Annotated in this window: 43 protein-coding genes, 1 pseudogene and 1 riboswitch (1 of these 45 running past the window's edge); of the genes and pseudogenes, 28 read left to right on the forward strand and 16 right to left on the reverse strand. The window is 63.8% G+C overall.

From position 1 onward, the window contains the following. Nucleotides 1-92: 92 nt before the first annotated feature. Together APH44_RS13175 and APH44_RS13180 are read left to right on the forward strand one after the other, a co-directional pair. Nucleotides 93-1,085: an ornithine cyclodeaminase family protein gene (locus APH44_RS13175; RefSeq protein ID WP_054893128.1), complete on the forward strand. Its 993-nt coding sequence runs from the start codon at nt 93-95 to the stop codon at nt 1,083-1,085. A gap of 89 nt (nt 1,086-1,174) precedes the next feature. Further along, nucleotides 1,175-1,912 (forward strand): ABC transporter substrate-binding protein, encoded by a 738-nt coding sequence (locus APH44_RS13180; RefSeq protein WP_054893129.1) that lies wholly within the window; start codon nt 1,175-1,177, stop codon nt 1,910-1,912. A 178-nt stretch (nt 1,913-2,090) separates the two neighbouring features. Here APH44_RS13180 and yccS read toward each other — a convergent pair whose 3' ends face one another. The 7 genes from yccS to APH44_RS13215 form a co-directional block, all read right to left on the reverse strand. Continuing rightward, complete coding sequence (yccS, locus tag APH44_RS13185) at nt 2,091-4,274, reverse strand: YccS family putative transporter (protein ID WP_054893130.1); 2,184 nt, start codon at nt 4,272-4,274, stop codon at nt 2,091-2,093. A 203-nt stretch (nt 4,275-4,477) separates the two neighbouring features. After that, nucleotides 4,478-5,659, reverse strand: a complete 1,182-nt coding sequence (locus tag APH44_RS13190) for an NAD(P)/FAD-dependent oxidoreductase (RefSeq protein ID WP_054893131.1) — start codon at nt 5,657-5,659, stop codon at nt 4,478-4,480. A gap of 145 nt (nt 5,660-5,804) precedes the next feature. Then, nucleotides 5,805-7,142 (reverse strand): ATP-dependent RNA helicase DbpA, encoded by a 1,338-nt coding sequence (dbpA, locus tag APH44_RS13195; RefSeq protein ID WP_256216343.1) that lies wholly within the window; start codon nt 7,140-7,142, stop codon nt 5,805-5,807. 112 nt (nt 7,143-7,254) lie between these two features. After that, the gene (mdtD, locus tag APH44_RS13200; RefSeq protein ID WP_054893133.1) at nt 7,255-8,682 is read right to left on the reverse strand and encodes a multidrug transporter subunit MdtD; all 1,428 of its coding nucleotides are present in this window, start codon (nt 8,680-8,682) and stop codon (nt 7,255-7,257) included. Between the two features lie 70 nt (nt 8,683-8,752). After that, the gene (locus APH44_RS13205) at nt 8,753-10,084 is read right to left on the reverse strand and encodes a TldD/PmbA family protein (RefSeq protein ID WP_054893134.1); all 1,332 of its coding nucleotides are present in this window, start codon (nt 10,082-10,084) and stop codon (nt 8,753-8,755) included. Then, nucleotides 10,084-11,526 (reverse strand): TldD/PmbA family protein, encoded by a 1,443-nt coding sequence (locus APH44_RS13210; protein WP_054893135.1) that lies wholly within the window; start codon nt 11,524-11,526, stop codon nt 10,084-10,086. Before APH44_RS13210 ends, APH44_RS13205 begins: the two co-directional genes overlap by 1 nt. 30 nt (nt 11,527-11,556) lie before the next feature. Further along, nucleotides 11,557-13,359 (reverse strand): acyl-CoA dehydrogenase, encoded by a 1,803-nt coding sequence (locus APH44_RS13215; RefSeq protein ID WP_054893136.1) that lies wholly within the window; start codon nt 13,357-13,359, stop codon nt 11,557-11,559. A 427-nt stretch (nt 13,360-13,786) separates the two neighbouring features. Between APH44_RS13215 and APH44_RS13220 the strand changes: the two genes are divergently transcribed. Next, nucleotides 13,787-16,693, forward strand: a complete 2,907-nt coding sequence (locus APH44_RS13220) for an RHS repeat-associated core domain-containing protein (protein WP_082420815.1) — start codon at nt 13,787-13,789, stop codon at nt 16,691-16,693. 73 nt (nt 16,694-16,766) lie between these two features. On the opposite strand, the gene putA is transcribed toward APH44_RS13220, so the two are convergent. Together putA and APH44_RS29740 are read right to left on the reverse strand one after the other, a co-directional pair. Further along, nucleotides 16,767-20,717, reverse strand: a complete 3,951-nt coding sequence (gene putA / locus APH44_RS13225; protein ID WP_054893138.1) for a trifunctional transcriptional regulator/proline dehydrogenase/L-glutamate gamma-semialdehyde dehydrogenase — start codon at nt 20,715-20,717, stop codon at nt 16,767-16,769. A gap of 94 nt (nt 20,718-20,811) precedes the next feature. Further along, nucleotides 20,812-21,000: a hypothetical protein gene (locus APH44_RS29740; protein ID WP_156343751.1), complete on the reverse strand. Its 189-nt coding sequence runs from the start codon at nt 20,998-21,000 to the stop codon at nt 20,812-20,814. A gap of 74 nt (nt 21,001-21,074) precedes the next feature. Here APH44_RS29740 and putP point away from each other — a divergent pair, with 74 nt between their 5' ends. The 9 genes from putP (at nt 21,075) to APH44_RS13270 (ending at nt 31,796) form a co-directional block, all read left to right on the forward strand. Next, nucleotides 21,075-22,553: a sodium/proline symporter PutP gene (putP, locus tag APH44_RS13230; RefSeq protein ID WP_054893139.1), complete on the forward strand. Its 1,479-nt coding sequence runs from the start codon at nt 21,075-21,077 to the stop codon at nt 22,551-22,553. Between the two features lie 148 nt (nt 22,554-22,701). After that, entirely contained in the window at nt 22,702-23,538 is an 837-nt protein-coding gene (locus APH44_RS13235) for a 23S rRNA (adenine(2030)-N(6))-methyltransferase RlmJ (protein WP_054893140.1), read from the forward strand. A 116-nt stretch (nt 23,539-23,654) separates the two neighbouring features. Continuing rightward, a complete protein-coding gene (locus APH44_RS13240) occupies nt 23,655-25,412 on the forward strand; it encodes a carbamoyltransferase (RefSeq protein ID WP_054893141.1) in 1,758 nt (585 codons plus the stop codon). Further along, nucleotides 25,396-26,526, forward strand: a complete 1,131-nt coding sequence (locus APH44_RS13245; protein WP_054893142.1) for a glycosyltransferase — start codon at nt 25,396-25,398, stop codon at nt 26,524-26,526. Before APH44_RS13240 ends, APH44_RS13245 begins: the two co-directional genes overlap by 17 nt. Continuing rightward, nucleotides 26,526-27,422, forward strand: coding sequence for an antimicrobial resistance protein Mig-14 (locus APH44_RS13250; RefSeq protein WP_054893143.1), 897 nt, complete (start codon nt 26,526-26,528; stop codon nt 27,420-27,422). The genes APH44_RS13245 and APH44_RS13250 overlap by 1 nt, the downstream gene beginning before the upstream one ends. After that, entirely contained in the window at nt 27,419-28,822 is a 1,404-nt protein-coding gene (locus APH44_RS13255) for a PIG-L deacetylase family protein (RefSeq protein WP_054893144.1), read from the forward strand. Before APH44_RS13250 ends, APH44_RS13255 begins: the two co-directional genes overlap by 4 nt. Nucleotides 28,823-28,868: 46 nt before the next feature. After that, a complete protein-coding gene (locus tag APH44_RS13260) occupies nt 28,869-29,810 on the forward strand; it encodes a glycosyltransferase (RefSeq protein WP_177342475.1) in 942 nt (313 codons plus the stop codon). A 72-nt stretch (nt 29,811-29,882) separates the two neighbouring features. Then, nucleotides 29,883-30,656: a glycosyltransferase family 2 protein gene (locus APH44_RS13265; protein WP_054893145.1), complete on the forward strand. Its 774-nt coding sequence runs from the start codon at nt 29,883-29,885 to the stop codon at nt 30,654-30,656. A 48-nt stretch (nt 30,657-30,704) separates the two neighbouring features. Next, the gene (locus APH44_RS13270; protein ID WP_054893146.1) at nt 30,705-31,796 is read left to right on the forward strand and encodes a glycosyltransferase; all 1,092 of its coding nucleotides are present in this window, start codon (nt 30,705-30,707) and stop codon (nt 31,794-31,796) included. Nucleotides 31,797-31,799: 3 nt separating this feature from the next. Here the strand turns inward: APH44_RS13270 and APH44_RS13275 are convergent, their stop codons facing one another. Beyond that, nucleotides 31,800-32,405: a hypothetical protein gene (locus APH44_RS13275; protein WP_054893147.1), complete on the reverse strand. Its 606-nt coding sequence runs from the start codon at nt 32,403-32,405 to the stop codon at nt 31,800-31,802. 100 nt (nt 32,406-32,505) lie between these two features. On the opposite strand from APH44_RS13275, the pseudogene APH44_RS13280 reads away from it, so the two are divergent. The 3 genes and pseudogenes from APH44_RS13280 (at nt 32,506) to hldE (ending at nt 37,057) form a co-directional block, all read left to right on the forward strand. Next, nucleotides 32,506-33,682: pseudogene (locus APH44_RS13280) on the forward strand (O-antigen ligase family protein). A gap of 15 nt (nt 33,683-33,697) precedes the next feature. Then, the gene (msbA, locus tag APH44_RS13285) at nt 33,698-35,506 is read left to right on the forward strand and encodes a lipid A export permease/ATP-binding protein MsbA (protein ID WP_054893200.1); all 1,809 of its coding nucleotides are present in this window, start codon (nt 33,698-33,700) and stop codon (nt 35,504-35,506) included. A 129-nt stretch (nt 35,507-35,635) separates the two neighbouring features. After that, nucleotides 35,636-37,057, forward strand: a complete 1,422-nt coding sequence (gene hldE, locus APH44_RS13290; protein ID WP_054893149.1) for a bifunctional D-glycero-beta-D-manno-heptose-7-phosphate kinase/D-glycero-beta-D-manno-heptose 1-phosphate adenylyltransferase HldE — start codon at nt 35,636-35,638, stop codon at nt 37,055-37,057. A gap of 66 nt (nt 37,058-37,123) precedes the next feature. Here hldE and APH44_RS13295 read toward each other — a convergent pair whose 3' ends face one another. From APH44_RS13295 to APH44_RS13310, 4 genes are all read right to left on the reverse strand, one after another. Continuing rightward, nucleotides 37,124-38,092: a hypothetical protein gene (locus APH44_RS13295; RefSeq protein ID WP_054893150.1), complete on the reverse strand. Its 969-nt coding sequence runs from the start codon at nt 38,090-38,092 to the stop codon at nt 37,124-37,126. A 37-nt stretch (nt 38,093-38,129) separates the two neighbouring features. Beyond that, nucleotides 38,130-38,942 (reverse strand): aldo/keto reductase, encoded by an 813-nt coding sequence (locus tag APH44_RS13300; RefSeq protein ID WP_054893151.1) that lies wholly within the window; start codon nt 38,940-38,942, stop codon nt 38,130-38,132. Continuing rightward, the gene (locus tag APH44_RS13305; RefSeq protein ID WP_054893152.1) at nt 38,939-40,114 is read right to left on the reverse strand and encodes an FAD-binding oxidoreductase; all 1,176 of its coding nucleotides are present in this window, start codon (nt 40,112-40,114) and stop codon (nt 38,939-38,941) included. Before APH44_RS13305 ends, APH44_RS13300 begins: the two co-directional genes overlap by 4 nt. 67 nt (nt 40,115-40,181) lie before the next feature. Next, nucleotides 40,182-40,514, reverse strand: a complete 333-nt coding sequence (locus APH44_RS13310; RefSeq protein ID WP_054893153.1) for a multidrug efflux SMR transporter — start codon at nt 40,512-40,514, stop codon at nt 40,182-40,184. A gap of 87 nt (nt 40,515-40,601) precedes the next feature. Here APH44_RS13310 and APH44_RS13315 point away from each other — a divergent pair, with 87 nt between their 5' ends. The 3 genes from APH44_RS13315 to APH44_RS13325 all read left to right on the forward strand — a co-directional run bounded on the left by APH44_RS13315 (nt 40,602) and on the right by APH44_RS13325 (nt 43,444). Continuing rightward, nucleotides 40,602-41,492, forward strand: coding sequence for a LysR family transcriptional regulator (locus APH44_RS13315; protein WP_054893154.1), 891 nt, complete (start codon nt 40,602-40,604; stop codon nt 41,490-41,492). Between the two features lie 99 nt (nt 41,493-41,591). Further along, nucleotides 41,592-42,872 carry a lipid IV(A) 3-deoxy-D-manno-octulosonic acid transferase gene (waaA, locus tag APH44_RS13320; RefSeq protein ID WP_054893155.1) on the forward strand — a complete coding sequence of 427 codons (1,281 nt, stop codon included), beginning with the start codon at nt 41,592-41,594 and terminating at the stop codon, nt 42,870-42,872. Between the two features lie 137 nt (nt 42,873-43,009). Then, nucleotides 43,010-43,444 (forward strand): hypothetical protein, encoded by a 435-nt coding sequence (locus tag APH44_RS13325; RefSeq protein ID WP_156343752.1) that lies wholly within the window; start codon nt 43,010-43,012, stop codon nt 43,442-43,444. Between the two features lie 44 nt (nt 43,445-43,488). Here APH44_RS13325 and APH44_RS13330 read toward each other — a convergent pair whose 3' ends face one another. Further along, nucleotides 43,489-44,925, reverse strand: coding sequence for a TolC family outer membrane protein (locus APH44_RS13330; RefSeq protein WP_054893157.1), 1,437 nt, complete (start codon nt 44,923-44,925; stop codon nt 43,489-43,491). Between the two features lie 160 nt (nt 44,926-45,085). Beyond that, nucleotides 45,086-45,193, forward strand: a riboswitch (TPP riboswitch). A 158-nt stretch (nt 45,194-45,351) separates the two neighbouring features. On the opposite strand from APH44_RS13330, the gene thiC reads away from it, so the two are divergent. After that, on the forward strand, nt 45,352-47,232 hold the full coding sequence (thiC, locus tag APH44_RS13335; protein WP_054893158.1) for a phosphomethylpyrimidine synthase ThiC: 1,881 nt from the start codon (nt 45,352-45,354) through the stop codon (nt 47,230-47,232). A 154-nt stretch (nt 47,233-47,386) separates the two neighbouring features. Next, complete coding sequence (gene cytX / locus APH44_RS13340; protein ID WP_054893159.1) at nt 47,387-48,670, forward strand: putative hydroxymethylpyrimidine transporter CytX; 1,284 nt, start codon at nt 47,387-47,389, stop codon at nt 48,668-48,670. Here the strand turns inward: cytX and APH44_RS13345 are convergent. Beyond that, entirely contained in the window at nt 48,639-49,385 is a 747-nt protein-coding gene (locus APH44_RS13345) for an RsiV family protein (protein ID WP_054893160.1), read from the reverse strand. The genes cytX and APH44_RS13345 overlap by 32 nt on opposite strands. Nucleotides 49,386-49,557: 172 nt before the next feature. On the opposite strand from APH44_RS13345, the gene APH44_RS13350 reads away from it, so the two are divergent. The 8 genes from APH44_RS13350 to parC form a co-directional block, all read left to right on the forward strand. Next, the gene (locus tag APH44_RS13350) at nt 49,558-50,175 is read left to right on the forward strand and encodes an NUDIX domain-containing protein (RefSeq protein ID WP_054893161.1); all 618 of its coding nucleotides are present in this window, start codon (nt 49,558-49,560) and stop codon (nt 50,173-50,175) included. Next, entirely contained in the window at nt 50,166-50,618 is a 453-nt protein-coding gene (locus APH44_RS13355) for a DUF1249 domain-containing protein (protein WP_054893162.1), read from the forward strand. Before APH44_RS13350 ends, APH44_RS13355 begins: the two co-directional genes overlap by 10 nt. A gap of 84 nt (nt 50,619-50,702) precedes the next feature. After that, the gene (gene cpdA / locus APH44_RS13360) at nt 50,703-51,512 is read left to right on the forward strand and encodes a 3',5'-cyclic-AMP phosphodiesterase (RefSeq protein ID WP_256216342.1); all 810 of its coding nucleotides are present in this window, start codon (nt 50,703-50,705) and stop codon (nt 51,510-51,512) included. A 155-nt stretch (nt 51,513-51,667) separates the two neighbouring features. Then, on the forward strand, nt 51,668-52,276 hold the full coding sequence (locus APH44_RS13365; protein WP_054893164.1) for a YqiA/YcfP family alpha/beta fold hydrolase: 609 nt from the start codon (nt 51,668-51,670) through the stop codon (nt 52,274-52,276). A gap of 35 nt (nt 52,277-52,311) precedes the next feature. Continuing rightward, nucleotides 52,312-54,216 (forward strand): DNA topoisomerase IV subunit B, encoded by a 1,905-nt coding sequence (parE, locus tag APH44_RS13370; RefSeq protein ID WP_054893165.1) that lies wholly within the window; start codon nt 52,312-52,314, stop codon nt 54,214-54,216. Next, nucleotides 54,213-55,199 carry an esterase-like activity of phytase family protein gene (locus APH44_RS13375; protein ID WP_054893166.1) on the forward strand — a complete coding sequence of 329 codons (987 nt, stop codon included), beginning with the start codon at nt 54,213-54,215 and terminating at the stop codon, nt 55,197-55,199. The genes parE and APH44_RS13375 overlap by 4 nt, the downstream gene beginning before the upstream one ends. After that, nucleotides 55,196-55,714, forward strand: a complete 519-nt coding sequence (locus APH44_RS13380; protein WP_054893167.1) for a TIGR02281 family clan AA aspartic protease — start codon at nt 55,196-55,198, stop codon at nt 55,712-55,714. The genes APH44_RS13375 and APH44_RS13380 overlap by 4 nt, the downstream gene beginning before the upstream one ends. Nucleotides 55,715-55,724: 10 nt before the next feature. Further along, nucleotides 55,725-57,671, forward strand: partial view of a DNA topoisomerase IV subunit A gene (parC, locus tag APH44_RS13385; RefSeq protein WP_054893168.1) — the 5' portion only. It continues 309 nt past the right edge of the window; 1,947 of the gene's 2,256 nt are visible here — the first part of the coding sequence; it begins with the start codon at nt 55,725-55,727; its stop codon lies off the right edge, out of view.

The following is a 57,671-nucleotide window of genomic DNA, read 5'->3' on the forward strand; positions in this document are numbered from 1 at the left end:
AAGAAACTGGCTGGTGAGTTCCAGGGCAAGAAGATCGCGGTGGTGCTGTGCGGGCGCAACATCGTGCTGGAGAAGTTCCTGGAGGCGATCCAATGAGGATCATCGACAAGGCGCAACTGGTCGAAATCCTCGACCGGGATTTGGCGGTACGCCTCATCGAAGAGGGTTTTATCGCCTTCTCCGCGGGCAAGGTCCATGTGCCACCGGTGCAGAATTTCGCCTTCACCGAACAAAACGGCGACTGCTGCGTGAAGTCCGCCTGGCTGCAGGGCAGCGATACCTTCACGGTGAAAGTCTCCACCGGTTTCTACGACAACCCGTCCAAGGGCCTGGAAAGCAACGATGGCTTGATGCTGGTGTTTTCGGCCAGTACCGGCCAACCGCTGGCGCTGCTCCAGGACCAAGGCTGGCTGACCTGCCTGCGCACTGCACTGGCCGGGCGTGTCGTCGCCCGCCTGTTGGCGCCGCGCAAGGTACGGGCAATCGGTGTACTTGGCAGCGGGGTGCAGGCGCGGATGCAGCTCGAACAACTGCTGCCGGTCACCGACTGCCGCCGTCTGATCGCCTGGGGCCGCGATGCCGGGCGGCTTGCGGACTATCGACGGTTCGCCGAAGGGCTGGGCTTCGAGGTGCGCACCACCCATGAAGCCCGCGAGCTTGCCGCGTCCGCCAACCTGATCGTCTGTACCACGCCTTCGCGCGAGCCGCTGCTGCAGCGTGAATGGATACAGCCCGGTACCCATATCACCGCGGTGGGAGCCGATGGGCCGGGCAAGCAGGAGCTCGACCCGGCGCTGGTAGCTGCCGCCGATTGCATCGTGGTGGACGCTGTCGGGCAATGCAGCCGCTACGGCGAGGTGTCCCACGCCTTGGAGGCCGGGCTCATTGCACCTGGCGACCTGATCGAGATCGGCGCGTTGCTGGCTGGGCAGGCAAGTGGTCGTACGCAGGATGCCGCGATCACGTTGGCCGACCTGACCGGCGTGGCGGTGCAAGACGCGCAGATCGCGCGGTGTGCATTGATGTCCCTTGGGGCAAGCCGCCAAGGAGACCTGCTCGCACAGTTCGGCCAAAATAGAGGCTAAATGACATCATCGTCCGCTGCCGTTGCCTGTCGCCTTTGTATACTCTCCCGTAATCAGTGTGGGGCTCTCAACTGCGAAAGGAACTGAGCATGCGGCCACTGCTTTGCGTTCTGGGATTGACCGCAATGATGTTCACGGCGCTCGCGGCGGCGCAGCCACCGCTGCGCCTGGTGGCGGATAAATGGCCGCCGTTCTCCGACAGTGCCATGCCGGGCGGAGGCCTGGCCACCAGCATCGTCACTACGGCACTCACCCGCGCCGGGTACGCTAGCGAGTTCGAGGAAGTGCCTTGGGCGCGGGCGCTGCTGGGGATTGGCGAGGGGCGCTACGACGTGCTCATCAATGCCTGGTACAACGAATCGCGTACTCGCCTGGGCCAGTTCTCGGGGGCCTATCTGACCAACCGTATTCGCCTGCTCAAGCGCCAGCGCGAGGTACTTGGCTTCAAGCGACTGGCCGATCTTTATCCGTACAGCATCGCTGTTGTGCGTGACTACGCCTACTCACAAGCGTTCGATGGCGACAGCCGGCTGAACAAGGTGGCGGTGCGCAACTTCCCGTCGGCGATCCGCATGCTGGCGGCAGGGCGCGTAGACCTGGCGGTGGAGGACGAGTACGTGGCGCGCTACAACCTGCAGCGGGAGCCGCAGGAGGTGCGCGAGGCGGTGGATTTTGTCGAGCGGCCGCTGGGGGAGAACAGCCTGCATATCCTGGTCAGCCTTCAGCATCCTGAGCATCGGCAGATCGTCGAGCGTTTCGAGCGGGCGATTGCAGCGATGAAGGCCGATGGCAGCTATGCGCGGTTGTTGAAACAGTATGGCTTGTGACCTGGGGTGTCGGTGCAGGCCCTATCGCGGGACGAGCCCGCTCCCACAGGTACAGTGCAGGCCTGAACATCTGGGAGCAACTGTCTTGCTCAAAATTTAAAGTTCAGCCCAATTCCTGTGGGAGCGGCCCTGTCACGCCCCGACTCGTCCCGCGGTAGGGCTGGTGCGGACAGCCGACTCAAGCCGGCTCCCCTTCCTTGATCAGATGCGCCGCCAATGTACGCAACGGCCCCAGTTGCCGGCAGATCAACGCCAACTGGGTCTGTACCAGTCGCTGATGCTCATCCAGCTCCTCGGGCATCTGCTCCAGCTGGTTGGCCAGCGCTTCTTCTTCATCGCTGTGAATGGCCACTGGCAGCCGCGCCGCCAGGCCATTGGCGATCTCGTCGAGACTGCGCGCCAGGCTGCTGCCGACGCCATCGATCAACTGCTCGTGTACTTCGGCAGGCAACGCCGTGTCCCTGTGTGCACCCAGCCCTGACAGGTAGCTGAGCAAGGTGTGCGACAGCACCAGGAAGCGGAAGCCGACATCGGCCTCCTTGCGGAAGTGCCCCGGCTCCATGAGCATGTTCGACAGCGTGGTAGACAACGCCGCATCGGCATTGTGGGCGTTGCGTCGAGCCAGGCGGTAGGCGAGATCGTCGCGTTTGCCGTTGGCGTACTGCTGCATGATCTGGCGCAGGTACAGGCTGGCGCAGGTCAGGGTGTTGGCCAGCACCTTGTTCAGGCGCCGCCCCTGCCAGTCGGGCAGGAACAGGAACACCGCGAGGATCGCGATCAGGGCGCCCACCAGGGTGTCGAACAGGCGCGGCAGGAACAGCCCGTAGCCATCGCCGATCTGGTTGAAGCAGAACAGCACCATCAGCGTGATCGCCGCCGTGGCCAGGGTGTAGCGTGTGGTGCGGTTGACGAAGAACACCACGCCAGCGACCACCGCGAACAGCGACTGGACGATCGGGTTGGGGAACAGGTCGAACAGCGCCCAGCCAACCGTCAGGCCGATGGCGGTACCGAAGATCCGCTGCACCAGCTTGCGCCGCGTCGCGCCATAGTTGGGCTGGCAGACGAACAGGGTGGTGAGGATGATCCAGTAGCCTTGCGTGGGATGGATCAGGTGCACCATGCCATAGCCGATCGACAGCGCCAGCGGCAGGCGCAGGGCATGGCGGAACAGCAGCGAAGTGGGCGTGAGCTGGGTGCGCAGGCGTTTCCATACCTCCTTGAACGTGCGCGGCGAACGGTCGAGCAGGCTGCTGTCGCTGGCGTCGGCGAGGCTGTCGGGGTTGCTGGCCGCGCCGAGCAAGCGGTCCAGCGTGGCCAGGTTCACCGCCAGTGCCCGCAGCGAGCGCAGCAGGCTGCGCCAGGCCGGGTTGTTCTGGGTGCGCAGATGCTCCAGCGAGGCGTTCAGGTCTTCCAGCGCCTCGGGGTAGCCGCTGGCGAGCACGAACGGCTGGCGCAGGCGGATCGAACGGGCCAGTTCCTGGCAGGACGAACCCTGTTTGCGCAGCAGGCGCTGGCAGCGGAACATCACATCGCTGTGGAAGAACGCCTCGCTCAGGGCGTTGTAGGGGTAGTGCGAGGCGCTGACGCGCTCGTGGATGTCCTGGGCCAGGAAGTACAGCTTCAGGTAGCGACTGACCTTGGAGCTGGGCTGGCTGTTGCCGACCCGGTGCAGGATGATTTCCTTGGCGGCATTGAGCGCGGCCACCACCTTGCCGTTCTGCTTGGCCAGCTCCAGGCGCGTGGCCTCCACGTCGAGGGTGCGCACCGGTTCGAACAGACTGGCCTTGAGCTTGAGGTAGCTGCCCAGCTCGTAGAACAGCTTGGCCAGGCTCTGCTGCACCGGCTGGTTGGAGAACAGTGCCTGCCAGAGTACCGAGAGCGCCCCGTACCACGCGGCACCAGCCACCAGCAGCAGCGGCTCATGCCAGAAATCAGTGACCACGCCGCCGCGCTGGTCAACGCCGATCATGGTGTACACCGACAGGATCAGCGTCGCCGAGGCGATGGCGCCATAGCGTTCGCCAAGGGCACCGAGCATGGTCAGGCCAAAGGCTGCCAGGGCCAGGGAGCCGGCGAAGATCCAGGGGTAGGGGAAGAGCAGCTCGACCGACAGCGCGGCGATGGCGAAGCATACGAGGGTGACGGCCAGCGCACTGAGACGGCCCTGCCAGCCGTCGTCGGTCTCGGCCAGGGCGCTGGCAATGATGCCGAGGAACAACGGGATGAGCAGGCTCATCTCGTTCTGGTACCAGCACCAGGCCATGGTGCCGGTCAGGGCGATGGTCACCCGGATGGCATAGCTGAACTTGTCTTGGCCCCACAAGCGACGCAATGAATGGCGGAACGAGCTCGATGACATAGTGGCCTGCTGGACAGAGTTCGAAGAAGGACCTTGGGTAGCAGGTTGACCGACATCGCTGCGTTGCTCTTCGCGGGCAAGCCCGCTCCTACAGGACCAGCGCAATCCTGTGGGAGCGGGCTTGCCCGCGAAGGGCAGCGCACTCGGTCAAACCTTCCCGGCACAGACCAGCAAGAAGCGTTCCGTGCTGAAAGGATTCTACTCTAAACGAACTGCGCCGCTGCGTTGGCAGAGGCCCACGCCCACTGGAAATTGAACCCGCCCAGGTGGCCGCTGACGTCCAGTACCTCGCCGATGAAGAACAATCCCGGGCTCTTGAGCGATTCCATGGTCTTGGACGACACCTCGCGGGTGTCGACGCCGCCCAGGGTCACTTCCGCGGTGCGGTAGCCCTCGGTACCTGCCGGCACCAGTTGCCAGGCCGCGAGTTGCCCGGCGATCTGGGTCAATTCTGCCGGGGTGTACTGCTTCAGGGGTTTCGAAACGAACCACTGCTCGGCCAGCAGGGTCGCCAGCTTGCGGGTGAACACCTCGCCCAGCACGGTCTTCAGCTCGCTGTTGGGGCGTTCGGCCTGTACGCCTTGCAGCCACTCCAGCGCATCGCGGTCGGGCAACAGGTTGATCTCCAGCGTGTCGCCCGCTTCCCAGTACGAGGAAATCTGCAGAATCGCCGGGCCGCTCAGGCCGCGATGGGTGAACAGCAGGTTTTCGCGAAAACTGGTGCCGTTGCAACTGGCGATGCAGTCCAGCGACGTGCCGGAGAGCTCCGTGCACAATGCCTTGAGCTGGGGCTCGGTAATGGTGAACGGCACCAGCGCGGCGCGGGTCGGCAGCAGGGCGTGGCCGAACTGGCGGGCGATCTGGTAGCCGAAGCCGGTTGCGCCCAGGGTCGGGATCGACAGACCGCCGGTCGCGATCACCAGCGACTGGCAGGCAAATGCTCCGGCACTGGTCTGCAGGCGATAACCGCTGTCGGTCTTCTCGATCCGTTCGATGCTGGTATTCATCCGCAGCTCGGCGCCGGCGTCGTCGCATTCGGCCAGGAGCATGTCGAGGATGTCGCTGGACTTGTTGTCGCAGAACAGCTGGCCGAGCTTCTTCTCGTGGTACGGCACGCCGTGCTTGGCGACCAGCTCGATGAAGTCCCATTGGGTGTAGCGCGCCAGCGCCGACTTGCAGAAGTGCGGGTTCTGCGAGAGGAAATTGGCGGGCTCGGTGTACATGTTGGTGAAGTTGCAGCGCCCGCCGCCGGACATGAGGATTTTCTTGCCCGGTTTGTTGGCATGGTCGAGCAGCAGCACGCGGCGGCCGCGGCGCGCGCTGAGCTGGGCGCACATCAGGCCGGCGGCGCCGGCGCCGAGGATGATCACGTCGGTGGAGTGCACGGTGTTACCTCATGGATTGCCGGGGCCGCTTCGCGGTCCATCGCAGGCAAGCCAGCTCCCACAGGATCCCCAGAGCCTAGGCCGGGTGCATTCACTGTGGGAGCTGGCTTGCCTGCGATGGGCTGCAAAGCAGCCGCAAAATAGTTCAGACGATACGGACCTTCAGGGCTCGCCCCTTGATCTTGCCGCTGTTCAGCCGCTGCATCGCCTGCTTGGCCACGGCCCGCTCGACCGCCACGAAGGCCACGAAATCGAAAATCGCGATCTTGCCCACCTGCTTGCCCGGCAGGCCGGCATCGCCGGTCAGGGCGCCGAGGATGTCGCCCGGACGCAGCTTGTCCTTGCGCCCGGCGGCGATGCACAGGGTGGTCATGGTCGGCAGCAGTGGTTCACCGCCCTTGCTCTTCAGGCTGTCCAACTGCTCCCAGCGCAGCGGGCGCTTCTGCAGGTCTTCGATGGCCTGGGCGCGGTGGCCTTCGGCCGGGGCCACCAGGCTGATCGCCACGCCTTTCTCGCCGGCGCGGCCGGTACGCCCGACGCGGTGCACATGGATCTCGGCATCGCGCGCCAGTTCCACGTTGATCACAAGGTCCAGGCCGTCGATATCCAGGCCGCGGGCGGCGACATCGGTGGCCACCAGCACCGAGCTGCTGCGGTTGGCGAACATCGTCAGCACCTGGTCGCGGTCACGCTGTTCCAGGTCACCGTGCAGGGCCTGGGCGACGATGCCCTTGGCGGTGAGGTGGGCGACCAGGTCCTCGCACTGCTGCTTGGTGAAGCAGAACGCCACGCACGACTGCGGGCGGTAGTGGCCCAGTACGCGGGTAACCGCCTCCAGGCGCTGCTGCGGGTCGATCTCGATGAAACGCTGCTCGATCTGGTTGTCGCTGTGCTGGCTCTCGACCGTGACCTGCTGCGGCTTGCGCATGAAGTCGGCGGCCAGTTGCTCGATGCCGGCCGGGTAGGTGGCCGAGAACAGCAGGGTCTGGCGGCGCGATGGGGTCTTGCCGATGATTGCGGCGATGGCGTCGAAGAAGCCCATGTCGAGCATGCGGTCGGCTTCGTCGAGTACCAGGGTGTTGAGCCCCTTCAGGTCCAGGGTACCCTTGTCCAGGTGCTGCTGGATGCGGCCCGGGGTGCCGACGATGATGTGCGCACCGTGCTCCAGCGAGGCGATCTGCGGGCCCAGCGAGACGCCGCCGCAGAGGGTGAGGATCTTGATGTTGTCCTCGGCGCGGGCCAGGCGGCGCAGTTCCTTGGCGACCTGATCGGCCAGTTCCCGTGTCGGGCACAGCACCAGGGCCTGGCAGCCGAAGAAGCGCGGGTTGATCGGATTGAGCAGGCCGATGCCGAAGGCGGCGGTCTTGCCGCTGCCGGTCTTGGCCTGGGCGATCAGGTCCTGGCCCTTGAGGATGACCGGCAGGCTCTGGGCCTGGATCGGGGTCATCGAGGCATAGCCCAGGGCGTCCAGGTTGGCCAGCATGGCGGCGGACAGCGGCAGGGAGGCGAAAGCGGTGGATTCGGTGGTCACGAGGCGGGCCTGCGGTGCGAAGCGAAAAATGCCGCACAGTCTACCAGCCTCATGGCCATTCGCCCTACGTTTCCACGTGTTCTTCCGGACGACGGGCACGCCTTCCGTCCGTCGGTGACAGTTGCAGGAAGATCGCAGCAGCCAGCATCGCCATCAGGCCGATGGTCAGGAAGGTCAACTGGAACGCGCCCAGCGTGGTTTCCACTCCCTCTGCGCTCCCCGAGGCGGTAAAGCCGCCGAGCAGCGCACCGGCGCAGGCCACGCCCAGGCTCAGGGACAGTTGCGCGACCACCGACAGCAGGCTGTTGCCGCTGCTGGCGCTGGCGTCGTCGAGGTCGATCAGCGTCACCGTGTTCATCGCGGTGAACTGCAGCGAGTTCACCGCGCCCAGCAAGCCCAACTGCATCAGCAGCAGCCAATAGGGCGTCTGTTCGTCGACCAGTCCCAGGCTGGCCAGCAGTACCCCCAGCAACAGCGTGTTGCCGGTGAGGATGATGCGATAGCCGAGGCGCTCGATCAGTGGCCGCGCCACCGACTTGGCGATCATCGCCGCGGCGGCCAGCGGAATCATGCTCATGCCGGCCTGGGCCGGCGAATAGCCCAGCGCCACCTGCAGCAGCAGCGGCACCAGGAAGGGCAGGGCGCCGCTGCCCAGGCGGGCGAACAGGTTGCCGAGGATGCCGATGGCAAAGGTACGCACGCGGAACAGGCTGGGCGAGAACAGCGGCTCCGGGTCACGCCCGGCGCGCAGCCAGTAGGCGGCAAGGCAGGCCATGCCGGCGAACAGCAGCAACATCACCCGCAGGTGTGGCAGGTGCAACTCGCCCAGGCCCTCCATGGCGATGGTGATCAGCACCATCGCGGCGCCGAACAGGATGAATCCGGGTCCATCGAAGGTGGTGCGTTCGCTGCCGCGCAGGTCGGGGATGAACTTCCATACCGCGTAGCACCCCAGCGCGCCGACCGGCAGGTTGAGCAGGAAGATCCAGTGCCAACTGAGGATTTCCACCAGCCAGCCGCCGACAGTTGGGCCCAGCAGCGGGCCCAGCAGGCCGGGGATGGTGATGAAGCTCATGATCCGCACCAGCTCCGAGCGTGGGTAGGCGCGCAGTACCACCAATCGCCCGACCGGCAGCATCAGGGCACCGCCCAGGCCCTGGATGACGCGGGCGATGATCAGAAAGCCCAGGCTGTTGGCCGCCGCGCATAGCAGCGAACCCAGGCTGAACAGCAGGATGGCGCCGAAGAAGATGTGCTTGGTGCCGAAGCGGTCGGCGATCCAGCCCGAAGCCGGAATCAGCAGGGCCACGGTGAGCATGTAGGCGATGATCACGCCCTGCATGCGCAGCGGGTCTTCTGCCAGCGAGCGGGCCATGGCCGGCAGCGCGGTGTTGAGGATGGTGCCGTCGAGCGACTGCATGAAGAAGGCGATGGCCACCACCCAGGGGATCCAGCGGGCGGTGGTAGGGTCGAGCGGGGCGCGTTCGGGCATGGCCTCTATCCTGAAAAGTGCGCAGTTCCCTGTGGAAGCGTCTAAACGGCGCTCCCACAGGGGCGTGGCGTTACAGTGTCAGCGTCAATCCTCTGACCAACGCCCCGGGCAGATGACTCGATCCGGTTTGCCGCTGCCCATAGGTGCTGGTCGACAGGATCAGCTCGCGTTCGCGCGTCAGGTCTTCCAGCTGAGGGCCCAGCAGATTGTAGAGACTGTCGTCGAAGCGCATGGTGCTGACCGGGCCCTGGATCTGGCCGTCTTCCACCCAGAACGTGGCGAAGCGCGTCAGGCCGGTCATGCGCGCTGCCGGCAGGTCTGAATAGTTCAGGTACCAGAGGTTGCTGATGTACAGCCCGGTGCCCAGGCGTGCCAGGATATCCGCCGACGCCAGCTCCCCAGGTGCCAGGCTCAGGGCGCACGGTGCCTCATAGCTGTCGGCGCCGTTGCCCTGCAGGGCGAACTCTGCCGCGCTGCGAGGGCTGACCAGGCGCGCGCTGCCCCGGCCTTCGACGATCAGCGCTACGTCCTCGCGGGGCGAGCCCTCGCTGGAGAACGACGGGCTCAGCGAACCGCTGACCTGCTCCGAGAAGCCAACCCGTGGATCGAGCTGGGCATCACCGGTGTACAGACGTTGCAGTGGGCTGTTGCCGGTGGCCAGGGCCTGGGCCGAGAAGCCTCCCCAGCCGAGCATGCCCGCGATCTCGTCCATGGCCGCTGGCGCCAGGTAGGCGCGGTAGCGGCCAGGCTTGAGGGTGATCGTCGGGCGCCCCAGGTACTCAAGCTGTTCGCGGGCCAGTTGCAGGCGTGTACTGAAGGCCTCGCCGCTCCAGACCTGGCCCGCATAGTTGGCCTTCACCGCCTGGCCGTTGCTGTGGAACAGGCTCCAGTCGAAATTGAAGCTGTTGGCCTGGTGCCAGCCGAAGGCCCCGAACGAGCTGGCGAAACCCCGGCAGATCGGGCCGGCGGCGTAGATGCCGACCAGATCGAGGTTGCCTGCCTGCTGCTCCACCAGTGCCAGTACTTCAGTGAAGTCGGGCAGCGCCGGTTCCTGCACGCTGTGGCTGTGCCAGGCGCTCTCGTCGAGTTTCAGGTAGGGGTCGAGCGGTAGCAGCGGCAAGGTCTGGCGCAGTTGCGCCAGGGCATCTTGCAGGCGCTGGCGATCCAGTTGCGCATCGTCCCCGAGGGTGAACTGCTGTTCGGCCTGACGCCCGTCACGCACCAGACGCAACAGTGCGCTGGCCTGGGCCACTTCGCCGGCCTGGCGCACCTTGGCATGGTTGAAACGCACGAAGCGCGACTGCTCGGCGCTGTAGCCGAGGGTGAACTGCTCGCCGGGGTGCAGCGCCTCGCGCAGGGCACTGACCAATGCCTCGAAGCGTTCTTGATAGGGAATGCTCATCAGGCGTCTCCTCCGAATACGTCGATCTGGCGGAACACGCAGGCCGGCGAGGCATGGCCGACCCGGATGACCTGGTTGGGTTCGCTCTTGCCGCAGTTGGGTGTGCCAAGCACCTGGAAGGTACTGCTATCGCCCACTGCCGACAGGTTGCGCCAGAACTGCGCGGAAATGCCGCGATAATTGGGGTTCTTGACTACACCCTTGAGCTCGCCGTGTTCGATCAGTTGGCCCCATTCGCAGCCGAACTGGAACTTGTTGCGCGCATCGTCGATGGACCAGGAGCGGTTGGTGCGCATCAGGATGCCGTGCTCGATCCCACCGATGAGTTGTTCGAGCGACTGGTCGCCCGGCTCGATGTTGAGGTTGGCCATGCGGTCGATCGGGGCGCGGTTCCAGCCACAGGCGCGGCTGTTGGCCACGCCGTCGAGCCCTGAGCGGAACTGCGACAGGGCGCCGCCCAGCGGGCGCAGTAGCTTGCCCTCGCGGATCAGGAACTGCTTGCTGGCCGCGGTGCCGTCGTCGTCGAAGCTGTAGCTGGCCAGCTCCTCGTCGATGGTAGGGTCGAAGGTCACGTTCAGCAGGGGCGAGCCGTATTGCAACTGCCCGAAATCGCTGGGCTTGACGAAGCTGGTGCCCGCGTAATTGCGCTCGTCGCCAAGAATACGGTCCATCTCCAGCGGATGGCCGATGGACTCGTGGATCTGCAGCATCATCTGGTCGGGCATCAGCAGCAGGTCGCGCGCACCGCTCGGGGTGTTGGGCGCCAGCAGCAGTTGCAGGGCTTCGTCGGCGATACGCCGGGCGGCGCCGACCAGGCCGCAGCGCTGGACGACTTCGAAGCCACCCTGCTGACCAAAGTTCTCCCGGCCCAGGCTGCGGCTCTGGCTGTCGCGCCCATCGCTGGCGGTGACGCCAAGGCCCGGAAAGATGAAGCGCTGCGCGTTGCGCAGCTCGGCGCCGGCCGAGTTCAGGTAAGTCTGCTCGACCAGGGTGATGCCCAGGCTCGCCTGCCAGTCCACCAGACGTTCGTCCTTGGGCACACTGGCCGATTCAGTGGCGAGCAGCTCGAGGCAATCTGCAAGGTTTGGCAACGATTGGTCGAAGTTGGGCGAGATATGGTCGTGGCGCGTGCTCGGCACCGGTTGGTCGCGCAGGTCGAGCAGGTGGTGGCCGGTGATCTGCCGGGCCAGGGCCTCGGCGTGTTCCAGGGCGCGTTGCAGGCCGCTCTGCGACAGGTCGGCGGTGGCGGCGTAGGCCTCGACGCCGTTCAGGCGCACGGTGAGCATAGCGCCTTCGTCCTGGCTGAAGAATGGCGGTTCGGCGACGTTGCGCCGCACCGACAGCGATTGATGCGATTGCTTCACGTGGCGAAGCGAGAACAGTTCGGCCGTGCTGCGCAGCGCTGCGAAGCGCTGGCGCAGCAGGGCGCTGGAATCGAACATGCGGGCACCTCCGGTTCGCGGTGGCTCCCCCTAGAACCACCCCTCTTGCATGCCCAGGCAGGTGTCGTCGCGTGCCTCGAGCAGTGCGAGCTCAGTATGGCAGCCTGGCACTTCCCAAGTCAGGAAATAACGTGCGGCCTGCAACTTGCCACAGTAAAAATCGCGATCGACATCGACTCCCTTCATCAGCCCGAGTTCGGCATGGATGGCCTGCTCCAGCCAGCGCCAGCCGATCACGCAGTGGCCGAACACCTTGAGGTACAGCGCCGAGTTTGCCAGCGCGCCGGCGACCTTGCCCTGGGCCAGGTCGCCGAGCAGTGCCAGGGTCACGGCTTGCAGGCGGTTGACCAGTTGCTCCAGCGGCTGGCGCAGTGCGTCCAGGTTGGGGTGATGGCTGGCGCGCTCGGCAGTGCTGGCGATCAGGCGAATCAGCTGCTTGAGCCCGGCGCCGCCGTTCTGCGCCAGCTTGCGCCCGAGCAGGTCGAGCGACTGGATGCCTTCGGTGCCTTCGTGGATCGGGTTCAAGCGGTTGTCGCGGTAATACTGCTCTACCGGGTATTCGCGGGTGTAGCCGTGGCCACCAAGAATCTGGATCGCCAGTTCGTTGGCCTTGAGACAGAACGTCGAAGGCCAGGACTTGACGATCGGGGTGAGCAGGTCGAGCAGTTCCTGGGCTTGGGCGCGTGCCGCCTCGTCGGGTGCGCTGTGGGTGTCGTCGAACAACCGGGCGGCATACAGGCCCAGGTCGAAGGCACCTTCCACATAGGCCTTCTGCGCCAGCAGCATGCGTCTTACATCGGCGTGTTCGATGATCGGCACTGCTGGGCTGTTGGGGTCCTTGTTGTCCACCTGACGGCCTTGCGGGCGTTGGCGGGCGTAGTCCAGCGAGTACAGGTAGCCGGCGTAGCCGAGCATCACCGCGCCCATGCCGACGCCGATGCGCGCCTCGTTCATCATCTGGAACATGCAGGCCAGACCCTGGTGTGGCTTGCCGACCAGATAGCCGACGCACTGGCCGTTGTCACCGAAATTCAACGCCGTGGAGGTCGTGCCACGCCAGCCCATCTTGTGGAACAGCCCGGCCAGCAGCACGTCGTTGCGGGCGCCGAGGCTGCCGTCGTCGTTGACCAGGTACTTGGGCACGATGAACAGCGAAATGCCTTTCACCCCGGGCGGTGCATCCGGCAGCTTGGCCAGGACCATGTGCACGATGTTCTGCGACAGCTCGTGGTCGCCGCCGGAGATGAAGATCTTGTTGCCCTTGAGCCGATAGCTGCCATCGCCTGCGGCTTCTGCACGGGTGCGGATATCGGCCAGCGAAGAGCCGGCGTGGGGCTCGGTCAGGGCCATGGTGCCGAAGTAGCGACCTTCGATCATCGGCTGCAGGAACAGGCGCTTCTGCTCGTCGCTGCCAAAACTCTCGATCAGGTTGGCCGCGCCCATGGTCAGGAAGGGGTAGGCCGTGGTGCCAGCGTTGGCGGCCTGGAAGTGGGCGAAGCAGGCTTGCGAAACCAGGCTTGGCAACTGCATGCCGCCGACGTCGAAGTCGCGGTTGGCGTTGAGGAAGCCCGCCTCGAGGAAGGCCTCTACCGCAGGCTTGACCTCGGGAATCAGCTCGGCGCGGCCGTCGACATAGCGCGGCTCGTGCTCGTCGCCCTTGCGGTTGTGCGGGGCGAAGTACTTCTCGGCAATCGTGCGAGCCGTACCGAGTGCTGCGTCGAAGGTCTCGCGGTTGTGCTCGGCGAAACGCGGGCGCTGGGTCAGGCCCTCGGCGTCGAGGACTTCGTAGAGTTCGAAGGCGAGGTTGCGGCTGCTGAGGAGTTGCTCGGACATGACGGCATTCCTGGGTTCGAGATGCTGCGAGTCTAGAGCCAGGGATAGTGGCTGCACAGGCTCATGGGTGTGCGTGATGACACTCCAGAAGGCTGAGCGCAGGTGGGCCATCAGTGGCGCTCGCTTGTCGGAATACCTTGCGCTGCTCCACTGGTATTTCTGTCAGGTGTGGCTTGTGCATCGCTGGGGTAGCCTAGGCTCTGTCTGAAATGCATCTGCACTCGCCCATACTGCGTTGAGACGGGGCTCGGAATGCTCATGTACTCCAGTACCGTCGGGCGAGGCCCCCGGGCGTTCCTTACCCTGTTCGCCTTGTCTGGCCTTCGTGCAGACACATTCAGGACAGAGCCTAGGCCTTTGTCGGATCCCCGTTGAGCTCTGATTGGGGGGCTGCTTGCCATTTAGACCCGCACCGGAGCATTGCCCAATGACCAGCCACGCGCCATTAGTCCATTGCCAAACCCCATCGGTATCGGTGTTTGCTCGCAGGCTGAAGGTACGGGAAATCACCTGCCATCGTGATGGGCTTGCGCTTGGGCAGACCACCCTGCTCATCACGCGGCACAGGCACGATCCTCGTGGTTTCCTGGATCGTAGCAGCGACCCGCGTATGGCTGGGCGCAGTCTGGTGAACTTCGCGTTGGCCAACGATTTCGCTGGCAAAGTGCTGCGTGTTCAGAGTGTCGACGCGGGCATTGAAGTTGCCTTGGCTGATATCGATAGTCGGCCTTTGGTGCGTATCAGTGCAATCGCGACAGGTGCAGAAGGGCGTGACGATTACAGCCAGGCGGTGGTACGTCGATCGGTGTACGAGGCTCACGGTCTGGCGGGCCGTTTGTCGAGCATCAGCGATACAGTTGGCGGTGGTGTTCCCCGCATGACCCAGCGCTTTGTCTATGGGGATAGCAGTGCACTGGAGCGGGTGCGAAACCTGGCGGGTCGCTGCATACGCCTTTACGACACTGCTGGCCTTGCCTTGCACGACACCATCGCCATGACGGGGACCACGCTGTCTGTCACCCGACGTCTTCTGGGGCAGGGGGATGAAGTACAGACAGTAGTCGATTGGCAAGGTGAGAGCGTCGATGAATGGGATCGCGCACTTGAGCCGATTGCACAGGCACGCACTACGTGTTCGGTCGTGGACGCAACCGGAACAGTATCGAGCATTGTCGATGCAGCAGGGCACCTGCGGCGTGTCACCTATGACATCGCGGGTCGGCTCCAGGCAAGCTGGCTGAGGCGCAAAGGCGCTCAAGAGTGCGAGATCGTCCGGTCGACGAGTTACCTGGCAGGTGGACATAAGACCCGTGAACTGCATGGTAACGGTGTGTTGAGCACCTATTTCTTTGAGCCACGAACGCAACGCCAGGCTCGGCTACGGATAGAGCGGCCTGCGAGTCATGCCCTGGGTGCGAGACTCCTGCAGGATTTGCAGTATACGTTCGACCCTGTGGGCAATGTGGTGAGCGAACGTGACGAGGCCGACAATAGGCGGTTCTGGCGCAACCAGTTGGCGGAACCGCAGACAACCTACCATTACGACAGCCTTTATCAATTGGTCAGCGCCTGCGGAAGGGAGCAGGTCAATGCGTCATCGCGGTCGGGAGACTACAACACGCCGTCTCCTTCTCCCCATGATGAGACACTCTTTACCTGCTATACCCGCAACTTCACCTATGACGCTGCTGGCAACCTGACACGCGTGGTGCACCGGGTGCCTGCTAGCGATCACTGTCGTGTCGTCGAGATCGCAGTCAGTGACCGCAGCAATCGGGCGGTGCTGGGCATGATGGCGAAGACACCTGCCGAGGTTGAGGCGTTGTTCACGGCCAAGGGTCAGCAGATCTCGCTGTTACCCGGCAATCCCCTGTGCTGGACGCCTCAAGGGGAGTTGCATCAGGTCATCTCCCAGCATCGCGAGGAGGGGCGGGATGACCATGAGCACTACCGTTATGACAGTGCCAGCATGCGAGTCCTGAAAGTCAACACGCAGTGGAGCGCTGCAAGCCAGCACACGCTTCGAGTCACCTATTTACCCGGCCTTGAATTGCGCTGCACTACGCGCGATGCCTCCCTTGAGGAGGAGTTGCAGGTTATTTCGGTCGGTGAGCCCGGTCATGCCCAGGTGCGAATGTTGCACTGGTGCAGCGAGGTGCCTGACGGATTGGAGAACGATCAACTGCGCTACAGCTACGACACGCCACTGGGCAGCGGCATCCTGGAGGTCGACGGCGCGGGCAGACTGATCAGCCATGAAGCGTATTACCCTTTTGGGGGAACCGCATTGTGGGCAGCCCGTAGCGAGCTTGAAGGGAGTTACAAGACCTTGCGTTATTCAGGCAAGGAACGAGATGCGACTGGGCTGTACTACTACGGTTATCGCTACTACCAGCCGTGGGTCGGGCGATGGCTGAGCGCAGACCCGGCGGGGGCGGTGGATGGCCTTAACTTGTATTGCATGGTGCGCAACAATCCGGTGACGCGCAGGGATGCCAACGGATTACACAGTTTTGAGGCGGAGTTCGGGCCTGACTTCGCTGCATTGGACAAGTTGATCGAGTTTCCGGAGATTTTTAAAAATCTGAAGCCTGGTGTTGTACTAAAGGGCAATGTCAGTCACAACACGCAACATCGAAAGAAATTAACGGTGTATTGGATGCGTGAGAGTGAAGCGTATCAACCCACTGAACAGGAAAGGGTCATAGGTCCGTCGGGCAACAGCGAGCAAGAAGCTCTTGGTCCGGCTGCGCAGCTCGCGGAGGATCTAGGGGTGACTGAACAGTTTGCCAAGGACTTTACGCGTGACACGTACACCCTGATAGAGAACGGCGAGGAAACGCCCTTGTTTGTACACAACGTCGAGAAGCATTTCAGCCCGCAGCAGCTAGAAGTTATTTCGATGCTTGCGCATCAAGCACTTGCTGCCGAGATGACCAGCTTACTCTACTCCATCGAGCCTGCCGGCGGGGCGTTCAACGAGGAAGGCCAGGTGCGCGGCATATGGTCAGCGGCCCCGGGCGCGGCCTCCGAATACCAGATTCACAGGGGCACAAGAGGCGAACCGGACGAGGTATCGATCAGCTCAAGACAGATCTTCAGCCTGAAGGATGTGGCGACAGGGGATTTTATAGCCAAGGTTGATGCGATTACCCAGCACACTGTATTTCTGGCCACATCTACCGAGAATGGAACGGTAAATTACAACCTCCAGAAGCAGGTGCCCAGCCTGCAAAAGATAACGCTTTCGCATGTTTTGCCGGAGCAACCGGTGACCAAAAAGTCGCCCGTTTTATCCAGATTCAAATTCTGGAAATCGAAGAAAAAACAATAGGCGGGTTGCCCGCTGCCACCGTTTCGCTGCTGAACCGGTGGGAGCGGGCTTGCCCGCGATGGCGTCAGTACGGTCAGCCGATGGTCATCAGGCTGGCGTTACCCCCCGCAGCGGCGGTGTTCACGCTCACCGCACGCTCGATTACCAACCGCTCCAGCGCGATCTGCTGATCACCGCTGGACAGCCCATGCACGCCCACGATGGCGCCGGCACGCTTGGCGACCTGCTGGCACACCGCGCGCAACTGGTCGGAGTCGCCGTGGTGGATGACCGCGTCGAACGCCACTTCATCCTTGCTCCAGTCGGCCACCAGCTTGATCTTGCCTTGCAGGTCTTTCGGCAGGCGACCGCGCAGGCCCTTGGCCGGCTCGCCGTCGGCCCACACCGCCGAGCTGCCCACTGCCAGCACCGCGGCGAACTGCGCGAGCAGGTCAGCCTCGTTGTCGGCCAGGCACAGCACATGCTCGCGAGGCAGTACGGTGTAGGTGTTGCGCTCGCCGGTCGGACCAGGCAGGACACGGGTGATGCCACTTTGCGACTGTTCGGCGAACTGGTCGCACAGCTCCACCAGCTCGGGCTGGTTGCTCGAAGCCCAGGCCTTGAGCGCCTGCAGCGGCTTGAGCAGCTGGTCGCGCAGGGTGGTGTCGGCCTTGGTCTCACCGTCGGCGCGCTGGAAGTGGCGGGCGATGGCGTCAGCCGGACGGGTCGACAGCAGGCGGTACAGGTACAGCGGGCCACCGGCTTTCGGGCCGGTGCCGGACAGGCCTTCACCACCGAATGGCTGCACGCCGACCACGGCACCGACGATGTTGCGGTTGACATACATGTTGCCGGCGTTGACGTTGTCCACCACCTTGGCGATGGTCTCGTCGATGCGGGTGTGCACACCCAGCGTCAGGCCGTAGCCGGAGGCGTTGATCTGCGCGATCAGCTGGTCGAGGTGCTTGCGGTTGTAGCGCACCACGTGCAGCACTGGGCCGAAGATCTCGCGCTTGAGCTCGTCGAAGCTCTCCAGCTCGATCAGGGTAGGCATGACGAAGGTGCCGCGCTTGCACTCCTCGGATTCGGCGATGGCCACCTGGTAGACGCTGCGTCCTTTCTCGCGCATGGCCTGGATGTGCTTCTCGATGCCTGCCTTGGCTTCAGCGTCGATCACCGGGCCGATGTCCACCGACAGGCGCTCGGGATTGCCCATGCGGTTCTGCGCCATGGCGCCCTTGAGCATCTCGATCACGCGGTCGGCGGAGTCTTCCTGCAGGCACAGCACGCGCAGCGCCGAGCAGCGCTGGCCGGCGCTGTCGAAGGCCGACGACACCACATCGATCACCACCTGTTCGGTCAGCGCCGAGGAGTCGACGATCATCGCGTTCTGCCCGCCGGTTTCGGCGATCAGCGGGATCGGACGACCCTGGGCATCCAGGCGACCGGCGACGTTGCGTTGCAGCAGGCGCGCGACTTCGGTGGAGCCGGTGAACATCACGCCCTTGACCCGCTCGTCGCCGACCAGGCCGGCGCCGACGGTTTCGCCCCGCCCCGGCAGCAGTTGCAGCACGCCTTCAGGGATACCGGCTTCGAGCAACAGGCGCACGGCCTGGGCCGCGACCAGCGGGGTCTGTTCGGCCGGCTTGGCCAGCACCGGGTTACCGGCGGCCAGTGCGGCGGCCACCTGGCCGGTGAAGATCGCCAGGGGGAAGTTCCATGGGCTGATGCACACGACCGGGCCGAGCGGGCGGCAGGCGTCGTTGCTGAAGTCGTTGCGCGCCTGCACTGCGTAGTAGCGCAGGAAGTCCACGGCTTCGCGCACTTCGGCGATGGCGTTGGCGAAGGTCTTGCCAGCCTCGCGGATGAGCAGGCCCATCAGCGGCTGGATCTCGGCTTCCATCAGGTCGGCGGTGCGCTCCAGGATCGCGGCGCGCTCGGCTGGCGGGGTGGCTTGCCAGATGGGCGCGGCATTGAGGGCGCACTGGATGGCGTTGTCGACGTCGGTGACGCTCGCTTCTTGCACATGGCCCACCACATCGCGGTGATCGGCTGGGTTGAGTACTGGCGCGGCAGATTCCTGGCTGGTGGCGCAGGCCAGCAGCGGGGCAGCCTTCCAGTCGTTGTGCGCGGTTGCCAGCATGGCGCAGGACAGCGACGCCAGGCGGTGTTCGTTGGCCATGTCGATGCCGGCCGAGTTGGCGCGCTCGCTGCCATAGAGGTCGCGCGGCAGTGGAATGCGCGGATGCGGCAGGCCGATGCTGCCTTCCTGGGTGGCCATGCGCTCGATGCTCGCGACCGGGTCGGCGACCAGTTCCTGGATGGAGATCGAGTGATCGGCGATGCGGTTGACGAAAGAGGTGTTGGCGCCGTTTTCCAGCAGACGGCGCACCAGGTAGGCCAGCAGGGTTTCGTGGGTGCCGACCGGCGCATAGACACGGCACGGACGGTTCAGCTTGCCATCGGCGATCTTGCCGACGACCTGCTCGTACAGGGGCTCGCCCATGCCGTGCAGGCACTGGAACTCGTACTGGCCTGGATAATAGTTCTGGCCGGCAATATGGTAGATGGCCGACAAGGTGTGGGCGTTGTGCGTGGCGAACTGCGGGTAGATGGCTTCCGGCACCGACAACAGCTTGCGGGCGCAGGCGATGTAGGACACGTCGGTGTAGACCTTGCGGGTGTAGACCGGGTAGCCCTCCAGGCCTTCGACCTGGGCGCGCTTGATCTCGCTGTCCCAGTAGGCGCCCTTGACCAGTCGGATCATCAGGCGGTGACGGCTGCGCTTGGCCAGGTCGATGACCGAGTCGATCACGTACGGGCAGCGCTTCTGGTAGGCCTGGATGACGAAACCGATACCGTTCCAGCCCGACAGCGATGGCTCGAAGCACAGGCGTTCGAGCAGGTCCAGCGACAGCTCCAGACGGTCGGCTTCCTCGGCGTCGATGTTCAGGCCGATGTCGTACTGCTTGGCCAGTTGGGTCAGCGACAGCAGGCGCGGGTACAGCTCTTCCATCACGCGCTCGTATTGCGCGCGGCTGTAGCGCGGGTGCAGCGCCGAGAGCTTGATCGAGATGCCCGGGCCTTCATAGATGCCGCGCCCGTGCGAGGCCTTGCCGATCGAGTGGATCGCCTGCTCGTAGGAGGCCAGGTACTTCTGGGCGTCGTGCTCGGTCAGCGCGGCTTCGCCGAGCATGTCGTAGCTGTAGCGGAAGCCCTTGGATTCGAAGCGGCTGGCGTTGGCCAGGGCTTCGGCGATGGTCTCGCCGGTGACGAACTGCTCGCCCATCAGGCGCATGGCCATGTCGACGCCCTTGCGGATCATCGGCTCGCCACTCTTGCCGATGATGCGGGTGAGCGAGGAAGTCAGGCCGGATTCGTTGTGGGTGGAGACCAGCTTGCCCGTCAGCAGCAGGCCCCAGGTGGCGGCATTGACGAACAGCGATGGGCTGTTGCCCAGGTGTGGCTGCCAGTTGCCCGTGCTGATCTTGTCGCGGATCAGCGCGTCGCGGGTACCTTTGTCGGGGATGCGCAGCAGGGCTTCGGCCAGGCACATCAACGCCACGCCTTCCTGGGACGACAGTGAGAACTCCTGCAGCAGGCCCTGGACGATGCCGGCGCGGCCGCTGGCGCTCTTCTGGTTGCGCAGCTTTTCGGCCAGGCCTGCGGCCATCTTGTTGGTCGCTTCGGCCAGCGGGGCCGGCAGGCGTGCCTGCTCCAGCAGCATCGGCACCACTTCTTGCTCGGGGCGACGGTAGGCTGCGGTGATCGCTGCGCGCAGCACGGACTGCGGCAGAATGCTTTCGGCGAATTCGAGGAAGCACTGGTGGGCGTGGTCGGCCGGGAGTTCGCCGGCGTCGTCACCGAGCTGTGCGGCGTGGCCGTTGATTTCGTTCAGGGTTGCACCACCCTCGAGCTTCTCCAGGTAATTGAAGATCGCTTGCTTGATCAACCAGTGCGGGGTGCGGTCGATGGACTGCGCAGCCGCTTTGAGTCGCTCACGGGTCGGGTCGTCGAGTTTGACCCCAAGGGTGGTCGTCGCCATTTCTTATCCTCGTTATTGCCACGGGCGTGGCTAAGCTGGCGGCAAGATTAGCGCCAGGCACCTCTCGGGTGCAACCGGGTGCAACCCGAATTTTTCATGAAAAAGGTGCAACTCGTCTGGCGTAAGACGCTAAACAACGAAAAGGGTCGTTTTTGCTGCCTGTGCTTATTAAAAGCGTCGTTTTTGCTTCAAAAAGGAGCAAAAAAGGGGTTTTAACTGAAAAGACATTTCCAGGTGCAACTTGCAAATGAAAAATGGTTGCACCCGATTCATGTTGTTGCATAGGATTCGCCGCCTGGGTGCAACCGTCTCACGAAGGTCGGGTGCAAGAGATAACAACAACGCCAGGGCACAACCATGGGCAATCCAATCACGATCACCTTTGTGATCTATATCGCGGCAATGGTGCTGATCGGCTTCGCGGCCTATCGCTCCACCAAGAACCTCTCCGACTACATCCTTGGCGGTCGCAGCCTCGGCAGCGTGGTCACCGCGCTTTCTGCTGGCGCTTCCGACATGAGCGGCTGGCTGCTGATGGGCCTGCCGGGCGCCATCTACATGTCGGGTCTGTCGGAGGCCTGGATCGCCATCGGCCTGACTGTCGGTGCCTACCTGAACTGGCTGTTCGTCGCCGGCCGTCTGCGGGTGCAGACCGAGCACAACGGTGATGCGCTGACGCTGCCCGACTACTTCGCCAGCCGTTTCGAAGACAACAGTGGCCTGCTGCGGGTGATCTCGGCCATCGTGATCCTGGTGTTCTTCACCATCTACTGCGCCTCGGGCATCGTTGCCGGCGCGCGTCTGTTCGAAAGCACCTTCGGCATGTCCTACGAGACGGCGCTGTGGGCAGGTGCTGCGGCGACCATCGCCTACACCTTCGTCGGTGGTTTCCTGGCGGTGAGCTGGACCGACACCGTGCAGGCGTCGCTGATGATCTTCGCGTTGATCCTCACCCCGATCATCGTGCTGATCTCCACCGGCGGCTTCGACACCACGATGCTGGCGATCGAAGCGCAGAACGCGGCGAACTTCGACATGTTCCGCGGCGCCACCTTCATCGGCATCATCTCGCTGATGGGTTGGGGCCTGGGCTACTTCGGCCAGCCGCACATCCTGGCGCGTTTCATGGCAGCCGACTCGGTGAAGTCGATCGCCAACGCACGCCGCATCTCCATGACCTGGATGATCCTCTGCCTGGCCGGCACTTGCGCCGTGGGCTTCTTCGGCATCGCCTACTTCTCGGCCAACCCCGATCTGGCCGGCCCGGTCACCGAGAACCACGAGCGTGTGTTCATCGAGCTGGCGAAGATCCTGTTCAATCCGTGGGTCGCCGGTGTGCTGCTGTCGGCCATCCTGGCGGCGGTCATGAGCACCCTGAGCTGCCAGTTGCTGGTGTGCTCGAGTGCGCTGACCGAGGACTTCTACAAGGCTTTCCTGCGCAAGGGTGCTTCGCAGACCGAGCTGGTCTGGGTCGGTCGAATGATGGTGCTGGCCGTGGCACTGATCGCCATCGCCCTGGCGGCGAACCCTGACAACCGTGTGCTGGGCCTGGTGGCTTACGCATGGGCGGGCTTCGGTGCTGCGTTCGGGCCGGTGGTGCTGCTGTCGGTATTGTGGAAGGGCATGACCCGCAACGGTGCCCTGGCGGGGATCGTGGTGGGTGCACTGACCGTGATCCTGTGGAAGAACTACGTCGGGCTTGGCCTGTACGAAATCATCCCGGGCTTCCTGTTCGCCACCATCGCCATCATCGTGGTGAGCAAGCTGGGGCGTCCTAGCGGCAGCATGGTTTCGCGGTTTGAAACGGCTGATGCTGCGTATCACGCAGACAAGTAACACCTGCTGATCCGCCGACGGCTGCTTCGCGGGCGGGCCCGCTCCTGTGGGGGCGGGCCTGCCCGCGAATGGTCCTTGTGCCGATCGACGGCCAGGCCTGACTCCGCCCGCAAGGCAAGGTAAACTTGCCGCCCCCGCAGGAGTTGCCATGAACTATCGTCACGCCTTCCACGCCGGCAATCATGCCGACGTCCTCAAGCACATCGTGCTGACCCGCCTCATCGCCTTGATGTCGCGCAAGGAACAGCCGTTCGCCTATATCGACACCCACGCCGGCCTGGGTCTGTACGACCTGCAAGGCGACCAGGCCACGCGTACCGGTGAATATCTCGAAGGCGTTGCCCGCCTGTGGAATCGTGAAGACCTGCCGGCTGCCACCGCTGACTACTTGCGCATCATCAAGCGCCTCAACGCCGATGGCGAGTTGCGCTACTACCCCGGCTCACCTGAGTTGGCACGGCGCCTGATGCGCCAGCAGGATCGCGCACTGCTCAACGAGAAACACCCAGAAGACGGGCCTTTGCTCAAGGAAAACATGAAGAAGGATCCGCGGGTCACCGTGCACCTGGGCGAGGGCTGGCATGTGCCGCGCGCGCTGCTGCCGGTGCAGGAAAAGCGCGCGATCATGCTGATCGACCCGCCCTTCGAGCAGGCCGACGAACTCAAGCGCTGCACCGTGGCGATGAAGGAGGCGATCGGTCGCATGCGCCAGACCGTCGCGGCCATCTGGTATCCGATCAAGGACCAGCGCTCGCTGACCCGTTTCTACCAGGACCTGACCAGCACCGGCGCGCCCAAGCTGCTGCGCGTCGAACTCTATGTGCATCACCAGGACAGCCCGCAGGGGCTGAACGGCTCGGGCCTCGCCATCGCCAACCCGCCATGGGGGCTGGAGGAGGAGCTCAAGGAGCTGCTGCCCTGGCTGGCCAGGGAGCTGGCACAGACGGCGGGCAGCTTCCGCATGGACTGGCTGATCGCCGAATAACCCCGCTCCCACAAGGGGCAGTGTGTCCCTGATCTTTGCGTTATAATCCCGCCCTTTAGCCGCCAGCCGCCCACGAGGCCGCTGGCGCATCTCTACCGAATGAAGAGGCTAGTCCCTTGGCATTGACGATTCTTGGCCTGTCCGGCGCCCTTAGCCATGACCCTTCCGCGGCCTTGTACATCGACGGCAAGCTGGTTGCCGCTGCAGAAGAAGAGCGCTTCGTGCGTGACAAGCATGCGAAGAACCGCATGCCCTACGAATCGGCGAAGTTCTGCCTGGAGCAGGCCGGTATCAAACCGTCCGACGTTGATGTGGTGGCCATTCCGTTCGCCCCCATCAGCCTGTTCGGCAAGGCCCGCTGGCACTACGCCAAGCGCTACTGGTACGCCCCGGACCGCGCCCTCGATGCGATCCTGATGGGCAACCGCCGCTACAAGCGCTACCGCAAGAAGATCGTCTGGTGCCTGGAGCAACTGGGCTTCGACCCGAAAAAGGTCAAGATCGAACCGGTCGAGCACCACCTGGCCCACGCCTCCAGCGCTTATCACTGCTCGGGCTTCAAGGAAAAGACCGCGATCCTGGGCATCGACGGCAAGGGCGAGTACGCCACCACCTTCTTCGGCTACGGCGAAAACGGCAAGATCCACAAGATCAAGGAGTTCTTCGACCCGGATTCGCTGGGCGGCCTGTACGGCGCGATCACCGAGTTCCTGGGCTTCGAGATGCTCGATGGCGAATTCAAGGTCATGGGCATGGCCCCGTATGGCGACGCCAGCAAGTACGATTTCTCCCGTCTGGCCAGCTTCGAGAACGGCGAACTGGTGATCAACACCGAGTACGCCAACGTTATCGGCCTGCGTCGCTATAAAGAGAAGGGCAAGGGCTTCTACTTCTCGCCCAAGCTGATCGAATGGCTGGGCCCCAAGCGCGAAGGCGATATCGCCGACGAGCCGTACATCCATTACGCGGCCAGCATGCAGGCGCTGTTCGAGAAGCTCGCCCTGCAGATGATCGACCATTACCTGGGCGACATCCTCAAAGAGACCGGCAAGCTGGCCTTCGCCGGTGGCTGTGCGCTGAACGTCAAGCTGAACCAGAAGATCATCGCCCGCCCCGACCTCAAGGAGCTGTTCGTCCAGCCGGCCTCCGGCGACGCCGGTACCGCGGTCGGTGCGGCGGCCTACGTGTCCCACGCCCGTGGCGTGCCGGTCGAGAAGATGGAGCACGTCTACCTCGGCCCGGCGTATTCCAACGAGGACGTGATCGCCGCCTGTGCCCGCCATCCGAATGCGCCGAAGTGGCGCAAGCTCAACGACATGCCGCAGCGCATCGCCAAGATCATGGTCGACGGCAATCCGGTGGCCTGGTTCCAGGGCCGCATGGAGTTCGGCCCGCGTGCACTGGGTGGTCGTTCGATCATCGGCTGCCCGAGCGTGCCGAACGTCGCCGATCGTATCAACGAGCAGATCAAGTTCCGCGAGCGCTGGAGACCATTCTGCCCGTCGATGCTCGACACCGTTGCACCGCAGATGATCAAGATCGACCATCCCGCGCCGTTCATGACCTTCACTTTCGAAGTGGCCGAAGAGTGGAAGACCCGTGTGCCGGAAGTGGTGCACGAGGATGGCACCTCGCGTGCCCAGGTGCTCAAGCGTGAGTACAACCCGCGCTACTACGACATGATGAAGGCGCTCGAGGAGCTGACCGGCAACGGCGTGTCGCTGAACACTTCGCTCAATCGCCGTGGCGAGCCGATGATCTGCTCGCCTACCGACGCGCTGAACATGTTCTACGGTTCGGATCTGCAATACCTGATCATGGAAGACATCCTGGTGGTCAAGGACGGCGCGGCCGCGTATGACCAGCCGCTCTGACCTGCGTGTCCTGCAGTTCTGCCATGGCTACGACGGGCCGTTCCTCGACTGCGCCCGTCAGTACGCCAGCCTGTTCGAGGGGCGTGGCTACAAGGTCACCACGGTCTTCCTTACCGGCAAGGCCAACGCGCAGGTGGCTGCAGGCTGTGCATCCGACGAAGTGCTGTTTCTCGAGTTCAGCTCCAAGGCCGTACGCGGCCTGAAGCTGGGCGCGATCCGCGCGCTGCGCAAGATCGCGGCCGAGCGCCGTTTCAGCTTCTGCATCGCCCACCGCTTCAAGCCGATCTACGTCGCGCTGCTGGGTACCGGCTTGCCGGTGATCGGCGTGCATCATGCCTTCGGCGATTACCAGCGCAAGGGGCGTCGCCTGTTCGCCAACCTGTTTCGCAAGCGCTTGAGCCTGCTGGGTGTATCCGACGCGGTGCGTGACGATATGCGCCGCTGTCTGGCGCAGTGGCCGCACGAACGCATCCAGACCCTGTACAACCGTATCGACGTCGAGGCGCTGCAGGCCAGTCTCGTGCCGCGCGACGAGGCGCGGCGTGCCCTGGGGCTCGATGCACAGGCGTGGATCGTCGGCAACGTCGGCCGTCTGCACCCGGACAAGGACCAGGCGACCCTGCTGCGCGGTTTCGCCGAGGCGTTGCCGGGCCTGCCGGCCAATGCGCGTCTGGTGGTGCTGGGCAAGGGGCGGCTGGAAGACGCGCTCAAGGCCCAGGCAGCCGAACTGGGGATTGCCGACCGTGTCGACTTCCTTGGCCAGGTGCCGGATGCCCGTCGCTATTTCCAGGCGTTCGATGTGTTTGCCCTGAGCTCTGACCACGAACCCTTCGGCATGGTCCTGCTGGAGGCGATGGTCGCTGGCGTGCCGTTGTTGGCCACGGCCTGTGGCGGTGCGCGCGAGGTAGTCGAAGGGGTAGGTGTGCTTTTCCCGCTGGGCGACGTTGGGCAACTGGCGCAGGGGCTGAAGCACATGGCCGGGCTGAGCGACGATCAGCGTCGCGAATGCGCGCAACTGATGCTGCAGCGTCTGCGCGAGCGATTTTCCGACGCAGCCGTGCGCCAGGCGTTCTGGCAATTACCACAGGTGCGTGCACTGGAGGCTCGCAACTGATGCTCAATCATCTGAAGGCCTGGCGCGAACGCGGCTGGGCCGTTATCGATGCGAACGAGTATGCGCACACCTGGCAGCGATTCGGCGGCAGTGTCGCCACTCATCCGTTGGTGGTCGAGCAACTGGCTGAACTTGCACAGATTCCGGTGCGCTACCTGGGCTGGCGCCAAGGCGGCGAGCTCGTGGCGGCAGTCCCTACCTGGGGGCGGCACCTGGCGTTGTCCAAGGATGTTCTCAAGCGTCATGGCAAGAAGGGGCTGTTCGACCTGGGCAATGCCGAGCTCATCCTGCCTGCAGCGGTTGATGCTGCTGCGCCCTTGCGCCACGCCGGGCGCTACCTGTCGGAGCTCAATCACGGGCGCTTCGAGGGCTTGAAACCCCAGGCCGAGCAATTGGCCATGGCGCGCCCGCATGAAGATCTGTCGAAGAAGTTTCGCTACAACCAGCGCCGCGAACTGCGCCTGCTGGAGGAGGCCGGTGGCGTGGTGCGTCCGATCACCGACTTCAGTGGTGCCGAGATCGCCGCGATGTACTGCGACCTGTTCCAGCGCCGCTGGAGCTTCCCCGCGACCGGCGCTGCGCGTATGGATGAGGTGGTCGAGCGCTTGCGCGAGCTGCTGATCGGCTCGGTGCTGTTTCTCGAGGACAAGCCGATTGCCATCCAGCTGATTTACCGGGTCGAGTCGCCTGAATGGATCAGCGTCGAGTATGTCAACGGTGGTGTTGACCCTGAGACCAAGGCGTTCAGCCCCGGCAGCGTGCTGAGCTTCCTCAATACCCAGGCCGCCTGGGAAGACGCCAACGCCCGTGGCAAGGCCCTGCGTTTCTCATTTGGCCGGGCCGACCGTGAGTACAAGGACCGTTGGTGCAACCCGGTTCCGGTGTACCAGGCATGAGTCGCAAGCAGCAATTGCTCAAGCGCCACCGGCGCAACAAGCGCCTCGGGCTGGTGATCGGGTTGTTGCTGCTGATCGCATTGGGAGCGCTGAGCTGGTGGTGGCTGCCACTGTGGCTGCTGCCGCTGGTCTGGGCGGCCCACGAGGCCTGGTTCGCCGACCATCTGTTCTACGCGCCCGGCGAAGATTATGCCTTCGACTTCGGCGAGCACAGCCGTGTCGAGGCCGTCGGCATTCAAGACGGCGTGCTGAAGAGCGCTGCATCGTTCAGCGATGATGACACGCTGATCCTCGAGGTTCGTGTGAAGTCTGGATGGCTTGGTCGCTTTCTCGATCCTCGGGTCGAGCTGGTCGCGGACGCCATGCATGACAGCCAGACCTTCGAGCGCGGCGTCGATGGTGTGCGTTTTCTCAACCTGACCGGCCTTGGCGCTGCACTGCGCGATGGGCGACTGCGCCTGCTCGGGCGCCACTGCCGACTGCTGGGCGAGCCGCGCCTGTGGATAACCCCGGCTGTGGAGTTGCGCCGCCGTCGGGTCATGGTGATCGCGCCCCATGCTGACGATGCAGAGCTGGCGGCTTATGGGCTCTACAGCAAGGCCGACGAGGCCTGGGTGGTCACACTGACCGCTGGCGAGATCGAGGCCGAGCACTACCAACAGATGGGTCTGGCCAAGGCCGAGGCGGCGCAGCTCAAAGGGCGCCTGCGCGCCTGGGACAGTATTGCCGTGCCACGTTGGGCCGGGGTGCCGGAGGCCCGTTGCGTGCAGTTGGGCTATTTCTGTCTGCAATTGCCTGCCATGCAGGCTGCGCCCGATCAGCCTGCGGCCTCGCGTGAGGCGGAGATGACCGATATCCGGCCGTTCCGTCGTTTCAATCCGTTTCCACTGCCGGGCGATGCCGATGGTGCGCCGACCTGGAACAACCTGCTGGCCGACTTGCGTGTGCTGCTGCAGATGGCCCGCCCAGAGATTCTGGTCATGCCGCACCCGCAGCTCGATCCACACCCGGATCATCTCTGTGCCCAAGCGGCTGTGCTCGAAGCCCTGCAGGGGTTGGACTGGCAGCCGCAGACCTTGTTGTGCTACGCTAACCACCTGCACGACAACGACCGCTGGCCCATGGGTGACAGCGGTGATGGCATTGCCCTGCCGCCGCAACTCGAAGCTGGCCAGCCCTGGGCGCCCTGCAGCCTGGTGCTGGACGTGCCGACCCAGCGCGACAAGGCCATGGCGCTGGGCATGATGCACGACCTGCAGCCTCCGGCGCCGTTCAAGCGTCGCCTGCGGCGTCTGTTGCAGCGCTGGCTGGCCGGGCGTCGACCGTCGCCTTACGGGGAGAACGAATTCTTCCGCAAGGCGGTGCGTCGACATGAACTGTTCTGGCGCCGCGAGCAGTGAGTGCCCGATGATTGACCGCGATGGCGTCACGCCCCCAAGGAATGCAATGAAAGTCCTATTTCTGGTGCAGAAGGAACAACGGGCCATCCTCGATCGCCTGTACGACGGCGTTGCGGCCAACTGCGAGTGCGACTTGCGCTGGTTGTCGAGCGACGACCAGCGCAACCTGCGGCGCTACTTCAAGCGTGAAGTGGACGTCGAGCGCTATGACCGTATCGTCTTTTTCCTGCGCTTCAAGCAGGAGATCCGCCAGGTCGGCTTCATTCGCACGATCCCTAATCTGGTGATACTCGAGCACGATGCCTACCAGAACTACATTCCCTGCAAATACACCGGCAAGTTCAGCGCGCACTACCGCAAACTGCCTTGGGCGCGAGTGATCAGCTCTGGCTACATGGTCAGCGAGCGCCTGCGCCAGGAAGGTTTCGATGCGGTGTTCGTGCCCAAGGGCTATGACCAGCAATTGCTGACCGACCAGGGGCGTGAGCGTGATATCGAACTGGCCTTTGTCGGCAGCACCAAGAGCGTCGCCTATAGCGGCCGCAAGGCGTTGCTCGATGAACTGGGGCAGGTGGAAAACCTGGTGGTGACTCGTACCAAGTCCGGTGAAGACTACTGCAACACGCTCAACCGTATTCGCTTCTTCGTCAGTGCCGACGTTGGCATGGGCGAGTACATGATCAAGAACTTCGAGGCCATGGCCTGTGGCTGCGTGCTGCTGGCTTTCGACCAGGGCGAGGCGGAAAACCGTGCGTTGGGTCTTGAGGACATGCACAACGTGGTGCTGTACGACAGCATCCCGGTGCTGCAGGAGAAGTTGCGGACATTACGCGCCGATCCGGCGCTCGCCGAACGCATCGCCGCCAATGGCCGCGAACTGGCGGTTTCTGGCTTTAGTTTTGCCCAGGTCGGGCGTAGCATCGTCGACCACATGATGCCCCCCTCAGACCACGAGCGCCGCTTAGTGCGTGGCAGCGTCTGCGTCTGAAACTGGGGCTTTGAACCACATCAAGCTGTCCATCGGACGGATTGGAAATGGCCGCAAGGCGGAGGGAGCCCAGTGCGCTTCTCGGAAAACAGTGACATCACGCTGGTGGTAACCAGCTGCGGGCGTTTCGACCTGCTCAAGGCGACGCTGGAAAGCTTCGACCGCTACAACACCGCGTCGATCCGTGAGGTGTTCATCACCGAAGACTCGGGAGACGATGCGGTTCACGCTGCCGTCCCCGAGCATTGGAAGGCCCACTGCAAGGTGTTCGTCAACCGGCCCAAGCTGGGGCAACTGGCGTCGATCGACCTGGCCTACAGCCACGTCAAGACACCCTACATCTTCCATTGCGAGGATGACTGGAGCTTCTATCGCCAGCACTTTGTCGAGGACTCCCGGCTGATCCTCGAGGCCAGCCCGCAGATCCTGCAGGTATGGCTGCGCAGCCATGCTCACGACCTGGCGATCCATAGCCCCTACATTCGCCTGGGCGATCGGCAGGTCATCGCCCAGGTGCCGTGTTACCCGCTGCTCTCGGAAAAAGCCGATTGGCAAGCGTTTTCGCTTAACCCAGGATTGCGTCGCTTGAGCGATTACCAGACCTGCGCACCATTTGCTGCCTATTCTGGAGAGAAGGCGCTGTCGCGTCGTTATGCCGAGCTAGGCCTGACCGCCGTCACGCTCGAGGGCGATGCGGTGCTGCATACTGGTTTCGGTAGCCATGTGACCTTGCCCGAGGAAGTCCAGCGCAAGGCCAAGCGGCGCCAGCGCGACCGGATCAAGCTGGTGGCTGCGCTCGTTGTAGGAACATTAGTCGGTATTGGAATCGGCTTTCTTGCTCATTGAATCGGTTGACCTGGCGGTCGGCCTGCCGGGTATGAGGGAGCTCTACCGATGAATGTTGTCAATGTGATGTGGTCGGGAGGTGCCCCGTACATGTCGGTTCACAAGGTGCACCGCCAGATGCTGTGTCATGTTGCAGAAGGGGCAGAGATCACCAACTGGCTGCTGCTGGGCGATGGCCTGTGCTGCGGCGAGGGCACTACCCGAGAGTGGCACATGCCGCCTCGCACCCTCAAAGGCCGAAGTTTCTGGCGCTGGCTGACACCTGTGTTTCGGCACCGCTTGTACAAGGCACTGCAGCAGACCCGACCTGACGTCTTGCTGCTCGACGGCATGGGCGTTGCGCGCCTTGTGCTGCCGTTGATGCGACATTTCCCGGAAGCACGAGTGACCGTGCTCTTTCATGGCTCGACCCGCTTGCGCGGCAGCGACATTCGCTTGCTGCGCGCGGTTGAGGCGCGGCGCCTGATCATCGCTGCAGTTTCCCGCACCCTCGCCCAGGCACTGGAACAGGCTCTCGGTCGTTCTGTCGAAACGCTGCGTGTTGCACTGGATCCCCAGGTGTTCGGTGCGGCGCTCTTCGAGCGTGACCACGCCAGGCGGTTGCTTGCCATTGTTCAGCGTCCAGGGCCTGTATTCGGCGCGGTAGGTCGGCTGGTGGAGAGCAAAGGCTTCGAGATGCTGATCGAAGCCTTTGCCCAGGTGCACCGGCAGCAACCGGACGCCCGCATGGTAATCCTCGGCGACGGCGAGCTGCGAGCGCGCCTCAATGCCCGCATCCAGGCGCTCGGTCTGGGCGATAGTGTGCAGCTATGTGGTTACCGTCCCGATTTATCGCAACTCTATCGTGCCTTCGACTGGCTGTTGGTGCCTTCGCGCTCCGAGGGGTTGGGGATGGTATTGCAGGAGGCTGTGCTGGCCGATGTGCCGGTGCTATGCAGCGACCTGCCGGTGTTCCGCGAGCAGTTGGGACAGGCCGGACGCTACCTGCCGGTAGGGGACCAGGCTGCCTGGGCGCGCGCCATCGGGGAGTGCAACACACTCAGCGTCAAGGAGACGGCTGCCAGGCAGCGTGATGCGTTGTCCCCGGAGCAGGCTTGGCGAACATTCAGCCAGGGCTCGCGGGCGTTGTTGCGGGGCTGAGGATCAGCGCTCCAGCAGCGCCGATTTCAGTTCAGTGAGCGGGAAGTGATTGCCGAGTCGCTCCCGCTCGATGTAGTTCGCCAGATGCTGCACGTTGCGCCGAACCATGCGCGCCGACAGCGGAGGACGCAGGAAGCGCATGTCGGCAACATCAATGAGGCCCAGCTGTTGCTCGGGGGTAACCACGACGTTGCCCAGGTGCAATGAGCGGAAGTAGATCCCTGAACGATGAAGGTGTCGGATCAGTGCGATCAGTGCAGGCAGGTAGTCATTCCAGCTGAACCCCGGCAGGCGCGAACGCTGCAGCAGGGTTTCACCCGGCAGCGGGCGGTAGAGCACCGCGGTGCGCCCCGGCAGGTCCAGTTTGTGATGGCTGATCACTTCCAGAGTGGGGATGCCCAGTTGCACCAGGCGCGCTGCGTTGTCGATGAAGCGCTGGGAGTAGGGGCGCAGCAGCGCAGATGAAATCAGACGTTTACGACGAAAAACCTTGAGGATATTGCCATCCTCGAGCAGGTAGACTTTGGCGCCGTGACTGTCGGCCTCCAGAACCCTGGCGCCGAGTGTCAGCTGATCGAAGTCGGGCTGGGAGAGTCGGGAGCATTGCATGGATGGGTGCCTTGTCTTCTGCAAGCAAAATGACTGGCAATAATGCCGAAAATAATGCGGTTGCACCATGACGGTGTCATTGGACTGATCGGGGGAAGGAATGTTGTATGAAAAATCGTTGGGCCCAGGCCTGGCTGGGATTCGGTTTCGTTTGGTTCCTGGCGGCGATCGCCCTGGCGCCGAGCAACAAGCTCTACCAGCAAGGCCTCATCCTGTTCCTCTGGCTACCGACCCTGGTATTCGCCTGGTCCGCCCGACAACTTTTCGTGAGCGGGTGGCGCCGTCAGCCGGCACTCTGGACGGCGATCGCACTGTTGTTGGTCTGGGGGGCGTTGAGCCTGGCGTGGTCATCCACCGAAGAGGGCGGGCGCGAGGGCAAGCGGCTGGTCTATATCCTGCTGTTCCTTATGGCTTTCCCGTTGCTGGCGCAGCTCGGCGCCTACCGTGTGCGTGTGTTGTTGCGTGTCGGTGGAATCTTGATGGCGATTGCTGCACTGATTTCGATCTATCGCTTCTATCACGTGGTTGGTTACCCGCTGGTTGCGCGTCTTGAAGGAATTGGTGAAATCAGCCATCCGATCCTGGGTGCCTATGTCGTCGGTGTCATGGCCGTGGCGATGCTTCACGATTGTCCGCGCAACCGGCTCGTGCAGTTGGGTTGGGTGCTGGGCCTGGCCTGCCTGGGGGCTTTCATTGTCTTTTGCCAGAGCCGCGGCGCGGCCGTGGCCTTGTTGTTCACTGTGCTGTTGGCGCCATTCTGGATGCGTGATCGGCTCAGCAAGCTGATCTCTGTGTCGTCGCTGCTGATCACTGCAGTCGCGATATTCCTGTTCCTGGACCTGATCATGCAGCGGGGTTCCTCTTATCGGCCCGAGATATTCCAGTCCTCGATTCAGATGATCGAACAGCACCCATGGACCGGCCTGGGGCTTGGCGCGTTCTACCGCGTGGAGGCACTGGGGATCCAGTTCGACCATACCCACAATATGCTCACTCATGTTGCCGTCGAACTGGGGCTGCCCGGTATGCTGTTGTGGATAGCAGTATGGCTGTTCGCGCTGCGCGAGATCCTGCGTGCCCGCGAGACGATGTTGGGCAAGCTGGCGCTGGCAGTTTGGGTGTTTTCAACCGTGGCCATGCAACTCGATGCCGCAAGCCTCACCGGTACCCCCCGCGCGGAGTGGTTCATCAGCTGGTTGCCGGTCGGCCTGGCGATGATGTTGCCGTGGGTGCATGCCGAGCGAAAAGCCTGTGGTAAAATTTCCGGTTCAACCTGAACAGCGAGCTCGATGATGGCCGAAACACCGCGACCGGCGGACAACCCCACCAGCCTGAAGATCTATTTCAGGCTGCTGGGCTATGTGAAACCCTACATCGGCATTTTCCTGCTGAGCATTATCGGTTTCGTGATCTTTGCCTCGACCCAGCCGATGCTGGCGGGGATCCTCAAGTACTTCGTCGATGGCCTGAGCAATCCGCAAGCGGTGTTGTTCCCCGACGTCCCCTACCTGCGCGACCTGCAATTGCTGCAGGCGGTGCCGTTGCTGATCATCCTGATCGCTGCCTGGCAAGGGCTCGGGTCGTTCCTCGGTAACTACTATCTGGCCAAGGTGTCTCTCTGCCTGGTCCACGACCTGCGCCTGGAGCTGTTCAACAAGTTGCTGGTGCTGCCCAACCGCTACTTCGACAGCCATAACTCCGGGCACCTGATCTCGCGCATCACCTTCAACGTCACCATGGTCACCGGTGCCGCCACCGACGCGATCAAGGTAGTGATCCGTGAAGGCCTGACCGTGGTGTTCCTGTTCATCTACCTGATGTGGATGAACTGGAAGCTCACCCTGGTGATGGTTGCCATCCTGCCGGTCATTGCAGTGATGGTGAGTACTGCCAGCAAGAAATTCCGCAAGCAGAGCAAGAAGATCCAGGTGGCCATGGGGGACGTCACCCACGTGGCCTCCGAAACCATCCAGGGCTACCGTGTGGTGCGCAGCTTCGGCGGCGAAGCCTACGAAGAGCGTCGATTCCGAAATGCCAGCCAGAGCAACACCGACAAGCAGCTGCGCATGAACAAGACCGGCGCCCTCTACACCCCGGCCCTGCAACTGGTGATCTACAGCGCCATGGCCGCGCTGATGTTCCTGGTGCTGTTCCTGCGTGGTGATGCCTCGGCTGGCGACCTGGTCGCCTACATCACGGCGGCTGGCTTGTTGCCCAAGCCGATTCGCCAGCTTTCGGAGGTCAGCTCGACCATTCAGAAGGGCCTGGCCGGCGCCGAGAGCATCTTCGAGCAGCTCGACGAGAAGCCCGAGGTGGACGGCGGTACCGTGGAGAAGGAGCGTGTCGAGGGCCGTCTGGAGGTGCGCAACCTGAGCTTCACCTATCCAGGCACCGAGCGTCAGGTGCTGACCGACATCAGCTTCGTCGCCGAGCCCGGGCAGATGATCGCCCTGGTGGGGCGTTCTGGCAGCGGCAAGTCGACGCTGGCGGCGCTGATCCCGCGTTTCTACCACCACAACAAGGGCGAGATCCTGCTCGATGGTGTGGAAATCGAGGATTATCGCCTACGTAACCTGCGCCGGCATGTGGCCCAGGTGACCCAGCATGTCACCCTGTTCAACGACACCGTGGCCAACAATATCGCCTATGGCGACCTGGCCGGTGCGCCGCGCGAGGCCATCGAGGCTGCCGCGGCCGACGCTTACGCCAAGGAGTTCGTCGACCAACTGCCCAAGGGCTTCGACACCGAGGTCGGCGAGAATGGTGTGCTGCTGTCCGGTGGCCAGCGCCAGCGCCTGGCAATCGCCCGTGCGCTGTTGAAGAACGCTCCCCTGCTGATTCTCGACGAGGCGACCTCGGCACTGGATACCGAGTCCGAGCGGCATATCCAGGCGGCGCTCGACCATGTGATGGAGGGGCGCACCACCCTGGTGATCGCGCACCGCCTGTCGACCATCGAGAAGGCCGACCTGATCCTGGTCATGGACCAGGGGCGGCTGGTCGAGCGTGGTACCCATGCCGAACTGCTTGAGGCTAATGGCCATTATGCCCGCCTGCATGCCATGGGACTCGATGAGCCGGACAAGGCCGATATCACCTGAAACCCTCATGAATCGGGGCGTGTGTGCCCCGATTGTCACTGGAATTGTCCCCGCCGCAGTTGGCGTTAAAGCCGCCGGCTGCCGTGTGCTAATATCCTGCCCCTGTTCATTTTTCCATATGGGTTGCCCATGAAGTTGTCCATGCCGCGTTTCGATCAAGCCCCGGTACTGGTGGTCGGCGATGTGATGCTCGACCGCTACTGGCATGGCGGTACATCGCGTATCTCGCCGGAAGCGCCGGTACCGGTGGTCAAGGTCGACCAGATCGAGGATCGGCCCGGCGGTGCGGCCAACGTTGCCTTGAACATCGCAGCGCTTGGCGCCCCGGCTTCGCTGGTGGGCGTCACCGGCCAGGACGAAGCGGCCGACAGCCTGGCCAACAGCCTGCAGGCCGCTGGTGTGCGCTCGGTGTTCCAGCGCATTGCGCACCAGCCCACCATCGTCAAGCTGCGGGTCATGAGCCGCCACCAGCAATTGCTGCGCATCGACTTCGAAGAGCCCTTCGCCACCGACCCACTGTCGCTGGGTGCCGAGGTCGATGCACTGCTCGAAGGCGTCAAGGTGCTGGTGCTGTCGGACTACGGCAAGGGCGCACTGAAGAATCACCAGTCGCTGATCCAGGCTGCTCGCAGCAAGGGCATCCCGGTACTGGCCGACCCCAAGGGCAAGGATTTTTCCATCTATCGCGGTGCCAGCCTGATCACCCCCAACCTCAGCGAGTTCGAGACCATCGTCGGGCGTTGCGCCGATGAAGCCGATCTGGTCGCCAAGGGTTTGCAATTGCTCGAAGATCTTGACCTCGGCGCGGTGCTGGTGACCCGCGGGGAACACGGCATGACCCTGCTGCGCACCGGTCATCCGGCCTTGCACCTGCCGGCCCGTGCCCGCGAGGTGTTCGACGTCACCGGTGCTGGGGATACCGTCATCTCGACGCTGGCGGCTGCCATTGCCGCAGGCGAGGACCTGCCGCATGCGGTGGCCCTGGCCAACCTGGCCGCGGGCATCGTCGTCGGCAAGCTGGGTACCGCAGCGATCAGCGCCCCGGAGTTGCGCCGGGCGATCCAGCGGGAAGAAGGCTCCGAGCGCGGGGTGCTGGGGCTCGAGCAGTTGCTGCTGGCCATCGACGACGCGCGTGCGCACAACGAGAAGATCGTCTTCACCAATGGTTGTTTCGACATCCTCCATGCCGGGCATGTGACGTATCTGGAGCAGGCCCGTGCCCAGGGGGATCGCCTCATCGTGGCGATCAACGACGATGCTTCGGTCAGCCGTCTCAAGGGGCCTGGGCGTCCGATCAACAGCGTCGATCGCCGCATGGCGGTGCTCGCCGGCCTGGGGGCGGTGGACTGGGTCATCAGTTTCCCTGAGGGAACACCTGAAAACCTGCTGCGCCAGGTCAAGCCGGATGTGCTGGTCAAAGGCGGCGATTACGGGATCGACCAGGTGGTCGGGGCGGATATCGTCAAGGCCTATGGCGGTACGGTGAAAGTGCTGGGTTTGGTCGAGAACAGCTCGACCACCGCGATCGTCGAGAAGATCCGCAAGAACTAAGCAGGTGCTGCATCGCGTACCACCGGTGATCGCGGGGCAGGTTGCAGCGGCCAGGCGCCGCTGCTGCTATTTATGCAGTGTGGTCTTTGCCCGCTGCAGCAACGCCCGCGCCTTGTCGCTGAACCGCTGCAGGTGCGAAGGCTTCTCGGGCCGGCTCTCCACCAGCCCTTGCTGACGCACCCATTCCCGCCAGCGCACGCGCTCTTCCCTCACCACCCACCCATCCTGCATGGCGAAGCTTTCGGCCAGGTACAGCCCGCGCGTGCTCGCGGGTATCAGCTGGTCCTTCTTCAAGGTGTACAGCTCCGCCAGTGGCTTGCCGTCCTTCAGGGGCATCAGATACAGGTCGGGGCGCTTGCGGTTGAGCCGGGCCACCAGTTGGTCGCCTTCCAGGCGCTCGTCGACGTGGAACAGGCTGAGCGACTTGGCCTCCTTGGGGACCTGCAGGCGCAGATCGTAAATCAGTTGCAGCGAGGCGGTGGGCAGGTGCACATAGGCCCGTGGTCGCTCGAGCAGCATCAGGTTGCCGCAGTGTACCGGCCGCGCCGCGCCCGAGGCCGGGCTCAGGGTGAAGGGCAGGGCTTCGCGGTAGTGCAGGGCAGCGGCATACGGGGCGGGTAGCCAGGTGTCGTTGAAACGTCCGCCCAGCCAGCCTTCCGGGGTTTCCAGCAGGCATTCTTCTGCCACTTCCTGGATGGCCGTGTGCAGCGGGAGGTTGAGCTCCTGGGCAGGTACGTAACCGGAGATCAGCTTGAGTACGACATCGCCGCGGTCCTGGCGGCGCTGACGCACCAGCACCCAGTAGTCGCGGTTCTGCCAGTTGAGGGTCAGGCGTACCGAAACGCCCAGGTTGGCCAGTTCGATGACGAAGCGTTCGCTGTCATCCAGCTGGATCGCCTTGCGCCGTTGCAGGGTCTGGGCGAAGTTCAGCGGCATACCGATGCTCTGGTAGCTCAGGCGTTCCGGGGTGGCTTCGACATGCAGCGGCAGGGTCTTGAAGTTGCTCGGGTTCTTGCGGATAAGCGTACGCGCCACGAGGCTCCTCCTTGCATTCGGCGGCCGCGTGAGCGGCTCAGGCCTGGCCCAGAATACGGGCGACGGTGGCCACGTTGTGGGCCAGGTGCAACGGATTGATGGTGCCGACAATAGCACTGCTGACCCCCGGATGGGCGAACAGCAGCTCGAAGCTGGCCTGGACCGGGTCGACTCCTGGAGACAGGCAGATATGCCCGCTGGACAGGGCCTTCTTCACCAGGATGGCCTTGCCGTGTTCGGCAGCGTAGTCCAGCACCGGGCGCTCCGCCTGCTCGTTGAGGTTGTAGGTGATCATCGCGCAGTCGCCCTGTTCCAGTGCTTTCAGGCCGCCGACGGCGGTCTTGCCGGAAAAGCCATAGCCGAGGATCTTACCCTCCTGCTTGAGCGCGGCGAGTGTCTGGTAGACCTCTTGCTGCTCGAGGATGGCCAGGTCATTGCCGTCGGAGTGCACCAGTACCAGTTCGATACGGTCGGTTTCCAGGCGCTTGAGGCTGCGCTCGACCGAGCGTCGGGTATGGACGGCGCTGAAGTCGAAGTGCGACAGGCCGTTTTCGAACTCTTCGCCGACCTTGCTGACGATGATCCAGTCGTTACGCTGGCCACGCAGCAATGGGCCGAGACGCTCTTCGCTGCGACCATAGGCCGGCGCGGTGTCGATCAGGTTGATGCCCAGCTCGCGCGCCTGCGACAGCAGCAGGCGGGCCTCGTCGTCGCCGGGGATGGTGAAGCCGTTGGGATACTTCACGCCCTGGTCGCGGCCAAGCTTGACCGTGCCCAGCCCCAGTGGCGATACCTTCAGGCCGGTGCCGCCCAAGGGGCGGTGGAAATCGTGCAGGGTCGGCAGGCTCATGGCAGCAGTTGCTCCCAGGCCGGCACGCCGAGTGGTGGACGCGGCAAGTCCGTCAGGTCGGCCTGGGCGCTCGGGCGAATACCATCGCGCTCGAAGGCGGCCAGGACGCGGTCGGAGAAGTCTGGCGCCAGCGCCAGCTTGGTCGGCCAGCCAACCAGCAGGCGCTCCTGCTCGCTGAGGAAGGCGTTGTCGGGGCGTACCAGGCCCGACTGTGCGGGCTCGGCGCGATCGACGCGCAAGGTGGCCCAGCGCACTTGGCTTTGATCGACCCAGGGCAGCAGGCCGGCGATCTCTTTTTGCGCTGCGGCAATCTGCGCGGCCGGCTCGCGTGCCACGCCATCGGCTTCGGCGAGGTCGCCGCCCAGGTACCAGACCCACTGGCCATCGGCCGCCGGGTGGGTGGTCACGGTGACCCGTGGCTTGGGACCGCCGCCCAGGCAGTGGGCGTACAGCGGCTTGAGGTTGGGGCCTTTGGCCAGGACCATGTGCAGTGGCCGGCGTTGCTGCGCGGGCTGGCTCAGGCCGAGTGCATGCAACAGGTCCTCGGTGCCGCCGCCAGCACTGAGCACGATGCGTTGGGCGCGAATCTCGCGACCATCGACCTTCAGGCCGACCAGCGCCTGGCCTTCGTGCAGTGGTTCGATCCGCTCGCCAGCGAGCAGGCTGTCGCCGGCCAGTTGCGCGAGGTTGCCGAGCAGGCTGGGTACATCGATGACCAGCTCGGCCAGACGGTAGACCTTGCCTTTGAAGGCGCGGTCCTGCAGGGCCGGTGGCAACTGCTCGCCCTTGACCTGATCGACCCGGCCGCGCACGGCCTTGCTGGCGAAGAAGCTGGTGAGGTTGCCGGCCAAGGTGCCTGGCGACCATAGATAGTGGGAATCGGAGAGCAGGCGGGTGTCGCGCAGGTCCAGCTCGCCGCTGCCGGCCAGGGCCTCGCGCCAGCGCCGCGGCATGTCGGCGATGGCCTCCGAAGCGCCGGTCAGCGCGCCGTGCAGGGCGTACTTGGTGCCGCCATGGATGATGCCCTGGGACTTGATGGTCTGCTCGCCGCCAAGGCTGGCGCGCTCCACCAGCACCGTCGAATAGCCCTGGCGACGCAGCCGGGCATTGAGCCAGAGGCCTGCGACCCCGGCGCCGACGATGAGGACGTCAGTGGAAATGGCGGATGGCATGCGGGCACCTCGAAAACTGGAACGATTGCCCAGTATACAGCCCGTGCCCGGCAATGTTGCCTATCGATCAATGCCCAGCAGTCTTGGAGAAGAGCTGGATCACCACCACACCCCCTACGATCATCGCCATCCCCAGCATGGCCGGTACATCCAGCTTCTGCCCATAGATCACCAGCGCTGCGATGCTGATCAGCACGATCCCCATGCCGGACCACACCGCGTAGGCGATACCCACTGGAATGCTGCGCACCACCAGCGTGAGCATCCAGAAGGCCACGGCATAGCCACACACCATCAGCAGCAACGGCAACGGCGTACTCAGGCCCTTGACCGCTTTCATCGAAGCGGTGGCGATGACCTCGGCGCAGATGGCGATGGCGAGATAGGTGTAGGCATTCATGATCGGTTTCCTCTGGTTACTGGTCGGGCATTCTAGGTTGTTCCTGATTGCGGTAAAGTCATTACCTATCGATTCTGGAGATAGGTAATGGCCGAACAGTGGAACCTTGAACAGTTGCGGCTTTTCGTCCAGGTCGCCGAGCTACGCTCGTTTTCTGCCGTGGCCCGTGCCCAGCGCAAGGCGCAGTCGGCCGTGAGCAACGCCATTGCGCTGCTCGAAGCAGACCTTGGCGTGATCCTTTTCGAACGCAGCAGTGGTCGCCAGCCGCGTCTGACCGAAAGTGGCGAAGCCTTGCTGCGTGACGCTCAGGAGTTGTTGCGCCAGTGCGAGCGGCTCGATGGTCGCGCCCAGGCCTTGATGCGCGGCCAGGAACCGCTGTTGCGGGTGGCCCAGGACGAAGCCATGCCCTACCAGCCGGTGATCGACAGCCTTGATGAGCTGGCCAGCCAGTTCCCCTTTCTCCAGGTGCAACTGGCCAGTGGCGCACAGGGCGACGTGGCGCGCAAGCTGGTCGGGCGGCGGGCAGATCTCGGCTTGTTTTTTCATCACGAAAGCATCCCGGACTCGCTGGAGCGCCGTACCCTGGGCAGTGTCGAGATGGTTACGGTCTGTGCTGCGCATCATCCGCTTGCCCATGTCGGACGGGTAACCTGTCAGCAGCTGGCGCGTCACCGGCAGTTGCTCATCGCCCCACAGGACAGCGACTATCCGGGCGGCGAGCCGGTCAGCGCTCAGGTCTGGCGTGCCGACAGCTTCTACGTCATGGCCGAGTTGCTTATGCGCGGTCTGGGCTGGGCCTGGCTGCCACGGCATGTGGTGCAGTACCCGACGTACCAGGCGCACATGGTCGAGCTCGATAGCGAATGGCGCCCGCCGGCGCTGGTTGCCGAGCTGGCCTGGCGGCGCGACGAGCCGCTTGGGCCGGCAGCCCAATGGCTGGCTGAGCGCTTTGCCAAGCACCTGCGGGCAATCGGCTAGTCTGACAGACCTTTTTCCCGTGAATCTGAGGGGCTGTCTTCAACGTACTAGGGGCGAGTGCAGACACATTTCAGGCAGACCCTAGTAAACTGCGGCGCCATGAACAGAACCCTCTACACCCTGCTGTTTCACCTGGGCCTGCCGCTGGTTGCGCTGCGCCTGTTCCTGCGTGGGCGCAAGGCGCCAGCGTATCGCCAGCGCATCGCCGAGCGCTTTGCCTGCAAGCTTCCGGCCATGCGCCAGGGCGGTATCTGGGTGCATGCGGTATCGGTGGGCGAGAGCATCGCTGCGGCGCCGATGGTCAAGGCACTGCTCACGGCTTACCCGGACCTGCCCATCACGCTGACCTGCATGACCCCGACCGGCTCGGAGCGTATCCGCGCGATGTTCGCCAGCGAGCCGCGGGTCCAGCACTGCTATCTGCCCTATGATCTGCCCTGGGCAGCGGCGCGCTTCCTCGATCATGTGCGTCCGAAGCTGGGCATCATCATGGAAACCGAGTTGTGGCCCAACCATATCCATCAGTGCGCGAGACGCGGCATCCCGGTGGCTCTGGCCAATGCGCGGTTGTCGGAGCGTTCGGCACGCGGTTATGCCCGCTTTGCCGGGCTGACTCGGCCGATGCTCGAAGAGATGAGCCTGATTGCTGTACAGACCGAGACCGAGGCCGAGCGTTTCCGCAGCCTGGGGGGCCGCGCGCAGTGCGTGCAGGTGACCGGTTCGATCAAGTTCGACCTGAAGGTGGACGATCAGTTGCTGCCACGTGCACGCCAGTTGCGCGAGCAATGGTCGGCCCTGCAGCGGCCGGTGTGGATCGCTGCAAGCACTCATGAGGGCGAGGATGCGCTCATTCTCGAAGCTCACCAGCGCCTGCTGCAGGTGCATGGCGACGCACTGCTGATCCTGGTGCCGCGTCACCCGGAGCGTTTCGATGCGGTGCATGTACTGTGTCGCGAACGTTTCACCACGGTGCGACGTTCTTCAGGAGCAGCAGTAGACGGGCGGGTCCAGGTCCTGCTTGGCGATACCATGGGCGAGTTGATGTTCCTCTACGCCTTGGCCGATATCACCTTCGTCGGCGGCAGCCTGGTACCCACCGGCGGGCACAATCCGCTGGAGCCGGCAGCACTCGCATTGCCGGTCATTACCGGCCCGCACGTGTTCAACTTCCTCGAGATCAGCGCGATGTTGCGTGGGGCCGGTGCGTTACAACAGGTGGACGACGCCGAAGGACTGGCTGCTGCGGTCCGACGCCTGATTGAGCTTCCACAGGATTGCCGGCGCATGGGCGAGGCGGGCAGGACGGTGATGCAGGCCAATCAGGGTGCCCTGCAACGATTGCTCGAGGCCCTTGGGAGGCTCATTCAGACGCGCTCATGATGTCCTCTTTCGACCGTCTCCATGCATGTGTCCGGCACGAGATCAGGGTGGTAATTATGTGGCGATGTGGCTGAGTGGGGTGGCAGTAGGCTCGACATGAGGATGCCGTTGGGGCATCTCTAATGGAGAACTACAACATGCGCTCTTTTATCCTGTCTTTTGCTTTGCTCACGGCGTCGCTTCCCGCATTCGCTTACCTGGCACCTCGGCCGATCGAGGCCGGGGGATTCGACAGTCCCTGGATTGAGATACTCGTGGATCATGCGGATCCGAACGCAAAGGTCGAAGTGGATGGCGACACCTTTGTTGTGGACGCGCAAGCTTCGTACAACGTGGACGATGAAAGTCGGGGAGGGTTGTATTTCGTTCCGCGGGAGCTGGGGAGTGAAGACTTCCACGAGTCGTTCTCGCTGGGTAGCGGTGACCGCACCTGCAGCTACTCTATCAAGTACACCGTCGAAACATCGAGTCTGCAGCCCTCTGCAACATCGACGGGCTCCGAGTTGGCCTCCTGCACGCATGAGCTGACGCAGGATGGCAATCTAAACATCATGAAATTTGTCATGGACTGAAATGCATGACGGGCGAGCGTTCAGCTCGCCCGTTGTCATTCTCTTCAGGGGCGCCGCTCGAAGTTCTTCGCGGCTGCCGCCGCAAGATCCGGTGGCAGGAAGTCCTTGTCCGGGTTGTAGTCGGCTTTCAGGTAGCGCCCCAGGTCTTGAAGGTCTTGCGGGCTCAGCGTGCCGGCGGCCTGCTTGAGGCGAAGGTTGTCGAGGATGTAGTCGTAGCGGCTGTTGTTGTAGTCGCGCACTGAAGTGTAGAGCTGGCGCTGCGCATCGAGCACGTCGACGATGTTGCGGGTGCCGACCTGGTAGCCGATCTCGGTGGCTTCCAGGGCGCTCTGGTTGGAGATGATCGACTGTTTGCGGGCCTGCACCTGCTCCACATCGGTATTCACCGCGCGGTGCAGGTTGCGAGTGTTCTCCACCACCTGGCGGCGCAGGCTTTCGCGCTGCTGTTCACTCTGGCTCAGGCGGGCATAGGCTTCACGCACCTGCGAGCTGGTCAGCCCGCCGCTATAGATCGGAATGTTCAGTTGCAGGCCAATGCTGGTCTGCTCCACGTCGCCGCCATAGCGCACGCCGGGTTGCGGCGCAGGGTTGGTGAAGCCGAGGTTGTCGTTGTCGCCCTTCTGGTAACGCGCCACGGCATCGAGGGTCGGGGCGTGGCCGGCCTTGCGCTGGCGCAGGGTTTCCTCGGCGGCATCGACGGCGTGGTTGGTCGCCAGCAGGTTGAGGTTCTGCCGTGCGGCGGTCTCCACCCAGGCCTTGGCGTCGTTGGGCGCCGGTACCTGCACCGGCAAGCTGTGGACCACACCCTGCAGCGACCCGTACTCGCGGTTGGTCAAGGTCACCAGCGCCTCGAAGGCGTCCTGCACCTGGCGCTCGGCGATGATCCGATTGGCACGGGCGGTGTCGTAGCTGGCCTGGGATTGCAGCACGTCGGTCTTGTCGGAGAGCCCGACGTCGAAACGCTCGTTGGACTGGTCGAGCTGGCGCTTGAACGCTGCTTCCTCGGCTTTGGTCGAGGCCAGGTTGTCCTGCGCGCGCAAGACGGCGAAATAGTTTTCGGCCGTTTGCAGGATCAGGTTCTGCTCGGTGGCCGACAGCTCCAGCGCCGCTTGCTCGTTGACCGCCTCGGCGGCCTGCAGTTGGAACCAGCGGTCGGCACGGAAGATCGGCTGCGACAGCGTGGCACTCCAGGAGTTACCGCTGCGGTTGGAGGTGATCGAGGGTTCGTCCAGCTTGGTGCGGGTATTCATCATTTCCGCGCCGGCGGACAGATTGGGCAGCAGGCCTGCCCTGGCCTGCGGCACCACTTCACGGCGGGCGCCGTAGTCGGCGCGGGCGGCGGCGAGGTCGGCGTTGTTGTTCACCGCTTCCTGGTAGACGCTGACCAGGTCGGTCTTCACCGTCGTGGGCACATCCGCTGCCCAGACCACTCCGTTGGACGCACAAGACACGGCAATCGCCAGTGAAAGTTTGCGCAGCATAGGGCAATCCTTGTACGAAATTGAATTTCTGAACTGTTGAGTATCGTGCGATGCGCCAGTGTAGTGCCGCTGGCTGTCGGCAACAATCCGCCTGTTGCACCTTTCGTCTCTCGTGCATTTACGCGCTTGGCTTTGCCGACCACTCCAGTCTAGACTGCGCACGTTCTTGTCGGGGTGCCTTGAATCGAAGGCTGAGATCGGAGAGTTTCCGGATCCCGTTGAACCTGATCAGGTTAGCGCCTGCGTAGGGAACAAGATTGCTCGCCTTCCCGGGGAGCCTCTTGTGCCAGGTCCGGGAATGTCAGGCTGTCATGCAGCCAAGGCACCCCATGTATCCGGCACTGCACTCCATCCAAGGGGTGCGTCCGCGCCTTTCAGGTTCTCCCCGACATTCCGCCCGCTAGGAAGCTGTCTGGAGAGCCTGTGATGAGTAAACAAGAAAAAGCGATCAGCCTGAGCGAGTCGGCCAAAGTCGACCAGCAGTCCGTGCAACCCTTGCCCAATTCGCGCAAGGTCTACGTCCAGGGCTCGCGCCCGGACATCCGCGTGCCCATGCGCGAGATCAGCCTGCACGACACCCCCACCGACTTCGGCGGCGAGAAGAACGCCCCTGTGTTGGTCTATGACACTTCCGGCCCCTACACCGATCCCAACGTCATCATCGATGTGCGCAAGGGCCTGGGCGATGTGCGTTCGGCCTGGATCGACGCGCGTGGCGATACCGAGCGCCTGGAAGGCCTGAGCTCGAATTTCGGTCAGCAGCGCCTGAACGACGCCGAACTCGCCAAGCTGCGCTTCGCCCACGTCCGCAACCCTCGCCGCGCCAAGGCCGGTGCCAACGTCTCGCAGATGCACTACGCGCGCCAGGGCATCATCACCGCCGAGATGGAATACGTCGCCATCCGCGAGAACATGAAACTGCAGGAGGCTCGCGCTGCCGGCTTGCTCGACCAGCAGCACGCCGGTCACAGCTTCGGTGCCAGCATCCCGAAGGAGATCACCCCTGAGTTCGTGCGCGAGGAAATCGCCCGCGGCCGCGCGATCATCCCTGCCAACATTAACCACACCGAACTCGAGCCGATGATCATCGGCCGCAACTTCCTGGTGAAGATCAACGGCAACATCGGCAACAGCGCCCTGGGTTCCTCGATCGAGGAGGAAGTGGCCAAGCTGACCTGGGGTATCCGTTGGGGCTCGGACACGGTCATGGACCTGTCCACCGGCAAGCACATCCACGAGACCCGCGAGTGGATCATTCGCAACTCGCCGGTCCCGATCGGCACCGTGCCGATCTACCAGGCCCTGGAAAAAGTCAACGGCGTTGCCGAAGACCTGACCTGGGAGCTGTTCCGCGACACCCTGATCGAGCAGGCCGAGCAGGGCGTGGACTACTTCACCATCCATGCCGGCGTATTGCTGCGCTATGTGCCGCTGACCGCCAAGCGCGTCACCGGCATCGTCAGCCGTGGCGGTTCGATCATGGCCAAGTGGTGCCTGGCGCATCACAAGGAGAACTTCCTCTACACGCATTTCGACGAGATCTGCGAAATCATGAAGGCCTACGACGTCAGCTTCTCGCTGGGCGATGGCCTGCGTCCGGGCTCGATCGCCGACGCCAACGATGCAGCCCAGTTCGGTGAGCTGGAAACCCTCGGCGAGCTCACCAAGATCGCCTGGAAGCACGACGTGCAGTGCATGATCGAAGGCCCAGGCCATGTGCCGATGCAGTTGATCAAGGAGAACATGGACAAGCAGCTGGAGTGCTGCGACGAGGCGCCGTTCTACACCCTCGGCCCGCTGACCACCGACATCGCACCGGGCTACGACCACATCACCTCCGGTATCGGTGCGGCAATGATCGGCTGGTTCGGCTGCGCCATGCTCTGCTACGTCACGCCCAAGGAGCACCTGGGCCTGCCGAACAAGGATGACGTCAAGACCGGCATCATCACCTACAAGATCGCCGCGCATGCCGCCGACCTTGCCAAGGGCCACCCGGGCGCGCAGATCCGCGACAACGCACTGTCCAAGGCGCGCTTCGAGTTCCGCTGGGAAGACCAGTTCAACCTCGGCCTGGATCCGGACACCGCACGCTCGTTCCACGACGAGACCCTGCCCAAGGAATCGGCCAAGGTTGCGCACTTCTGCTCGATGTGCGGGCCGAAGTTCTGTTCGATGAAGATCACCCAGGAAGTGCGCGAGTACGCGGCCAAGATCGAAGCCGTGGATGTGACCGCCGAGCAGGGCATGCGCGAGCAGGCCGAGCGGTTCCGCCAGGAAGGCAGCCAGCTTTATCACAAGGTGTAAGTGATGCCGGCAGGGTGGTGGTGAGCCACTCTGCCGTTGCCTTTGTATCGAGGCACCCGGCCCTTTCGCGGGCAAGCCCGCTCCCACGAGCGGGCTTGCCCGCGAAGGGCCGGAGGCTTCACCACACATCCCAACCCCTTTGGCGACCCTTCCAATGACCACCCCCAGCCATTTCTCCCCCGATCACCCGGTCCCCTCCAGCCAGCGCCTGTTCGGCGCCCGCGATCTGTTCTCGTTGTGGTTCTCCCTCGGCATCGGCCTGATGGTCCTGCAGGTTGGTGCCTTGCTCGCACCGGGCCTGGGCCTGGCGGGCTCGGTGCTGGCGATCGTGCTCGGTACGGCGGTCGGGGTGCTGTTGCTGGCGGCAGTGGGGGTGACCGGCAGCGATACCGGCCTCTCTGCGATGGCCGGTCTTCGCCTGTCGCTGGGGCGCCATGGCGCGCGTCTGCCGGCGCTGCTCAACCTGCTGCAACTGGTCGGCTGGGGATCGTTCGAGATCATTGTCATGCGTGACGCCGCCAGCCTGCTGGGCGCACGCACCTTCGGCGAAGGCAGTGCCTGGAACAGCCCGCTGCTCTGGACCCTGTGCTTCGGCGCGCTGGCAACCCTGCTGGCCGTCAGTGGCCCGTTGGCCTTCGTGCGCAAGGTGTTGCGCAAGTGGGGGATCTGGCTGCTGCTTGGCGCCTGCCTGTGGCTGACATGGAATCTGTTCGCCAAGGCCGATCTTGCCGACCTCTGGCGGCGCCCGGGCGATGGCTCGCTGTCGCTGGCGGTGGGGTTCGATATCGTCATCGCCATGCCGCTATCGTGGCTGCCACTGATCGCCGACTACTCGCGCTTCGGCAAGCGTGCCAGCCGAGTCTTCGGCGGCACCGCGCTGGGCTTTTTCATCGGCAACGCCTGGCTGATGAGCCTGGGCGTGGCCTACACCCTGGCGTTTGCTCCGAGCGGCGAGGTGAATGCCTTGCTGCTGGCGCTGGCCGGTGCAGGGCTGGGTATTCCGCTGTTGCTGATCTTGCTGGACGAGTCGGAAAACGCCTTTGCCGACATCCATTCGGCGGCAGTGTCCACGGGGCTGCTGGTGAAGCTGAAGGTCGAGCACCTGGCGCTGGTGATCGGTCTGCTGTGCACCCTGATCGCACTGTTGGCACCGCTGGCCCAGTACCAGAACTTCCTGCTGTTGATCGGTTCGGTGTTCGCGCCGCTGTTCGGTGTGGTGCTGGTGGATCACTTCGTGATCCGCCGTCGCCGCCTGCCGCAGCAGGTGCCGGGGCTGCATTGGCCGGCGCTGCTGGCCTGGCTGGCGGGGGTGGTGGTCTACCACCTGCTGGCGAACGAGGCGCCGGAGCTTGGGGCGACCCTGCCAGCCTTGCTGCTGGCAGGTGGCCTATATGGGCTGCTGGGTGCTATCCGCGGCCGGGAAACAGCTCGGGCTTGATGACGCCGTTCAGGCGCGGATAAGGGATCTTCAGTTCGACGTGGCCCATGGAATAGGGCGCGATCGCGTAGACCTCATACTTCACCACCACCGCGCCGTACGTCAGGGCGATGTGCGGCGAGCGCTTGAATGGCCAGGTCTTCACGAACTCGGCGTCCTTGTCCATGCCGGTGCTGATCAGCCAGGCGCGGTGCGACTCCTCGACGGTCTTCCAGAACGTCTCTTCCTGGCCAGGCACCAGCATGTCCTGGAGCGTGAGCACCTTGTCCTGCTTGCGTGAATAGTTGATGAAGGCCCGCCCCGGCATCCCGTGGGCACCGCCGCTGTCCAGGTAACTGGACAGCTCGACGATCACCAGTCCGTCATGCTGCTCGCGTACCTTGGCCTGCAGGTAGCTGCTGTTGCGCGCTTGTGCGCTGGCCAGGTATTGCTGCTCATACTGCTGCAATGTGGTGGGTGTGGTACCGCGCTGGTTGTCTTCGGTCAGTTGCAGCAAGCGACGCTCGACGATGGCATCGAGCTTGGGCAGCGCCGGGAAGTGCACGGTGTCGATGTTCACCAGCGGGCAATCACGCTCGCTGCAACCGGGTTTGACGTGTTCCCAGGCGTCGCGCTTGACCTCGAGCGGTGCGCGATAGTTGGGCGTGAACAAGCTCTGGCAGGCGCCGAGGGTCAACGCCAGCAGGGCGACGGCAGTCAGTTTGACGAGCGTCATGGTGATCCTTGCAGAACATGGATGATCGGCCTTGGACCGTCGGCAGGGCCTTCGGTTCGCCACTAAGCTAACAGAGTGAGGACAGCCTGTCCCGGTCGCCGGAAAGGGATGAAAGGTGGCGGCACGCAGAGTAGGATGGCGCGACGCAGTCGTTGATGTAATGAGGAATTCCATGTCAGACACCTTGAATTCGGTGCCCAAGGCGGTCGAGATCGTCGAACGGGCCAATTGCTTCCAGGGCTTCTACAAGCTCGACAAGGTGCGCCTGCGCCACGAGCTGTTCGCCGGTGGCATGGGGCGCGAGATCAGCCGTGAGCTGTTCGTGCGCCACGATGCCGTCTGCGTGCTGCCCTACGATCCGCTGCGTGACGAAGTGGTGCTGATCGAACAGTTTCGCGTCGGTGCGCTGGACAAGACCGACAACCCCTGGCTGATCGAGCTGGTCGCTGGGCTGATCGACAAGGATGAGCAACCTGAGGAGGTTGCCCACCGCGAAGCCGAAGAAGAGGCAGGCCTGAGCTTCTCCGCACTGTGGCCGATGACCCGATACTTCCCGTCGCCTGGCGGCAGTGACGAGTATGTCCATCTGTTCCTCGGGCGATGCAGCAGCGAGGGTGCCGGTGGCCTGCACGGGCTGGAAGAAGAGGGCGAGGATATCCGCGTGCGCGTCTGGTCGTTCGAGGATGCCTTGCAGGCGGTTCGCGATGGGCGCATCGCCAACGCGGCAAGCATCATCGCCTTGCAGTGGCTGGCGCTGAACCGTGACGAAGTCCGGGGGATGTGGAAGTGAACCTGCTGCGCGAACGCTACCGGGTCGACCTCGTCGGCCTGCAGGCTGCCTGCGAGGCGAACTACGCACGGCTGATGCGCCTGCTGCCGGACATGCGCACCACGCAAAGCTCGCGTCGCATCGGCATGACCCAGGGCGACCAGATGCTTGGCGTGCTGGTGCTCGACGTGGTGCTGGCCTGCCCCTACACCACCACGCTGCGGATATGCCAGGAGCACAGCCTGCCGTGGCTGCCGGTGCCGCAACTCGAAGTACAGGTCTATCACGATGCGCGCATGGCCGAAGTGGTGAGTGCCGAGCACGCTCGGCGCCTGCGCAGCATCTATCCGTACCCCAACGCGGCCATGCACCAACCCGACGAGAAGGCCCAGCTCAACCTGTTCCTCGGTGAATGGCTGAGCCATTGCCTGGCCTGCGGCCACGAGTACGAAACCGTGCGTTGAAATGTGACGTCGGTTGGTTTCGAGTATTTGCTCCAACGCTTTCTACGGCCATAATCGTGCCGAATCCGATCAAGGAGACGGCCTTTGTCGCATTCACCAATTCCTTCCGGACAGGCTCCGGTGCATGTGGTGCAGCTCACCGACGCCCACCTGTTCGCTGATCCGGCTGGCACCCTGCTGGGCCTCAACACCCGTGACAGTCTGCGCCACGTGGTGAGCCAGGTGCGTCGCGAACAACCACGCATCGACCTGTTGCTGTGCACCGGGGACCTGTCCCAGGACGCCAGCGTGGCGTCCTACGCTGCGTTCCGAGAGCTGACGGATGGTTTTGCCGTGCCGACCCGTTGGTTGCCGGGCAACCATGACGAGGCCAGGGTCATGGCGCGTGTGGCGCCAGATCTGGTCCATGCCGTTACCGACATTGGCGCCTGGCGCGTGGTGATGCTCAACTCGGCGGTGCTGGGTGCCACCCATGGGCTTCTTGAACAAGACCAGCTCTCGACCCTCGATAACGCGCTGGCGTCGGTGGGGGAGCGCCACTGCCTGGTGTGCTGCCACCACCAGCCGGTGGATATCGGCTGCGCCTGGATTGCACCGATCGGCTTGCGCAATGCCGATGAGCTGCTGCAGCGTCTGCGGGCATATCCACAGGTGAAGGCGTTGCTGTGGGGGCACATCCATCAGGAGTGGGACGAGGTCCGCGACGGTATTCGCTTGCTGGCCACGCCCTCGACCTGCATCCAGTTCGCCGCGCGCAGCGAAGACTTCAAGGTCAGTGAAGAGCAGCCAGGGTATCGCTGGCTTCGGCTGCATGCCGACGGACGGCTGGAGACCGGCGTCGAGCGGGCGAGGGATTTCGTGGTGACCCTGGATTTCAACAGCCCGGGTTACTGACAGATTTACTGCTCCTGCGAAGGTCGCGCCCGTCGTTGGATTTGAAGATTGTGTTGCGAAAATCCCACCCTTGCGCCAAAACCCGGCGAACGCGCTACACTGCGCGTCCCTGTGCCCGCATCGTCGGGCGCGAAGCCACAGATTCCGGGGGCAGCATGTCGGGTTCCATCCTCTATATCCATGGCTTCAACAGCTCGCCGCTGTCCTCCAAGGCGCGCCAGCTCGCGGCGGTGATGCAACAGCTCGGCTTGAGCGCGCAGCTGCGTGTCCCCGAACTGCACCATCATCCGCGCCAGGCGATGACTCAGCTCGAAGCGTGCATCGCCGAGCTCGGCACGCCGCTGCTGGTCGGCAGCTCCCTCGGCGGCTACTATGCCACGCACCTGGCCGAGCGCCGTGGCCTCAAGGCCTTGCTGGTCAATCCGGCCGTGACCCCGCACAAGCATTTCGACGGCTACCTCGGTACTCAGCGCAACCACTACAGCGGAGAAGCCTGGGAACTGACCCACGACCATGTTCAGGCCCTGGCCGAACTGGAAGTACCCCCGCCCCAGGACGCTTCGCGCTACCAGGTGTGGTTGCAGACCGCCGATGAAACGCTGGACTATCGCCATGCCGAGCGTTATTACCGTGCTTGTGCCCTGCGTATCGAGGCCGGCGGCGACCACAGCTTCCAAGGCTTCGCCCAGCGTCTGCCGGCCTTGCTGGCCTTCGCCGGCATTGCCAGGGCGCAGTATGACGCGCTTGATTTTTCTGTATTTTGACCTTTTTGCATTCACCAGACTGACGACGAGAACCCATGGCCAATCCCAGCGCTAGCGCCTATAACGCAGACGCCATCGAAGTCCTCTCCGGCCTTGACCCGGTCCGCAAGCGGCCGGGCATGTATACCGACACCAGCCGGCCCAACCACCTGGCCCAGGAAGTCATCGACAACAGCGTCGACGAAGCCCTCGCCGGTCATGCCCGGTCGATCCAGGTCGTGCTGCACGCCGACCACTCGCTGGAAGTCAGCGACGATGGTCGCGGCATGCCGGTGGATATCCACCCTGAAGAAGGCGTATCGGGCGTCGAGCTGATCCTTACCAAGCTGCACGCCGGTGGCAAGTTCTCCAACAAGAACTACCAGTTCTCCGGCGGCCTCCACGGTGTGGGCATTTCGGTGGTCAACGCCCTGTCGACCCAGGTCCGCGTGCGGGTCAAGCGTGACGGCAACGAGTACCAGATGACCTTCGCCGATGGCTTCAAGGCCACTGAGCTTGAGGTGATCGGCACGGTCGGCAAGCGCAACACCGGCACCAGTGTCTATTTCGCGCCCGATCCCAAGTATTTCGATTCGGCCAAGTTCTCCATCAGCCGCCTCAAGCATGTGCTCAAGGCCAAGGCCGTGCTGTGCCCGGGGCTGTCGATCAGCTTCGAGGACAAGGGCACTGGCGAGAAGGTCGAGTGGCACTACGAGGATGGTCTGCGCTCGTACCTGGTCGACTCGGTCAGTGAATTCCAGCGCCTGCCCGACGAGCCGTTCTGCGGCAGCCTGGCCGGTAATAAAGAAGCTGTGGACTGGGCGCTGCTGTGGCTGCCCGAGGGTGGCGACAGCGTCCAGGAAAGCTACGTCAACCTGATCCCTACCGCCCAGGGTGGCACCCACGTCAATGGCTTGCGCCAAGGCCTGCTCGATGCCATGCGCGAGTTCTGCGAGTTCCGCAACCTGCTGCCGCGTGGCGTCAAGCTGGCGCCCGAGGACGTGTGGGAGCGCATCACCTTCGTGCTCTCGATGAAGATGCAGGAGCCGCAGTTCTCCGGCCAGACCAAGGAGCGCCTGTCGTCCCGCGAGGCCGCGGCGTTCGTTTCCGGTGTGGTCAAGGATGCCTTCAGCCTGTGGCTCAACGCCCACCCGGAGCTGGGCATGCAACTGGCTGAGCTGGCGATCAGCAACGCCGGCCGACGCCTCAAGGCGAGCAAGAAGGTCGAGCGCAAGCGCATCACCCAAGGGCCGGCATTGCCCGGCAAACTGGCCGACTGCGCCGGACAGGATCCGATGCGTGCCGAACTGTTCCTGGTCGAGGGCGACTCTGCAGGTGGTTCGGCGAAGCAGGCGCGTGACAAGGAGTTCCAGGCGATCCTGCCCCTGCGCGGCAAGATCCTCAACACCTGGGAAGTGGACGGCGGCGAAGTGCTTGCCAGCCAGGAGGTGCACAACATTGCCGTGGCCATCGGGGTCGATCCGGGTGCCACCGACCTGTCGCAACTGCGTTACGGCAAGATCTGCATCCTCGCCGACGCCGACTCCGACGGCTTGCACATCGCCACGCTGCTGTGTGCGCTGTTCGTCCAGCATTTCCGCCCGCTGGTCGAGGCCGGACACGTCTATGTTGCCATGCCGCCGCTGTACCGTATCGACCTGGGCAAGGAGATCTACTATGCCCTCGATGAGGCCGAGCGAGACGGCATTCTCGACCGTCTGGTCGCCGAGAAGAAGCGCGGCAAGCCCCAGGTCACCCGATTCAAGGGGCTGGGTGAAATGAACCCGCCACAATTGCGCGAAACGACCATGGACCCGAACACCCGGCGCCTGGTGCAGCTCACCCTGGATGACCTCGCCGGTACCACCGAAATCATGGACATGCTGCTCGCCAAGAAGCGTGCGGGCGATCGCAAGAACTGGCTGGAGACCAAAGGCAACCTGGCCGAGGTCCTGGTTTGATTCGTCTGCTTGTCGCAACCTTGCTCGCGCTGGCCAGCCTGACGAGTTTCGCCAGCGACTGGCCGGAGCTCAAGCTCACCGCCGAGCACCCGATCGAGGGCATGCGCGGCGGTAACCTGTCGGGCCTGGCCCAGTGCCGTGGCGCCCTGTGGGGCGTCTCGGACCGCGACGACGATCGAATCTACCGGCTTGAACAGCAGGATGGCGTGTGGCGTGCCGAGGCCCTGGTCTTCACCCCGCCGCCGGTACCGGAGAGCGGGCTGCCCTGGGGGCTGAAGTCGCGAAACTGGGCAGTGTCGTTCATCCGTGGCGGCGAGCTGGATTTCGAAGGCATCACCTGTGACAGCGCGGGCAACTTCTATGTGGTCAGCGAGGCGCATGCGGCGGTGCTGCAATTGCCGGTCGAGGGCGAACCGAACTGGCTGAGGATCGATCCGGCCATGGTCCGCCAGGCCCGTGCCAGCGGCATGCTGTTGCACTTCAATGCCTTGTTCGAGGGCCTGGCCATCAATCCGGCCGGTGACCGCCTGTGGTTGGCGGCCGAGCGCGAGCGTCGGGGGTTGATCGCCGTGCAGCGTCAGCAAGCGGTATGGACCTGCGGACGCAGCTGTGTGCTGCTCAGCGAGGCAGGGGTGGAGATGCAACCGTCACAGATGCCAGGCTCGCGGGCGCTGTCGCGAGATTTCGCGGACCTTGCACTGTTCGACGGCAAACTGTTCACCCTGGAACGCAATGCCTTCCGCATTTGCCGGCGTGACGCCGACACCGGTGCGGTCGAGCGCTGCTGGTCGTTCGCCGCCGATGCCCTGGTCGACACGCGTCGCTACGACCAGCCGTTCGGCTTGGCCGAAGCTCTGGTGATCGACAAGGACGGTGCCTGGATCGGCCTGGACAACAACAACGGCACCCGTGCCGATGGTGAAAACCGCCCTGTCGTCTGGCGCTTTGCCGCGCCAGCGGGCGGCTGGAGCGCCAAGCCTTGAGTCAGCCAGCGGGCAAGCGGGCGGGCCGGGTCCTGATGGTCCTCGCCTGGGCGGCAGCGATGTTTCTTGCCACGCGCTTTTTCGGGCAGTGGGAGGATCGCCAGCAGAACCCCAACAGTGTCGTGCAGTCCGAGCGCGGCGAAGACTTTATCGAGGTGCGGCTGCTGAGCAATGGCCAGGGCCACTTCGTCGCCGATGGCGCGATCAACGGCAAGGTCGTGCACTTCATGCTCGATACCGGTGCCACCGATGTGGCGATCCCCGAGGCACTGGCTCGTGATCTGGCGCTGCAGCGCGGCGCGCCGGTGATGCTCAGTACCGCCAATGGCCGCACCGAGGGCTACCGCACACGGCTCGACAGCCTGCAGTTGGGCGATATCCGCCTGCGCGATGTGCGCGCCTTGGTGGTGCCCGGGCTGGACGGACAGACGGTGCTGCTCGGCATGAGCGCTTTGAAACAACTTGAATTTACTCAGCGCGGCGGCACCATGCTGCTGCGCCAGAACCTGAAATGACGAGGCTCGCATGAGCGACTTACTGGACAGTCTCGAAGGCGTCGAACGCCGTTCCCTGGCCGACTTCACCGAACAGGCCTACCTCAACTATTCCATGTACGTGATCATGGACCGCGCCTTGCCGCACGTCGGCGACGGCCTCAAGCCGGTGCAGCGGCGCATCGTCTATGCCATGAGTGAGTTGGGGCTGGATGCCGATTCCAAGCACAAGAAGTCGGCGCGTACCGTCGGCGACGTGCTCGGCAAGTTCCACCCCCACGGCGACTCGGCGTGCTATAAAGCCATGGTGCTGATGGCGCAGCCGTTCAGCTACCGCTACACGCTGGTCGACGGTCAGGGCAACTGGGGTGCGCCGGACGATCCGAAATCGTTCGCCGCCATGCGTTACACCGAGGCGCGGCTGTCGCGCTACTCGGAAGTGCTGCTCAGCGAGCTGGGCCAGGGCACCGTCGACTGGGTGCCGAACTTCGACGGCACCCTGCAGGAGCCGCAGGTATTGCCGGCGCGTTTGCCGAACATCCTGCTCAATGGCACCACCGGCATCGCCGTGGGCATGGCCACCGATGTGCCGCCGCACAACCTGCGCGAAGTCGCCAGCGCCTGCGTGCGCCTGCTCGACGAGCCCAAGGCGACCATCGAGCAACTGTGCGAGCACATCCAGGGCCCTGACTACCCAACCGAAGCGGAGATCGTCACGCCACGGGCCGAGATCCAGAAGATCTACGAAACCGGCAAGGGCTCGATTCGCATGCGCGCGGTGTACCGAGTCGAAGACGGCGACATCGTTGTCACCGCGCTGCCGCATCAGGTTTCCGGCGCCAAGGTGCTGGAGCAGATCGCCGCGCAGATGCAGAACAAGAAGCTGCCGATGGTCGCCGACCTGCGTGACGAGTCGGACCACGAGAACCCGTGCCGCATCGTCATCATCCCGCGCTCCAACCGTGTGGATGCCGACGAGCTGATGCAGCACCTGTTCGCCACCACCGATCTTGAAAACAGCTACCGGGTCAACGTCAACATCATCGGCCTCGATGGCCGTCCTCAGTTGAAGAACCTGCGCGCGCTGTTGCAGGAGTGGCTGCAGTTCCGCATCGGCACCGTGCGCCGGCGCCTGCAGTTCCGCCTCGACAAGGTCGAGAAGCGCCTGCACCTGCTGGACGGCTTGCTCACCGCCTTCCTCAACCTGGATGAAGTGATTCACATCATCCGCACCGAGGATCATCCCAAACAGGCGCTGATCGAGCGTTTCGAGCTGACCGAGATCCAGGCCGACTACATCCTCGAGACCCGCCTGCGTCAGCTGGCGCGCCTAGAAGAGATGAAGATCCGTGGCGAGCAGGACGAGTTGCTCAAGGAGCAGGCCAAGCTGCAGGCCTTGCTGGGCAGCGAGACGAAGCTGCGCAAGCTGGTACGCAGCGAACTGATCAAGGACGCCGAAACCTATGGCGACGATCGCCGCTCGCCAATCGTCGAGCGTGCCGAGGCCAAGGCTCTGTCGGAAAACGAGCTGATGCCGACCGAGCCAGTCACCGTGGTGCTGTCGGAAAAAGGCTGGGTACGTTGTGCCAAAGGTCATGACATCGATGCCACGGGCCTTTCGTACAAGGCTGGCGATGGCTTCAAGGCCGCAGCGGCGGGGCGTTCGAACCAGTACGCGGTGCTTATCGACTCGACCGGGCGCAGCTATTCGCTGGCAGCCCACAGCTTGCCATCGGCCCGTGGCCAGGGCGAGCCGCTGACCGGGCGTCTGACGCCGCCGCCGGGCGCCACCTTCGAGTGCGTGCTGTTGCCGGACGATGATGCGTTGTATGTGGTGGCGTCCGATGCCGGCTACGGTTTCGTGGTCAAGGGCGAGGACCTGCAGGCCAAGAACAAGGCGGGTAAAGGGCTGCTGAGCCTGCCCAATGGCGCCAAGGTGATGACGCCGCGGCCGGTCGCCGACCGCGAGCAGGACTGG

Source organism: Pseudomonas sp. NBRC 111143 (genome assembly GCF_001320965.1).
GTDB classification, from domain to species: Bacteria; Pseudomonadota; Gammaproteobacteria; order Pseudomonadales; family Pseudomonadaceae; genus Aquipseudomonas; species Aquipseudomonas machongensis.

Coding starts and splice junctions, on each gene's coding strand:
- APH44_RS13175 (WP_054893128.1), top strand. CDS start 93: ATGAGGATCATCGACAAGGCGCAACTGGTCGAAATCCTCGACCGGGAT.
- APH44_RS13180 (WP_054893129.1), top strand. CDS start 1,175: ATGCGGCCACTGCTTTGCGTTCTGGGATTGACCGCAATGATGTTCACG.
- yccS (WP_054893130.1), bottom strand. CDS start 4,274: ATGTCATCGAGCTCGTTCCGCCATTCATTGCGTCGCTTGTGGGGCCAA.
- dbpA (WP_256216343.1), bottom strand. CDS start 7,142: ATGCTGGCCAACCTGGACGCCCTGGGCTATGCCTCGATGACCCCGATC.
- mdtD (WP_054893133.1), bottom strand. CDS start 8,682: ATGCCCGAACGCGCCCCGCTCGACCCTACCACCGCCCGCTGGATCCCC.
- APH44_RS13205 (WP_054893134.1), bottom strand. CDS start 10,084: ATGAGCATTCCCTATCAAGAACGCTTCGAGGCATTGGTCAGTGCCCTG.
- APH44_RS13210 (WP_054893135.1), bottom strand. CDS start 11,526: ATGTTCGATTCCAGCGCCCTGCTGCGCCAGCGCTTCGCAGCGCTGCGC.
- APH44_RS13215 (WP_054893136.1), bottom strand. CDS start 13,359: ATGTCCGAGCAACTCCTCAGCAGCCGCAACCTCGCCTTCGAACTCTAC.
- APH44_RS13220 (WP_082420815.1), top strand. CDS start 13,787: ATGACCAGCCACGCGCCATTAGTCCATTGCCAAACCCCATCGGTATCG.
- putA (WP_054893138.1), bottom strand. CDS start 20,717: ATGGCGACGACCACCCTTGGGGTCAAACTCGACGACCCGACCCGTGAG.
- APH44_RS29740 (WP_156343751.1), bottom strand. CDS start 21,000: ATGCAACAACATGAATCGGGTGCAACCATTTTTCATTTGCAAGTTGCA.
- putP (WP_054893139.1), top strand. CDS start 21,075: ATGGGCAATCCAATCACGATCACCTTTGTGATCTATATCGCGGCAATG.
- APH44_RS13235 (WP_054893140.1), top strand. CDS start 22,702: ATGAACTATCGTCACGCCTTCCACGCCGGCAATCATGCCGACGTCCTC.
- APH44_RS13245 (WP_054893142.1), top strand. CDS start 25,396: ATGACCAGCCGCTCTGACCTGCGTGTCCTGCAGTTCTGCCATGGCTAC.
- APH44_RS13250 (WP_054893143.1), top strand. CDS start 26,526: ATGCTCAATCATCTGAAGGCCTGGCGCGAACGCGGCTGGGCCGTTATC.
- APH44_RS13255 (WP_054893144.1), top strand. CDS start 27,419: ATGAGTCGCAAGCAGCAATTGCTCAAGCGCCACCGGCGCAACAAGCGC.
- APH44_RS13260 (WP_177342475.1), top strand. CDS start 28,869: ATGAAAGTCCTATTTCTGGTGCAGAAGGAACAACGGGCCATCCTCGAT.
- APH44_RS13270 (WP_054893146.1), top strand. CDS start 30,705: ATGAATGTTGTCAATGTGATGTGGTCGGGAGGTGCCCCGTACATGTCG.
- APH44_RS13275 (WP_054893147.1), bottom strand. CDS start 32,405: ATGCAATGCTCCCGACTCTCCCAGCCCGACTTCGATCAGCTGACACTC.
- msbA (WP_054893200.1), top strand. CDS start 33,698: ATGGCCGAAACACCGCGACCGGCGGACAACCCCACCAGCCTGAAGATC.
- hldE (WP_054893149.1), top strand. CDS start 35,636: ATGAAGTTGTCCATGCCGCGTTTCGATCAAGCCCCGGTACTGGTGGTC.
- APH44_RS13300 (WP_054893151.1), bottom strand. CDS start 38,942: ATGAGCCTGCCGACCCTGCACGATTTCCACCGCCCCTTGGGCGGCACC.
- APH44_RS13305 (WP_054893152.1), bottom strand. CDS start 40,114: ATGCCATCCGCCATTTCCACTGACGTCCTCATCGTCGGCGCCGGGGTC.
- APH44_RS13310 (WP_054893153.1), bottom strand. CDS start 40,514: ATGAATGCCTACACCTATCTCGCCATCGCCATCTGCGCCGAGGTCATC.
- APH44_RS13315 (WP_054893154.1), top strand. CDS start 40,602: ATGGCCGAACAGTGGAACCTTGAACAGTTGCGGCTTTTCGTCCAGGTC.
- waaA (WP_054893155.1), top strand. CDS start 41,592: ATGAACAGAACCCTCTACACCCTGCTGTTTCACCTGGGCCTGCCGCTG.
- APH44_RS13325 (WP_156343752.1), top strand. CDS start 43,010: ATGCGCTCTTTTATCCTGTCTTTTGCTTTGCTCACGGCGTCGCTTCCC.
- APH44_RS13330 (WP_054893157.1), bottom strand. CDS start 44,925: ATGCTGCGCAAACTTTCACTGGCGATTGCCGTGTCTTGTGCGTCCAAC.
- thiC (WP_054893158.1), top strand. CDS start 45,352: ATGAGTAAACAAGAAAAAGCGATCAGCCTGAGCGAGTCGGCCAAAGTC.
- cytX (WP_054893159.1), top strand. CDS start 47,387: ATGACCACCCCCAGCCATTTCTCCCCCGATCACCCGGTCCCCTCCAGC.
- APH44_RS13345 (WP_054893160.1), bottom strand. CDS start 49,385: ATGACGCTCGTCAAACTGACTGCCGTCGCCCTGCTGGCGTTGACCCTC.
- APH44_RS13350 (WP_054893161.1), top strand. CDS start 49,558: ATGTCAGACACCTTGAATTCGGTGCCCAAGGCGGTCGAGATCGTCGAA.
- APH44_RS13365 (WP_054893164.1), top strand. CDS start 51,668: ATGTCGGGTTCCATCCTCTATATCCATGGCTTCAACAGCTCGCCGCTG.
- parE (WP_054893165.1), top strand. CDS start 52,312: ATGGCCAATCCCAGCGCTAGCGCCTATAACGCAGACGCCATCGAAGTC.